At 44.9% G+C, this 57320-nt stretch carries 56 protein-coding genes and 1 pseudogene (2 of these 57 running past the window's edge); 30 read left to right on the forward strand and 27 right to left on the reverse strand.

Going from position 1 to position 57320, the window contains the following annotated elements:
• The 3 genes from fbp to ACQVGS_RS00685 form a co-directional block, all read right to left on the reverse strand.
• Window positions 1-1154, reverse strand: the 5' portion of a protein-coding gene (gene fbp, locus ACQVGS_RS00675; RefSeq protein WP_491830706.1) for a fructose-1,6-bisphosphatase. 772 nt of this gene lie to the left of the window's left edge; the window shows 1154 of its 1926 coding nt (coding positions 1-1154); it begins with the start codon at window positions 1152-1154; its stop codon lies beyond the left edge, outside the window.
• Between the two features lie 240 nt (window positions 1155-1394).
• Window positions 1395-1553 carry a hypothetical protein gene (locus ACQVGS_RS00680; RefSeq protein WP_010332572.1) on the reverse strand — a complete coding sequence of 53 codons (159 nt, stop codon included), beginning with the start codon at window positions 1551-1553 and terminating at the stop codon, window positions 1395-1397.
• Between the two features lie 68 nt (window positions 1554-1621).
• Entirely contained in the window at window positions 1622-2332 is a 711-nt protein-coding gene (locus tag ACQVGS_RS00685; RefSeq protein WP_151174651.1) for a GntR family transcriptional regulator, read from the reverse strand.
• Window positions 2333-2489: 157 nt separating this feature from the next.
• On the opposite strand from ACQVGS_RS00685, the gene ACQVGS_RS00690 reads away from it, so the two are divergent.
• Entirely contained in the window at window positions 2490-4358 is a 1869-nt protein-coding gene (locus ACQVGS_RS00690) for a beta-glucoside-specific PTS transporter subunit IIABC (RefSeq protein ID WP_106019865.1), read from the forward strand.
• 13 nt (window positions 4359-4371) lie between these two features.
• A complete protein-coding gene (bglA, locus tag ACQVGS_RS00695; protein WP_106019864.1) occupies window positions 4372-5811 on the forward strand; it encodes a 6-phospho-beta-glucosidase BglA in 1440 nt (479 codons plus the stop codon).
• Between the two features lie 106 nt (window positions 5812-5917).
• Here bglA and ahpF read toward each other — a convergent pair whose 3' ends face one another.
• From ahpF to gntR, 6 genes are all read right to left on the reverse strand, one after another.
• The gene (ahpF, locus tag ACQVGS_RS00700) at window positions 5918-7447 is read right to left on the reverse strand and encodes an alkyl hydroperoxide reductase subunit F (RefSeq protein WP_024123486.1); all 1530 of its coding nucleotides are present in this window, start codon (window positions 7445-7447) and stop codon (window positions 5918-5920) included.
• Window positions 7448-7460: 13 nt separating this feature from the next.
• Window positions 7461-8024, reverse strand: coding sequence for an alkyl hydroperoxide reductase subunit C (gene ahpC / locus ACQVGS_RS00705; protein WP_024123485.1), 564 nt, complete (start codon window positions 8022-8024; stop codon window positions 7461-7463).
• A 290-nt stretch (window positions 8025-8314) separates the two neighbouring features.
• Window positions 8315-9727 carry a decarboxylating NADP(+)-dependent phosphogluconate dehydrogenase gene (gene gnd / locus ACQVGS_RS00710; RefSeq protein ID WP_106019863.1) on the reverse strand — a complete coding sequence of 471 codons (1413 nt, stop codon included), beginning with the start codon at window positions 9725-9727 and terminating at the stop codon, window positions 8315-8317.
• A gap of 25 nt (window positions 9728-9752) precedes the next feature.
• Window positions 9753-11099: a gluconate permease GntP gene (gntP, locus tag ACQVGS_RS00715; RefSeq protein WP_106019862.1), complete on the reverse strand. Its 1347-nt coding sequence runs from the start codon at window positions 11097-11099 to the stop codon at window positions 9753-9755.
• A 28-nt stretch (window positions 11100-11127) separates the two neighbouring features.
• Window positions 11128-12669 carry a gluconokinase gene (gntK, locus tag ACQVGS_RS00720; RefSeq protein WP_106019861.1) on the reverse strand — a complete coding sequence of 514 codons (1542 nt, stop codon included), beginning with the start codon at window positions 12667-12669 and terminating at the stop codon, window positions 11128-11130.
• Window positions 12662-13393, reverse strand: a complete 732-nt coding sequence (gene gntR, locus ACQVGS_RS00725) for a gluconate operon transcriptional repressor GntR (RefSeq protein WP_010332563.1) — start codon at window positions 13391-13393, stop codon at window positions 12662-12664. Before gntR ends, gntK begins: the two co-directional genes overlap by 8 nt.
• Window positions 13394-13586: 193 nt before the next feature.
• On the opposite strand from gntR, the gene ACQVGS_RS00730 reads away from it, so the two are divergent.
• Complete coding sequence (locus ACQVGS_RS00730; protein WP_491830710.1) at window positions 13587-14735, forward strand: glycerate kinase; 1149 nt, start codon at window positions 13587-13589, stop codon at window positions 14733-14735.
• Between the two features lie 88 nt (window positions 14736-14823).
• Window positions 14824-15855, forward strand: coding sequence for a polysaccharide pyruvyl transferase family protein (locus tag ACQVGS_RS00735; protein WP_024123479.1), 1032 nt, complete (start codon window positions 14824-14826; stop codon window positions 15853-15855).
• A 143-nt stretch (window positions 15856-15998) separates the two neighbouring features.
• On the opposite strand, the gene ACQVGS_RS00740 is transcribed toward ACQVGS_RS00735, so the two are convergent.
• Complete coding sequence (locus tag ACQVGS_RS00740) at window positions 15999-16409, reverse strand: hypothetical protein (RefSeq protein WP_044160136.1); 411 nt, start codon at window positions 16407-16409, stop codon at window positions 15999-16001.
• Window positions 16410-16423: 14 nt separating this feature from the next.
• Window positions 16424-17881 carry a lipase gene (locus tag ACQVGS_RS00745; protein WP_491831865.1) on the reverse strand — a complete coding sequence of 486 codons (1458 nt, stop codon included), beginning with the start codon at window positions 17879-17881 and terminating at the stop codon, window positions 16424-16426.
• A gap of 74 nt (window positions 17882-17955) precedes the next feature.
• Here ACQVGS_RS00745 and ACQVGS_RS00750 point away from each other — a divergent pair, with 74 nt between their 5' ends.
• Window positions 17956-18462 carry a DUF1433 domain-containing protein gene (locus ACQVGS_RS00750; RefSeq protein WP_216394725.1) on the forward strand — a complete coding sequence of 169 codons (507 nt, stop codon included), beginning with the start codon at window positions 17956-17958 and terminating at the stop codon, window positions 18460-18462.
• A gap of 131 nt (window positions 18463-18593) precedes the next feature.
• On the opposite strand, the gene ACQVGS_RS00755 is transcribed toward ACQVGS_RS00750, so the two are convergent.
• Window positions 18594-19286, reverse strand: coding sequence for an LrgB family protein (locus tag ACQVGS_RS00755; protein WP_216394724.1), 693 nt, complete (start codon window positions 19284-19286; stop codon window positions 18594-18596).
• A complete protein-coding gene (locus ACQVGS_RS00760) occupies window positions 19256-19660 on the reverse strand; it encodes a CidA/LrgA family holin-like protein (protein ID WP_095712610.1) in 405 nt (134 codons plus the stop codon). The genes ACQVGS_RS00755 and ACQVGS_RS00760 overlap by 31 nt, the downstream gene beginning before the upstream one ends.
• A gap of 223 nt (window positions 19661-19883) precedes the next feature.
• Between ACQVGS_RS00760 and ACQVGS_RS00765 the strand changes: the two genes are divergently transcribed.
• Complete coding sequence (locus tag ACQVGS_RS00765; RefSeq protein WP_095712611.1) at window positions 19884-20315, forward strand: MarR family winged helix-turn-helix transcriptional regulator; 432 nt, start codon at window positions 19884-19886, stop codon at window positions 20313-20315.
• Between the two features lie 70 nt (window positions 20316-20385).
• Here ACQVGS_RS00765 and ACQVGS_RS00770 read toward each other — a convergent pair whose 3' ends face one another.
• Window positions 20386-21456, reverse strand: a complete 1071-nt coding sequence (locus tag ACQVGS_RS00770; RefSeq protein WP_106019852.1) for an SDR family oxidoreductase — start codon at window positions 21454-21456, stop codon at window positions 20386-20388.
• A 130-nt stretch (window positions 21457-21586) separates the two neighbouring features.
• On the opposite strand from ACQVGS_RS00770, the gene yxaF reads away from it, so the two are divergent.
• From yxaF to ACQVGS_RS00785, 3 genes are all read left to right on the forward strand, one after another.
• Entirely contained in the window at window positions 21587-22162 is a 576-nt protein-coding gene (gene yxaF, locus ACQVGS_RS00775) for a transcriptional regulator YxaF (protein WP_101859680.1), read from the forward strand.
• 89 nt (window positions 22163-22251) lie between these two features.
• Window positions 22252-23265, forward strand: a complete 1014-nt coding sequence (locus ACQVGS_RS00780) for a quercetin 2,3-dioxygenase (RefSeq protein ID WP_106021852.1) — start codon at window positions 22252-22254, stop codon at window positions 23263-23265.
• Window positions 23266-23415: 150 nt separating this feature from the next.
• Window positions 23416-24618 carry a DUF418 domain-containing protein gene (locus tag ACQVGS_RS00785; RefSeq protein ID WP_106019850.1) on the forward strand — a complete coding sequence of 401 codons (1203 nt, stop codon included), beginning with the start codon at window positions 23416-23418 and terminating at the stop codon, window positions 24616-24618.
• A 52-nt stretch (window positions 24619-24670) separates the two neighbouring features.
• On the opposite strand, the gene ACQVGS_RS00790 is transcribed toward ACQVGS_RS00785, so the two are convergent.
• Entirely contained in the window at window positions 24671-25126 is a 456-nt protein-coding gene (locus tag ACQVGS_RS00790; protein ID WP_106021853.1) for an RDD family protein, read from the reverse strand.
• Between the two features lie 196 nt (window positions 25127-25322).
• Between ACQVGS_RS00790 and ACQVGS_RS00795 the strand changes: the two genes are divergently transcribed.
• Window positions 25323-25817 (forward strand): aldo/keto reductase, encoded by a 495-nt coding sequence (locus ACQVGS_RS00795; RefSeq protein WP_491830716.1) that lies wholly within the window; start codon window positions 25323-25325, stop codon window positions 25815-25817.
• A gap of 144 nt (window positions 25818-25961) precedes the next feature.
• Window positions 25962-26387: a DUF5391 family protein gene (locus tag ACQVGS_RS00800; protein WP_024123470.1), complete on the forward strand. Its 426-nt coding sequence runs from the start codon at window positions 25962-25964 to the stop codon at window positions 26385-26387.
• A gap of 122 nt (window positions 26388-26509) precedes the next feature.
• Here the strand turns inward: ACQVGS_RS00800 and ACQVGS_RS00805 are convergent, their stop codons facing one another.
• Window positions 26510-27847 carry an aldehyde dehydrogenase family protein gene (locus tag ACQVGS_RS00805; protein WP_284560007.1) on the reverse strand — a complete coding sequence of 446 codons (1338 nt, stop codon included), beginning with the start codon at window positions 27845-27847 and terminating at the stop codon, window positions 26510-26512.
• 141 nt (window positions 27848-27988) lie between these two features.
• Between ACQVGS_RS00805 and ACQVGS_RS00810 the strand changes: the two genes are divergently transcribed.
• On the forward strand, window positions 27989-29149 hold the full coding sequence (locus ACQVGS_RS00810; RefSeq protein ID WP_127696285.1) for a TetR/AcrR family transcriptional regulator: 1161 nt from the start codon (window positions 27989-27991) through the stop codon (window positions 29147-29149).
• 33 nt (window positions 29150-29182) lie between these two features.
• Here the strand turns inward: ACQVGS_RS00810 and ACQVGS_RS00815 are convergent, their stop codons facing one another.
• Window positions 29183-30004: an SDR family oxidoreductase gene (locus tag ACQVGS_RS00815; protein WP_106021857.1), complete on the reverse strand. Its 822-nt coding sequence runs from the start codon at window positions 30002-30004 to the stop codon at window positions 29183-29185.
• 118 nt (window positions 30005-30122) lie between these two features.
• Between ACQVGS_RS00815 and ACQVGS_RS00820 the strand changes: the two genes are divergently transcribed.
• Window positions 30123-30374, forward strand: coding sequence for a hypothetical protein (locus ACQVGS_RS00820; RefSeq protein WP_106021858.1), 252 nt, complete (start codon window positions 30123-30125; stop codon window positions 30372-30374).
• Between the two features lie 189 nt (window positions 30375-30563).
• Window positions 30564-32444 carry a molecular chaperone HtpG gene (gene htpG / locus ACQVGS_RS00825; RefSeq protein ID WP_024123457.1) on the forward strand — a complete coding sequence of 627 codons (1881 nt, stop codon included), beginning with the start codon at window positions 30564-30566 and terminating at the stop codon, window positions 32442-32444.
• Between the two features lie 44 nt (window positions 32445-32488).
• On the opposite strand, the gene ACQVGS_RS00830 is transcribed toward htpG, so the two are convergent.
• From ACQVGS_RS00830 to iolR, 7 genes and pseudogenes are all read right to left on the reverse strand, one after another.
• Window positions 32489-33874 carry a sugar porter family MFS transporter gene (locus ACQVGS_RS00830; protein WP_487446046.1) on the reverse strand — a complete coding sequence of 462 codons (1386 nt, stop codon included), beginning with the start codon at window positions 33872-33874 and terminating at the stop codon, window positions 32489-32491.
• 126 nt (window positions 33875-34000) lie between these two features.
• A pseudogene (locus ACQVGS_RS00835) lies at window positions 34001-34489 on the reverse strand (HPP family protein).
• Between the two features lie 143 nt (window positions 34490-34632).
• Window positions 34633-35193: a CGNR zinc finger domain-containing protein gene (locus ACQVGS_RS00840; RefSeq protein ID WP_106022022.1), complete on the reverse strand. Its 561-nt coding sequence runs from the start codon at window positions 35191-35193 to the stop codon at window positions 34633-34635.
• Window positions 35194-35413: 220 nt separating this feature from the next.
• Window positions 35414-35722: a DUF2653 family protein gene (locus ACQVGS_RS00845; RefSeq protein WP_106021861.1), complete on the reverse strand. Its 309-nt coding sequence runs from the start codon at window positions 35720-35722 to the stop codon at window positions 35414-35416.
• A gap of 3 nt (window positions 35723-35725) precedes the next feature.
• Window positions 35726-36376, reverse strand: coding sequence for a hypothetical protein (locus tag ACQVGS_RS00850; RefSeq protein ID WP_106021862.1), 651 nt, complete (start codon window positions 36374-36376; stop codon window positions 35726-35728).
• 216 nt (window positions 36377-36592) lie between these two features.
• Window positions 36593-37525: an aldo/keto reductase gene (locus ACQVGS_RS00855; protein ID WP_024123451.1), complete on the reverse strand. Its 933-nt coding sequence runs from the start codon at window positions 37523-37525 to the stop codon at window positions 36593-36595.
• 53 nt (window positions 37526-37578) lie between these two features.
• Window positions 37579-38334 carry a myo-inositol utilization transcriptional regulator IolR gene (iolR, locus tag ACQVGS_RS00860; RefSeq protein ID WP_024123450.1) on the reverse strand — a complete coding sequence of 252 codons (756 nt, stop codon included), beginning with the start codon at window positions 38332-38334 and terminating at the stop codon, window positions 37579-37581.
• 406 nt (window positions 38335-38740) lie between these two features.
• Here iolR and iolA point away from each other — a divergent pair, with 406 nt between their 5' ends.
• The 15 genes from iolA to ACQVGS_RS00935 all read left to right on the forward strand — a co-directional run bounded on the left by iolA (window position 38741) and on the right by ACQVGS_RS00935 (window position 54937).
• On the forward strand, window positions 38741-40204 hold the full coding sequence (iolA, locus tag ACQVGS_RS00865; protein WP_105954570.1) for a methylmalonate-semialdehyde dehydrogenase: 1464 nt from the start codon (window positions 38741-38743) through the stop codon (window positions 40202-40204).
• Between the two features lie 74 nt (window positions 40205-40278).
• Entirely contained in the window at window positions 40279-41094 is an 816-nt protein-coding gene (gene iolB / locus ACQVGS_RS00870) for a 5-deoxy-glucuronate isomerase (RefSeq protein ID WP_127696287.1), read from the forward strand.
• Window positions 41095-41117: 23 nt separating this feature from the next.
• Complete coding sequence (iolC, locus tag ACQVGS_RS00875; protein WP_106019839.1) at window positions 41118-42095, forward strand: 5-dehydro-2-deoxygluconokinase; 978 nt, start codon at window positions 41118-41120, stop codon at window positions 42093-42095.
• A 32-nt stretch (window positions 42096-42127) separates the two neighbouring features.
• A complete protein-coding gene (gene iolD / locus ACQVGS_RS00880) occupies window positions 42128-44041 on the forward strand; it encodes a 3D-(3,5/4)-trihydroxycyclohexane-1,2-dione acylhydrolase (decyclizing) (protein WP_106019838.1) in 1914 nt (637 codons plus the stop codon).
• 15 nt (window positions 44042-44056) lie between these two features.
• On the forward strand, window positions 44057-44950 hold the full coding sequence (gene iolE / locus ACQVGS_RS00885) for a myo-inosose-2 dehydratase (RefSeq protein ID WP_106019837.1): 894 nt from the start codon (window positions 44057-44059) through the stop codon (window positions 44948-44950).
• 14 nt (window positions 44951-44964) lie between these two features.
• On the forward strand, window positions 44965-46281 hold the full coding sequence (gene iolF, locus ACQVGS_RS00890) for a myo-inositol transporter IolF (RefSeq protein WP_106021864.1): 1317 nt from the start codon (window positions 44965-44967) through the stop codon (window positions 46279-46281).
• A 22-nt stretch (window positions 46282-46303) separates the two neighbouring features.
• Window positions 46304-47338, forward strand: a complete 1035-nt coding sequence (iolG, locus tag ACQVGS_RS00895) for a bifunctional inositol 2-dehydrogenase/D-chiro-inositol 1-dehydrogenase (protein WP_103672023.1) — start codon at window positions 46304-46306, stop codon at window positions 47336-47338.
• A 21-nt stretch (window positions 47339-47359) separates the two neighbouring features.
• The gene (locus ACQVGS_RS00900; protein WP_059335278.1) at window positions 47360-48229 is read left to right on the forward strand and encodes a sugar phosphate isomerase/epimerase family protein; all 870 of its coding nucleotides are present in this window, start codon (window positions 47360-47362) and stop codon (window positions 48227-48229) included.
• Window positions 48230-48315: 86 nt separating this feature from the next.
• Window positions 48316-49152: a 2-keto-myo-inositol isomerase gene (gene iolI, locus ACQVGS_RS00905; protein WP_106019835.1), complete on the forward strand. Its 837-nt coding sequence runs from the start codon at window positions 48316-48318 to the stop codon at window positions 49150-49152.
• Between the two features lie 20 nt (window positions 49153-49172).
• Window positions 49173-50045: a 6-phospho-5-dehydro-2-deoxy-D-gluconate aldolase gene (iolJ, locus tag ACQVGS_RS00910; RefSeq protein WP_106019834.1), complete on the forward strand. Its 873-nt coding sequence runs from the start codon at window positions 49173-49175 to the stop codon at window positions 50043-50045.
• Between the two features lie 107 nt (window positions 50046-50152).
• Window positions 50153-50842: a two-component system response regulator YxdJ gene (gene yxdJ, locus ACQVGS_RS00915; protein ID WP_106019833.1), complete on the forward strand. Its 690-nt coding sequence runs from the start codon at window positions 50153-50155 to the stop codon at window positions 50840-50842.
• On the forward strand, window positions 50839-51816 hold the full coding sequence (yxdK, locus tag ACQVGS_RS00920; RefSeq protein ID WP_487446044.1) for a two-component system sensor histidine kinase YxdK: 978 nt from the start codon (window positions 50839-50841) through the stop codon (window positions 51814-51816). Before yxdJ ends, yxdK begins: the two co-directional genes overlap by 4 nt.
• A gap of 143 nt (window positions 51817-51959) precedes the next feature.
• Window positions 51960-52733: an ABC transporter ATP-binding protein YxdL gene (gene yxdL, locus ACQVGS_RS00925; RefSeq protein ID WP_106019832.1), complete on the forward strand. Its 774-nt coding sequence runs from the start codon at window positions 51960-51962 to the stop codon at window positions 52731-52733.
• Window positions 52708-54576, forward strand: coding sequence for an ABC transporter permease YxdM (gene yxdM / locus ACQVGS_RS00930; RefSeq protein ID WP_487446043.1), 1869 nt, complete (start codon window positions 52708-52710; stop codon window positions 54574-54576). Before yxdL ends, yxdM begins: the two co-directional genes overlap by 26 nt.
• Before the next feature lie 13 nt (window positions 54577-54589).
• A complete protein-coding gene (locus ACQVGS_RS00935; RefSeq protein ID WP_101859698.1) occupies window positions 54590-54937 on the forward strand; it encodes a YxeA family protein in 348 nt (115 codons plus the stop codon).
• 41 nt (window positions 54938-54978) lie between these two features.
• Here the strand turns inward: ACQVGS_RS00935 and ACQVGS_RS00940 are convergent, their stop codons facing one another.
• On the reverse strand, window positions 54979-55944 hold the full coding sequence (locus ACQVGS_RS00940; protein WP_103672017.1) for an iron-hydroxamate ABC transporter substrate-binding protein: 966 nt from the start codon (window positions 55942-55944) through the stop codon (window positions 54979-54981).
• 174 nt (window positions 55945-56118) lie between these two features.
• On the opposite strand from ACQVGS_RS00940, the gene ACQVGS_RS00945 reads away from it, so the two are divergent.
• Window positions 56119-56517, forward strand: a complete 399-nt coding sequence (locus tag ACQVGS_RS00945; RefSeq protein WP_024123433.1) for a hypothetical protein — start codon at window positions 56119-56121, stop codon at window positions 56515-56517.
• A gap of 43 nt (window positions 56518-56560) precedes the next feature.
• Here the strand turns inward: ACQVGS_RS00945 and ACQVGS_RS00950 are convergent, their stop codons facing one another.
• Complete coding sequence (locus ACQVGS_RS00950; protein WP_487446042.1) at window positions 56561-56914, reverse strand: hypothetical protein; 354 nt, start codon at window positions 56912-56914, stop codon at window positions 56561-56563.
• Between the two features lie 245 nt (window positions 56915-57159).
• On the reverse strand, window positions 57160-57320 hold the end of the coding sequence (cotNE, locus tag ACQVGS_RS00955) for an inner spore coat protein CotNE (RefSeq protein WP_106019828.1). 205 nt of this gene lie beyond the right edge of the window; 161 of the gene's 366 nt are visible here — the last part of the coding sequence; its start codon lies beyond the right edge, outside the window; its stop codon occupies window positions 57160-57162.

Consider the following 57320-nt stretch of genomic DNA (forward strand, 5'->3'; position numbering starts at 1 on the left):
TCGGAATGCTGGACAGAGAATAGCAGCTTGTCTATGACTTCTGCTTCTTCTTCTAATAGCTGATCTGGCTGTTCCGGATTAACCGTCGCAAAGCAGGTGTTTTCCAGTTGATATGTTTTTCCGTTTAGCGTGATTTCGTTTTTGTCATAATCTATTTTCTCTAATAACAGCCGTTCCTCCATATTAAAGTTCGGCCGTCTCTTGATAATCGGGCTCTCAAGCTTGAATTGGATCATGGCAATCGCTTGATGGATTTTTGTGATTTGCTTAATCTCATCCTCTGGCCTGTTGTCGTCTGCTTTTGGACGGAACGCTGGATTATCATCGTAATATTTTTCGGCCAGATTCATCAGCGGTCTTAAATTGATGCCGTACACATCTTCAATAATGTCCAGGTTGTCATAGCGAGCACAGATACGGATAATATTAGCCAGACATACTTTGGAACCGGAGTAGGCACCGATCCAAAGGACATCGTGATTTCCCCACTGAATATCGACAGAATGATAATTGATTAGCTCCTCCATAATCCGATCCGGCTGCGGTCCGCGGTCGTAAATATCGCCGACCACATGCAGATGGTCGACCACCAGTCGCTGAACGCTGTACGCAAGGCCGGTGATCAGCTTATCGGCTTGGCCAAGTTCAATGATCTGGTCTATGATTTCGGAGTAATATTGCTCCTTGTTGCCAGCTTGTTCTGTTTTGTATAGCAGCTCCTCCGTAATATAAGCAAACTGGGCAGGCAGTGCTTTACGCAGTTTGGAGCGGGTATACTTCGAGGAGCAATAAGAAACGAGCTTAATCATTCTGTTAATCGTTTTTTTATACCACTCGTTTAACGCATCTTTCGCATCAAAATCATGTTTGATTAACTTCAGTTTGTCTTCCGGATAATAGACCAATGCTGCTAATTCATCAATTTCTCTATCGTAAATGACACCGCTGAAAATGTCGCGTATCTTCTCTTTGACTCGTCCCGAACCATTACGCAGCACGTGCTGGAATGCCTGATACTCCCCGTGCAAATCACTGACAAAATGCTCGGTGCCTTTTGGCAGGTTGAGTATCGCTTTCAAATTAATGATTTCCGTTACCACTTTTTCTTCACAATCGTATTTTTGTGCGAGTAAATCTAAGTACTTGCTTTCCAAAACCATCCATCCCCTTTTTAGAATAAACCCCTATTTATGAGCATGTGCATATCAGGATAATTTAAAAGTATGTCATTATTTTTCATCATTGGACCTTTATATGATAGTACCGCATAACTCCTTTTAGAGACAATGAAAATGAGGGAATGAGGGCGGCGAAATGAGTGCGTATAAAATGGATGAATAAAGTGAAACACAAAAAAACCAGATTTCAGTACAAATCTGGTTTCCTATAGCCGTTCAATGCTTTTCTTTCGCCATCTTGATAAAGAGGAAAAAGATAATGAATACGATAAAGTAATTCATTGGATTCTTAAAGATGCTCATCTCTAGTGAAATCTGTAATAGAATCCAGAGTACGAAGATGGCTAGTATTGCAGGAATGATGATTTTGTACATGTCGACCACCTTCCATAGTTGATGAAAGAAGAGGGGTGTTTTTTCATTAGAAGCAAGATGCAGCTGCCCTACAACAAAAAACTATTCGCCTGCACCACAAACTGCGACTGCTCATAATGATAAGAGATTTTCGAGAAATCAAACGGCTGCCCATTTGTCAGATGAAAAATACTTTCTATATAAAGCTTGGGCAGTCCAGCCTTCAGCCCCAAGAACTCCGCTTCTTCCTCATTAAGCTGGCCCACATGAAGAAACAAATCAGAAAAGCCAATCTTCAGTCCCAATCCTTCCCGGATGTAATGAAAGATTGAGTGAGACACAATTTCCTTGTTCAAGTACGTCACGATGGATTTGTTGTAATAGGATTCTTCGAAGCATAGGGTTTGTCCGTTGATATAGCGGACCCTTTTGACATAGTAGACGTCTTCATCAAGTCCGATGTTGAGGTTTTCTGCCGCTTCCGGTGTTGGTTTTCTCACGTCCAGCTCAATGACCTTTGAGGTGACATTGAAATCCTCGAGGTCTTTTTTAAATCCTTGATTCGACAGGAGGCTGATGTAGCCTTTTCGTTTATGCTTTCGGACGAAAATGCCGCTTCCTCTGAGCTGAAAGATCGCGCCTTTTTGTTCCAGTAGATCCAGAGACTTTGTGATTGTGCTTTTGCTGACCTCAAACTGGGCCATGAGGGTTTCTAGCACTGGCAGCTTATCTCCCTGTTTAAGCTCGTGTTCTTCTATATACTTTTCGATTTCCGCTGCGATTTGCTGGTACTTTAACATACGCATTCCTCATTCATTCGTTTAGTTTCACTTGTCAAAATTATAGCATAAACCGCTTACAGAAATGATAAAGGTATAAATACTTTGTTAGAGTATTGATAAATTATACCGGTACAATTATAATGAAAGCGTAACCAAAATAAAGGGGTGGGTGAAAATGTCGGGGAATGTGAGAGATTATACCAGACTAGCGAAAGACATTTTGGAGGCCGTAGGCGGGGAAGAGAATGTGATAGGGGCTTCTCGCTGCGCTACCAGGCTTCGCTTGGTGCTAAAGCGGTCTAAGCCGCAAGCGAAGGATATCGTAAAATCCATGCCCGGCGTGATTACGGTCGTGGAGAACAGCGGCCAATTTCAGATTGTCATTGGACAGCACGTAGGGGACGTTTTCGAAGCGTTTTCGAAGCTGGTCAATATTGATCTGTCCGATGAACAGAGCGAAAATAAAGGAACGATCCTGAACCGTGTTATCGCAACCATGTCAGCGGTATTTGCGCCATTTGTGTACATTTTGGCTGCGGCCGGTATTTTGCAAGGTGCATTAATTATCATTAATTTATTGTTTGATGGCTTTGAGAAAACGGGAACTTATCAGGTTTTTAGTTTCATATCATGGGCGCCGTTTACGTTTTTGCCTATTTTTATCGCGATTACGGCATCAAAGCATTTTAAGACCAACACGTATATCGCTGTAGCGTGCTGTGCCGCGTTAGTCAGTCCTACATGGGCGGAGATGGCAGCTCAAATCGCAGACGGAAAGAGCATTTCCTTCTTAGGGATTGCTTTATCGCAAACGACATACACATCTTCCGTGCTGCCGCCATTATTTCTAGTGTGGATGTTGTCTTACCTTGAACGATTCTTGAATAAGAGAATGAACGAAGTGATCAGACCGTTATTTGTTCCTTTCCTATGTATGGTCATTATGGTGCCAGTAACAATTGTCCTTATTGGTCCTGTGACAACGCTAGGCGCAAATGGGATTGCGAACGGTTACAACTTCTTGGCGGAAAACGTGCCGGCTTTGGCTGGAGCCATCATCGGCGCATTCTGGCAGGTCATCGTGATCTTTGGCGTACATTGGGGCATTACGCCTATGGTATTGGCGAACTATGATCTATACGGACGGGATTCATTCCAGGCGTATCAAACGATTGCGGTGGTTGCACAGGTTGGCGCAGTGCTTGGCGTTATCTTAAAGGCGAGAAATAAGGAAACGAGAAAAGTCAGTGTGTCAGCTGGGGTGACCGGACTGTTTGGCATTACTGAGCCGGCGATCTACGGTGTGACCTTAAGATTTAAGAAGCCGTTTATCTTTGGCTGTATTTCCGGGGCGGTTGGAGCCATCACGGCCAGTTTCTTTAATCCGTATTACTTTGCGTATGCCGGACTTCCGGGACCTCTGACGATCGTGAATGGCATCAATGAACAATTCCCGACGTCCATCTGGGGTATTTTAATCGGTGCTGCGATTGCGGTGATTCTTCCTGTTGTGCTGATTCAGATCTTTGGCTATGGTGATGATACAGCTGCACAGCCGGAAAAGGAAAGTCTTCAAACGGCACAGGCAAATGAAGAAACCGTATATGCTCCGTTTAGCGGCAAGGTCATTCCGCTTTCTAAGGTGCCTGATGAGGTATTCAGCTCAGGTGCCATGGGACAAGGCTTGGCGATCGAGCCATCCGATAATAAGCTCTATGCTCCGTTTGACGGAACCGTCGTCATGGTCGCGCCTACAAAGCATGCGATCGGTCTGCGTTCAACCTCTGGTGTTGAATTGCTTGTGCACATCGGGCTGGATACAGTGACGTTAGACGGAACTCCTTTTGCCTTAAAGGTGAAAGAGGGAGATACAGTCAAAAAAGGCGAGGTGCTTGCTGAGTTTGATAAAGCACTCATTGAACAGAATGGGTTAACAACGATTACCCCAGTCATCATCACGAATTCACATGCGTATCAGGAAATTCTCATCGAGGATCTTGAAGTAAGTGCGTTAGACCAAAAATTATTTACAGTCGTAAGCTAGGGAGGAATATAAGATGGAAAAAATGCCGAAGGATTTCTTATGGGGCGGCGCTTTAGCTGCCCACCAATTTGAAGGCGGATGGAATCAGGGCGGTAAAGGGCCAAGTGTCGTCGATGTGATGACAGCGGGTGCGCACGGCGTACCGAGAAAAATCACGGATTCCATTGAAGAGAACGAATTTTATCCGAACCATGAAGCCATTGATTTTTATCACAGATACAAGGAAGATATCGCTTTGTTTGCGGAAATGGGATTAAAATGCTTGCGGACGTCCATCGGCTGGAGCCGGATTTTCCCGAAAGGCGATGAGGCTGAACCGAACGAAGAAGGCTTGCAGTTCTACGATAATGTATTTGATGAATTGCTGAAGCATGGAATCGAGCCGGTGATTACCCTGTCTCATTTTGAACTTCCGCTGCATCTGGCAAGAGAATACGGCGGCTTCAGAAATCGCAAAGTCGTAGACTTTTTCGTCAAATTTGCTGAGGTTTGCTTCAACCGATATAAAGATAAAGTGAAGTACTGGATGACATTCAATGAGATCAATAACCAGATGGATGTGAACAACCCTCTGTTCCTATGGACGAACTCAGGAGTTGTGGTCGGAGAAAATGAAAATGCCAAGGAAGTCATGTACCAAACGGCGCACCATGAGTTACTTGCAAGCGCATTGGCAGTGGCAAAAGGAAAAGAAATCAACCCTGAGTTCCAAATTGGGGCTATGGTGTCACACGTGCCAATTTATCCTTACTCCGCTAATCCGGAAGATGTGATGCTTGCTGAAGAAGAAATGAGACAGCGTTATTTCTTCCCGGATGTGCAGGTTCGCGGTTATTATCCAAAGTATGCGCTAAAAGAGTTTGAAAGAGAAGGATACAATATCACGATCGAAGATGGCGATGACGAGATTTTGAGAAATGGAACAGTCGATTATTTGGGCTTCAGTTATTATATGTCGACAACTGTGAAAAGCGATGTCGAAAATGACAATACGGGAGATGTCGTAAACGGCGGGCTGCCGAATAGTGTTGAAAATCCGTACATCACATCCAGTGACTGGGGCTGGGCGATTGATCCGACTGGTTTAAGATACACATTAAATCGTCTCTATGATCGATACCAAATTCCATTATTCATCGTTGAAAACGGCTTTGGGGCGGTTGATACGCTTGAAGAGGACGGTACCATCCATGATCCGGAACGTATTCAATATTTAAAATCACATATTGAAGCACTGGAAAAAGCGGTCACTTATGACGGTGTAGATTTAATCGGCTATACGCCGTGGGGCATTATTGATATCGTCTCCTTCACAACAGGCGAAATGAAAAAACGCTACGGCATGATCTATGTCGATCGTGACAACGAAGGAAACGGATCCATGAAGCGGTATAAGAAGGATTCATTTGAGTGGTACAAAAACGTCATTCAAACGAATGGTGAGGAATTATAAAGCAGATGGGCCGAATCGAGCACTTAACCGAAGTGCCTGGTTCGGGTTTTTGATGTGCAAAAAAAGCCGCTATACTGCAGCTCGAGCAGCATAGCGGCTTTTCATATTAGTTACGGATAAGGTAATCAAACGCGCCTAAAGCGGCAGTCGCTCCTGATCCCATTGAAATAATGATTTGGTTGTAAGGACCGTCTGTGCAGTCGCCGGCAGCGAATAAGCCTGGGACGCTTGTAGCGCCATTTTTGTCGACTACGATTTCGCCGATGCGGTTACGTTCAACGGTTTCGTCTAACCATTCAGTGTTTGGCACGAGACCGATTTGGACGAATACACCTTGGAGTTCAACGTGTTTTTCTTCGCCTGTTTCGCGGTCTGTGTATGTGATGCCGTTTACGCTTTGATCGCCTGTGATTTCTTTTGTTTGTGCATTTTTGAGTACAGTGACGTTTGGCAGGCTGTAGAGACGTTTTTGCAAGACTTCGTCTGCCTTCAGTTCCGGCGCGAACTCTAGCACAGTGACGTGATTAACAATACCTGCAAGATCAATCGCTGCTTCGATACCAGAGTTTCCGCCGCCGATAACGGCTACGTCTTTGCCTTCAAACAATGGTCCATCACAGTGCGGGCAGTATGCGACACCTTTGTTTTTGAACTCTTGTTCACCAGGTACGTTGACATTGCGCCAGCGGGCACCTGTTGAAAGGATGACTGTTTTACTTTTCAGGACAGCACCGTTTTCGAGTTCAAGTTCGAACAGATCTTTTTTCTCAAGTCGTTTTGCGCGCTGAAGGTTCATGACATCAATATCATATTCCTTCACGTGCTCTTCAAGACTTGCAGCAAGCTTCGGTCCTTCAGTTGCTTTTACGCTGATGAAGTTTTCGATGCTCAGTGTGTCGAGAACCTGTCCGCCGAAGCGTTCAGCGACAACACCTGTGCGGATTCCTTTACGTGCCGTATAAATGGCTGCACTTGCGCCGGCAGGTCCGCCGCCGACAACAAGAACGTCGTAAGGATCTTTGTCAGCGAACTCAGATGCATCTGCGCCGCTGCCCATTTTCGCAAGAATCTCTTCGAGGGTCATACGGCCGCTTCCGAAGGATTCGCCGTTTAGGTAAACCGTTGGCACTGCCATAATGTTTTTGCTTTCAACTTCTGATTTGTATGCCGCACCGTCAATCATAGTGTGAGTGATGTTCGGGTTCAGTACGCTCATCATGTTTAAAGCTTGTACAACATCAGGACAGTTGTGGCATGTCAGGCTGATATAAGATTCAAAGTGGTATTCACCGCTGATCTTCTTCACCTGATCAATGACTTTCTGATCTACCTTAGGCGGTCTGCCGCTCACTTGGAGCAACGCCAACACTAATGATGTGAATTCGTGGCCCAGAGGAATACCGGCGAAAGTGACGCCAGTGTCTTCTCCGACGCGGTTCACACTGAAGCTTGGCGTTCTGTTCAATTCAGCTTTTTCAACAGTGATTTTAGATGACATGGAAGCCAGCTCATCAACGAGAGCCAGCATGTCCTTAGAAGTGTCATCTTCACCTGCACTCACTTTGAGAACAATGTCGTTCTCAATTAGCTGCATGTATTGATTTAATTGTGCTTTGATATTTGGATCAAGTACCAATTGAATGCACTCCTTAGATTTTACCTACTAGATCAAGGCTAGGTGTAAGAGTTTCGCCGCCTTCTTCCCATTTAGCCGGGCAAACTTCACCTGGGTTTTGACGAACGTATTGTGCTGCTTTTACTTTGCTGATCAGGTTGCTTGCGTCACGGCCGATACCGCCTGCATTGATTTCAACAGTTTGGATCACGCCATCTGGATCGATGATGAATGTTCCGCGGTCAGCAAGACCAGATTCTTCGTCAAGAACATCGAAGTTGCGAGAGATCGTTTGAGATGGGTCACCGATCATTGCGTAAGTGATTTTGCCGATTTTTTCAGAGCTGTCATGCCAGCCTTTGTGTACGAAGTGAGTATCTGTAGAGATAGAGTACACTTCAACACCTAATTCTTTAAGTGCAGCGTATTGGTTTTGAAGATCTTCAAGCTCAGTTGGGCATACGAAAGAGAAATCTGCTGGGTAGAAGCAGAATACGCTCCATTGACCTTTTAGAGATTCGTTTGTTACATCGATGAATTCACCGTTTTTGAATGCTTTTGCTTCGAATGGTTGTACTTCTTTACCGATTAAAGACATAATGTTATTCCTCCTAAAAATGGTTTAGAAAGCAATAGTGCTTTCAATAATAATTCTAATTATATATGAATTATTAATTAATATATATTTTTTGTCAAGACAAAACCCCTTAATTATTTTCTCTTTTTCCTTTCATCGTGTAGGAAAGTGCTGGTGTGATCAGCATAAATTGCACTTTGACAAATATTCAAATTTTATATGTCTGATTCTCAATTAGTTGTGATATGTGAGTTTAGCCTATAAAAAAAGCTGGCAGCTGGTATAAAAGCTCCAGCTGTCAGCCTTATCTATTAGTTTGCATCAGACCAATTGGTATGGAAAACGCCATCCATATCTGTCCGCTCGTACGTATGGGCGCCGAAATAATCGCGCTGCGCCTGTAACAGGTTGGCGTTGGAACGCCCTGTGCGGTAGCCGTCGTAGTAAGAGAGCGCGGTGCTTAAGCATGGGAATGCGCTTCCGGCGCTGATTCCCTCGCAAACGACTTTTCGCATGCCTGTCTGATAAGCTTTAAGCTTTTCTGAAAAATAAGGTGCAATCAGCAGGTTTGAGAGATCTGGCTGCTCTTGGAATGCTTCGCTGATGACGTTCAGGAAATCCGCGCGGATGATGCAGCCGCCGCGGAAAATCAAAGCGATGTCTTTAAGCGGCAGGTTCCATCCGTAAAGCTCAGATGACATTTTATATTGAGCAAAGCCTTGTGCGTAGGCGCATACTTTTCCCATGTATAAGGCTTGTCTGACGTATTCGATCCAGAGATCCTTATCGTAATGTTTTTCCTCTGTTTCCGGACCGGCTAACAATGGTTCAGCCGCCATACGTTCTTCTTTTAAGGACGACAGGTAGCGGGCAAACAAGGACTCGGTGATAATAGCGGATGGAATGCCGTTATCAATAGCTTGCATGCTTGTCCATTTTCCTGTGCCTTTCTGGCCGGTTTTATCAAGAATGACATCGATCAGCGGCTGACCTGTATGTTCGTCCTTTTTCCGTAAAATCTCCGCTGTAATCTCTATTAAATAGCTTTTCAGCTCACCTTGATTCCACATTTCAAAGATGCTGGCGATTTCTTCGAGCGGCAGACGAAGCGTTTCTCTAAGAAATGTATAGGCTTCAGCAATCAGCTGCATATCTGCATACTCAATGCCGTTGTGCACCATTTTTGTAAAGTGCCCTGCCCCTTTTGGTCCGATGTAGACACAGCATGGGTCTTCTCCGACTTGTGCGGCGATTTTGGTCAGGATCGGAGCGGCTTTTTCATAAACGTCTCGATCTCCGCCCGGCATGATGGAAGGCCCTTTTAATGCGCCGACTTCACCGCCGGAAATGCCGATTCCCAAGTAGCCGATTCCTTTTTCCTTCAGCTCGTCATATCTTCTTTCTGTGTCTTCGTAGTGGGAGTTGCCTCCGTCCATGATGACGTCTCCTTCTTCAAGCAAAGGCATTAACGAATGGATGACGGAATCGACCGGTTTTCCCGCTGTGACCATCAGAAAGATTTTTCTTGGTGTTTCTAGTGATTGAACAAAATCTTGAAGCTCGTAGTACGGGCTCAGCGATTGTCCATCCAGCTTTTTCACAAGCTGGTCCGTTAAATCCCTGGTGTAATTATAGACGGCGACTTTTTCGCCTTTATTTGCCATGTTTAAGGCGATATTGCTTCCCATTACGCCTAAGCCTATGACACCAATTGTATTGAACATGTGTGTTACATCTCCTTCATTAATTTCATACAACTAAACTTAACAATAATATAAATCCTAGTCCAGCAACGGAGATAATTGTTTCCAGCAAGGTCCATGTGGCAAATGTTTCTTTCATGCTTAATCCAAAGTATTCTTTGAACATCCAGAAGCCGGCATCGTTGACGTGTGAAGCGATGACGCTTCCTGCGCCTGTTGCGAGCACCACTAATGCAAGGTTGGCATCGGACTGTCCCAGCAATGGAATGACGAGCCCCGTCGTGCTTAATGCGGCAACGGTTGCTGATCCTAAGGAGATGCGCAGGATCGCTGCGATGAGCCATGCCAGCAGAATCGGTGATAATGCCGTTTCTTTGAATAGATCTGCTACGTAGTCGCCGACACCGCCGTTGATTAACACTTGTTTAAAGGCGCCGCCTCCCCCGATGATCAACAGCATCATGCCAATTTGCGAGATGGCTGTAGAACAAGAGTCCATGACGGTTTTGATTGGAATGTTGCGTGCGATTCCCATTGTGTAAACAGCAACGAGCAGTGAGATAATCATGGCAGTCGATGCATTCCCGATTAAACGGATGAAAGCCAGGAAACTGTTATCCGCAAATCCTATTGTTTCCTGAAGCAAATCAATGATGGTTGCGATCGACATGATGATAATCGGAAGCATTGCTGTAAACACACTGATTCCAAAGCCTGGTGTTTCTTCAAGCTTGAATGTTTTTTGTGTGCCGAGTGACGAAATATTTCCGTTTTTCGCAAATGATGCAGGGACGATTTTTTTCGCGAACTTTGTAAATATTGGCCCTGCAATCAGGACTGTCGGAACAGCAACAATGAAGCCGTACAGCAGTACTTCCCCGATATTTGCGCCGTATTCTCCGGCAATTGCTGTCGGTCCCGGGTGCGGCGGCAGGAACCCGTGTGTGACGGATAATGCTGCGACCATCGGAATACCGAGATATAAAATAGAAATCTTCAATTCTCTTGAAATAGCGAATACGATCGGGATTAATAGAACCAATCCTACTTCAAAGAACAACGCGATTCCGATAATAAAGGAAGCAATCACAACAGCCCACTGTATATTTTTCTCGCCGAATTTGTTGACGAGCGTCATTGCTATACGCTGTGCGCCGCCTGAATCAGCAATCAGCTTGCCCAGCATCGCACCGAGTCCGAAGATGAGTGCGATGTGGCCAAGTGTCCCCCCTATACCTTCTTCAATGGAACTGACAACTTTATCAAACGGCATCCCAAGTGCCAGTGCCACGCCGAATGATACGATCAGTAATGAAATAAATGTGTTTAATTTTAAGCCCATAATCAAAATCAGTAAAGCTAGGATCCCAAGTGCAACAATGATTAACGGCATGGTAATGCCCTCCCCTTCATGTCATGTGCTATTTGTGTGTAATTAGGCTTCTTTGATAATTTGCAATTTGGGTATATTGATTTTCTAATGATCTTGAGAGATTAATGAAAATCGGCATTAATGTTCTATATTCTTTGGCCGAATCTTCAATTGGCGTATGTCTGTACGTGCTGCCGACCATGTCGGACACGGCATCGAACGAATCGATTGTCCCTGTCGCATACAGGCCTAAAATGCAGGCGCCGAGACATGAACTTTCGTAGCTTTCGGGAACGACGACTTCAGATTCGAATATGTCCGACATCATTTGCCGCCAAACCTCTGATCTTGCAAAGCCGCCAGTCGCTTGAATTCGGGTGACCGGTCCGTCCATGCATTCTGTTAGCGCCAGGAACACAGTGTACAGGTTGTAAATGACCCCTTCTAATGCTGCACGTATCATATGTTCTTTTTTATGTGACATGGTCAGGCCGAAAAATGAGCCGCGTACATCCGGGTTCCATAACGGAGCGCGTTCCCCGGCAAGATACGGGTGGAACAGCAGGCCGTCAGAACCCGGTCTGACGCGTTCAGCAATCTTCGTCAGCACGTCATATGGGTCAATTCCCAGTCTTGTTGCTGTTTCGATTTCTGACGAAGCAAATTCATCTCTGATCCAGCGAAGAACGATGCCTCCATTGTTCACCGGACCGCCGATGACCCAATGCTTGTCCGTTAACGCGTAGCAGAAAATTCTCCCCTTTTCATCGGTTTGCGGCTGGTCGATAATGGTTCGGATAGCGCCGCTCGTACCGATCGTAACGGCGATTTCTCCTTTTTTAATGGCATTGACGCCGAGATTGGACAGTACGCCGTCGCTTGCGCCGATGACAAAAGGTGTTTCCGGATCGATTCCCATCTGGATCGCTAATTCCGGGCTGCAGTGCTGAAAGATCTCGGTTGTCGGCACGAGTTTGGATAAGTGATCCGGCGTAATGCCTGCGATCGTCAGTGCTTCCTCGTCCCAATCCAAGCTTTTCAGGTTCATCATCCCTGTCGCTGATGCCAATGAGTAATCGATTACATACTCATTAAATAGCTGTTTAAAAATGTACTCTTTGATGCCGATATATTTTTTGGCTTTAGAAGCAATTTCTTTTCGTTCGTTTGTGATCCATGTAATTTTGCTTAACGGTGACATTGGATGAATGGGTGTTCCTGTTCGTTTGTAAACCTCATGCCCATTGAGCTCATCTTTAATCTTATGCGCCCAGCCTTCGCTTCGGTTGTCTGCCCACGTGATGCATGGCGTTAGCGGCTGATCATTTTCGTCCATGGCAATGACGCTGTGCATGGCGCTGCTGAAGGAAATAAATGAGATTTGTTTTTCCGGGTGCTGTTTCGTGATTTTTGCTGTTGTATGGATGACAGCCTGAAAAATCTCTTCCGGATTTTGTTCAGCTGTTGAGATGTCCGGTGTATGGAGCGGGTAGCCGATGCTTTCTTTCTGTACCACGTCTCCGTTTTCAGTGAATAATACAGCCTTTGTGCTGGTCGTACCGATATCGATTCCTAACATATAACTAGTCATTTTGGTGTTCAGCTCCTTTTGCCAGCATTTGTTGTGAGAGCCAGAGGTCCTCTACTTTTTCTTGCACATCGTCAAAATTCTGGTGCAGAGACTGAACCATCAGCGCCCTGTCCTTTGTTTTGATCGCTTGAATATATAGCTCATGGTTGTCCAGAATCCTTGAGAAATCTTCGTACTTTTCCTTTAACCGTACCCGCATTGATAAAAGAATAAAGCTTTCCATTACGGGTTTTAGATTGTTCCAGATCATCTGAATGTATGAGTGATCAATGGCGCGGATAATCGTTTCATGGAATAACACATCCTGAAATGAAAACTCGTCCGCGTCCTCGTATTTGATGGAGACTTTCATTATTTCTAGAATCTTGCTGAGATCTTTGACTAAAGGCTCAACGTCGATTTTGACAAGCCGTTCAAAGACAAACGTTTCTAATAATAAACGCACGTCATATATTTCTGCGATTTCCTTTTCAGTTAACCCAATCACAACCGCTCCCATTCGTTCTAAACGAATGATTTTTTCGGAAGCCAGTATTTTTAACGCTTCGCGAACCGGCGAACGGCTTACGGAAAACTCAGCCGCGATTGTATTTTCTGATAGAATGGTACCGCTTTCAATCATGCCTGAAATAATTCGCATTCTCAGCTCGCAAGCAACGCGAACGCCGGTTGACGCTTTTGAAAGCCATTTTGCGGGATATAACAGGTCCTTGGAGTCTAGCATACGCTCACCTTCTTCACTAAGGAGTATACTTGTATACAAGTATGATAACGTGAATGTTTTATTAATGCAAACACTTTCATTTCTAATTTTTAATAAAATTTTTCCTGGTAAATTGGTATATATCGCCAAAAGTAATTATGGTAAATTGAAGAAAAGACACTGTAAATCATCACTTTTTGAAAGAGGCGATTGGATGAAAATCATTATTGCACCAGATTCTTTTAAGGAAAGCTTATCAGCGTTGGAGGCGGCTCACGCCATAGAAAGAGGCTTCAAAACAGTTTTCCCGAATGCTGAATATCGGAAGCTGCCGATGGCGGACGGCGGTGAGGGAACGGTACAGTCATTAATCGATGCCACAGGCGGAATCATAAAAGAGCAGATGGTTACGGGTCCGCTCGGGGAACCGGTAAAAGCGTTTTTTGGCCTAATGGGAGACGGAAAAACGGCTGTGATTGAGATGGCTGCCGCATCGGGATTGCACCTTGTGCCCGCAGAGAAGAGAAATCCGTTTGCCACTTCTACTAGAGGAACGGGAGAATTAATCGGAGCCGCTCTTGATGCGGGTGCAGAGCATTTGATCATCGGAATCGGCGGAAGCGCCACAAACGATGGCGGAGCCGGGATGGTTCAAGCGCTGGGCGGAAGGCTTCTTGATGAATCAGGCCATGAAATTGGACCCGGAGGCGGTGCGCTTTCTCAGCTTTCTTCAATAGATATGGCAGGACTTGATCCCAGATTACGAAATGTAAAAATCGAAGTCGCCTGCGACGTGGATAACCCGTTAACAGGGCCAAGAGGGGCTTCCGCTGTTTTCGGTCCTCAAAAAGGCGCCACGCCTGACATGGTGCGTATACTTGACCGGAACCTGTCTCACTTTGCGGATGTGGCAGAAACAACGCTTGAAACAAGCTTCAGGGAAACAGAGGGCGCCGGTGCAGCAGGCGGTCTCGGATGGAGTCTGCTTACTTTTCTCCGTGCTGATTTGAAAAGAGGCATTGATATCGTCCTCGATGCGGTTCAGTTTGAAAGCAAGGTTCAGGATGCAGATCTTGTGATTACCGGCGAAGGGCGGATTGACAGCCAGACAGTTTACGGCAAGACGCCGATTGGCGTGGCCAAAGCGGCTAAGGCATACGATGTGCCTGTCATTGGACTTGCGGGATCAGTTTCGCGAGACAGTGATGCGGTCTATGCACACGGGATGGATGCCCTTTTCAGCATCGTGCCGGGAGCCGTGCCCCTTGCAGACGCACTTGGGCATGCAGCCGAGAATATGGAAAGAACGGCAAGAAACATTGCGGCATCTTTAAAACTGGCGAAATCGATGTATCTGATATAAAGCCAGTCAAGCACATGCCCGTGCATATTCACCCTCCTTTCTGGGTACAGACAGATAACCAAGCACAACCTAGAAGGAGGACACAGACATGACTGTACAAGAAATCAAAGGCAAAAAACTAGGTAAAGGGATCGCGCCGAATGTAAAACCCGAAGCCTTATTAAACGATAAACGAAAAGTATTTTTGTTTGGTTCCCCGAGTTACACAAACATCGGAGACCAAGCGATTGCGTATGCGGAAGAGAAATTTATTAAAAATCATTTTCCGTACTATGAATATATTGAAATTATGGACTACGCGACGGACGAAGGCATCGAATTGGTGAAGGAGATCATCCGTGAAGACGATATTGTCTGCTTTACCGGCGGAGGAAATCTGGGGAACCTTTACCTTGATATTGAGGAGGACAGAAGGAAGGTATTTGCAGCGTTTAAAGACTACAAATCCATTTCTCTTCCGCAATCCGTCTATTTTGAAGATACAGAGGACGGAAACAAAGAAAAGAAAAAAACACAGGATGCGTACCATCAAAATCCAAATTTAACGATTGCCGCGCGGGAGACACAGACGCTCGATGTTGTGAAAGAAACCTTCAATTCAGATGTCATCTTTACACCTGATATGGTGCTGTCTTTGGATATCGTACCGAAAGAGCTTGAACGGGACGGCGTTCTTTTTATTTTAAGAGCGGACAAGGAGAAGGTAACCGATGAAGATTTTATTTCACACATGATGAAATGGGCAGAAAAAACAACCTATGCGGAGCGTACAGACACGGTGCTTGATACGGTCGATATGATTGATTACGAGGATCGGGAAAAGCATTTCATGGAAATGCTCGACCGCATTGGTTCCAGTAAATTGGTGGTGACAGACCGCCTTCACGCTATGATCTTTTCGATTATCACAAAAACGCCATGCCTCGTCTTTGGAAATAGCTACGGCAAAGCCAAACATTCATACCGGGATTGGCTTGAAAGCTTAAACTTCATTGAATACACAGATAAAAATGATATTGAGGAATTAGAGCAAATGATTGACCGCCTGCTTCAAGCAGAGCCGAATGACGTTGATTTGTCTAAGGATTTTCAGCCGCTGATTGATTTCTTTAGATCGTAATGGGAAAAGCAGACTGGGAACAGTCTGCTTTTTGTGCTAATGATCGTTTTCCAGGCGAACAGTTTCATCCGTGATTCGTTCTCGCTGCGCCGCTTCGTCGGAGATGATATCTTCTTTATTTTAAGCTATATTGACTCTCTACCTTATAAGCCAATGGAATTGATTACACTCGAAACATCAGAATAAACTTTATCAAATGAAAGGTGATCTTTCATTTTATCAGTGACACTATCTATTGCTTTTCCAGACATATGATGGTTAAGGATTTCTCGTTTTGTCTTTATAGCCTGCTCGGCATCTGTAATGTTTTCAAGGATCGAAGACAAATTCTTACGGTCTTCCTGAAATGCATAGCTTAATTGTTTTTTGATTGAATTCATCAACGCCAATTTTTGTTCTTGTCGCTTCTTCTCTTTAAACGCCGCCAATTGTTCAGGTGTCATTTCAGAGGTATTTACATCAGCATTTGAAAAAATTGAAGTGCTTGAATGCTGACTCGTCATTTTTTGCATAAAACGGTCAGCATCTGTTGGTTTCTTATTCATAAAATCCATGTATCTTTCTCTCCTTATGAAATCCCCATTCGACTGGCCGCTGCCAGATCTGCATCATGATACGCATGTCCCATATGTCCGAGATCATCTGCAATCATCTGCAGAAAGTGTTGCAGATTGAGCGCTGCATCTACTGCCTGATCATATTTTTCTTTTGAGTAAAAAAGGTGGTGCGGTTTGTTCATCTTGATCTGATTGATCAGATCATCGACATCGGAAACTGATAATTCGTCATAGGCGCCAAAACCAACCATTCGTGTATGCATATTCCTGACATCCTCAATTGAATCCTTTACTTTGTCATCAATTCTTTCAATCTGGCGAATCATTTTTGACCATTCCGTTTCGGCAATATGTTTCAACTGAGTACTTGTATTCATTAATACATGTGATTTGATCAGAATCGAAACACCTGTATTGGCCTTCACATTCGTTGATTTCATTTGGTTTAGCATCGCTAATGCAAAGTCAGGGTTGTTCTTTAAAACATCATCCACAGTTTGGGCAGAGCCATCTGAATGGAAGCTGTATCGATCCAAGCCGTGACTTCCCATCAAGGCTTCAGCAAATAGTGTAATATCAAGAGATTGATTGCCATAATGTTTAAGTCCAAGGCCCAGCATTTTCACTTCATCAGGGAGGCTATTATTCTGTACACCATTCGGCAAAGCTTCGTCATACATCACTTTTACTTTGCCTACTTCAGCAGCATCCCGATTCAGCAAGGATAATCCATCATTTAAATTAATATATTCTGTTAAACGGCTGCGAAACTCTCCCTTTAACGCTCGGGCTTTTACATCCTCAGGCAGGTTTTCATATATGTTAGGATTCTCGAAAGTGACACCGCGTTCTATAAAGTCATTCATCACGACTGCATAGCTTGCATTAGATCCGCCTAATGAGTGACCCGTTACTTGAATGTCAGCATTTTTAAAGTCTTTATGTATTTTTTTTGCATATTGATCTGCCTGAATGGCCTGGTTATCTGTTCCATCATCAAACGGCTTTTTGCCAACTAGATAACTAGTATCCATGTGAAGCCAATCTTGGATGATTTCATTTGCATATTCAGAGAAACCTGTTACTGAGTCAAAAGAAGACCCATCTTCTTCAGCTGGAATATTGATCCCTTTTTTCTCTAGTTCTTTAATGAGCTCTTCTCTTTTTCCACGCTGATTTGTTTCCTTAATCGTTTCTTTTAATTGGTTAGTGCTGATAGGTTCTGACCCGCGGTATGCGATGATGGCGTTTTGGATTTTTTCAGGGTGTTTGCCTTCATGAGAATTACGGTAATCCTCACGAGAAACAAGAGTAAGAGCGTTAAGGCCCTTTTCTGTTTTTTTATAATCGATAACGTATAATTTTTCTCCATTACTGACTTCAATGGTTTCTCCAACATGGTATTTTCCTATTTTATAAGCATTATTTGAAATCAGGTTGAAATCTTCATCGGTTAATTTTTTAGACATGTATTTATGAGACAATCGCAACACTCCTAATCTTTACATATCTAGTATAATAAAATAAAAAAGGGTGAAAAACCATGTCATTTTCCAAAAAAACACTTTTTGTTGGCATGATTATAGTACTTTTAATAGGAATTGTTTACTTTAATCATAAAAACTCAAATTCTAATCAATCATCAGATAAATCTGGGGGGAATCAGAGCGTGAATACAGAGGAGAAAAATGATCAACAAAAAGCAGAAGAATATGCTGAAAAAATGAAACCGAAAATAAAGGAAAAATTGAAGAAGGATGATATACATCATTTTGTAAATGAGATAACGTTTGATAAGAATGTCTCAATCAGCCCAATGGGAATGATTGAACTAACAGGGTACGTAAACAACAATCCTGAAAAGTTCTCATTCGATGTCTCCTTAAGATATGGAACTGATAAAGTAGATTCAATAGGTTATTCTAAAGACTTAGCGGATCGATTTGAAAACTGGGATGATTTTGATAAAGAGGTTAAAGAAGACTTTTTAAATAGTTTGACGAAAGAAGAACGGGAACAATATTTAAAAGACATTGGAGAATTAAAATAAACAGGCGAAATGCCTGTTTATTTTGATCGGTTTACTTTCTCCTCTGTGCCATTTTCCAAGACGCCAGTTCGGCATCAGCAGCGTAAAATAGATATGGAAAAAGACTGCCCACTGAATGCAGTCTTTTTTTGTTAAATATGAAACAGCCAGACGACGAGCGGCCCAATGAATGAGCCGAGTACCGCACAAAGTGTCATTGAGACCGAACTCATGGATACAGCCAGTTCTCCATATTCAAATGCTTTTGAGGTGCCGAGTGCATGGGAGGCGCTGCCTAATGCGATGCCTTTTCCGAGTGAACTGCGGATACGAAGCCATTTTAGGATCAGCGGCCCGAGAATGACGCCTGAAAAACCCGCGATCATGACAAATACGACTGTCATGGAAGGAACACCGCCAAGGCCGGCGGCAATTTGGATAGCAACTGGGGTTGTGATCGACTTCGGCAGAATGGACAATACGAGGTCATGATTGATCCCGAATGCTTCTGCGAAAATGAGTCCGCTGATCATCCCCATACACAACCCGACCAGCACACCGCCTATAATGGGAATACTGTATTTCATAATAATGTGCCGTTGTTTATAAAGCGGATATGCCAGTGCCACAACAGCCGGCCCAAGCAAAGAATTGATCCATTTTCCCCCGATCATATAGCCTTCATACGAAATATGGAACATCGCCAAACACGCGACAATCAAAATTGTCGTTGTCAGAACAGGGATAAGAAATGGAAAAGGGAATCGCTTGTAGAGCTGTACCATCGCTAAGTAAGCCGCAACTGTCAAAAGAATTATAATGATTGCGATACATGCTTGCTGCATTTCTTTTTCTCCTTTCGTTTGTTGGCTCTCTTTTCCAGAACTTGGCTGGCGGCTCCTGCTGCAATGATCGTGAAGATGGTGCTCAAAACGACTGTAATCAGCAACATCAACCCATTTAATGAAACGAGAGATGGATACTTCATCACCCCGGTCATAGCTGGAATGAATAACAATGGCAGAAAGGACAATAAAAACCCGGCTCCGTCTTCAATAATGGCAACCGGCACAATACGGAGGGCTAAGCAGATCAGCAGCAATACCAAGCCGACTATGCTTCCTGATATCGGTAAATGAAACAGATGCTGAAGTGCTTCTCCGATGATAAAAAACACATATAATATCAACACTTGCAAAATTATTCGAATGATTTTCACAGCAAGTACTGCTCTCTATTAGAACAGCTTCCTCCTTTCTGATTGACTTCCTTTTTGTTAGTTCTGAGGAATGACTTTACTTTCTTTTTATATGGTTGTACTATACAAGTAAATAAATAGATTTTATCATCCAATACTTATTCATACAGATCTTATACATTTGTATTATACAAGTATATAGAATGCTGTCAATGTCAAACATCGGAATGGGGAGCGAAAGCCATTGCAAAAACAGAATCCAGTCGAATTGATTGAATATGAGCTGACCACGTTTATCAGGAGAGCTGTTTATCTGGATCAATCAGAGAAAAGAACAGGGAATTTGGAGAGATCCTCTTACTTATTATTGAGACAATTGGATGAGTTTGGACCCGCTCGTGTAAAAGAGCTGGCGGAGTCGTTTAAGCTTGATATTTCTACTCTTTCCAGACAAGCTGCAGCTTTAGAGGCCAAGGAGCTCATCTATCGTTTTACCGATCCTTCCGATAGAAGAGTCAGTCTGTTTACCATTACAAAACTCGGCAAACAAGCATTAAAGGCAGATCAGCAGATGCGCTTAGAACGTTATGAACAGATGCTGAAAGAGTGGTCAATACATGAAAAAGAGATGTTTGGCGAACTTCTCCAGCGTATGAACAAGGCCTTTGTCGATTAACATCAAAAAACCCATGCGCTATGTTACGTCTGCATGGGTTTTATGGTGTGCAATTAAATGATGGAAGGTCTCATTTGGTGCGTTTAACTGCAGCCCAGACGCAAGCAAGCCCGACAGCCGCAGCCGCAGTTACCGCCGGGCGCTTTGTGGCCTTTGCATAATAGCTTCTTGACCGAAGCCACCCTTTATTTGTCCCTCTGTCATGCATGCCGTAGCCCGCATGGTAAAGCGCGCTTTCTTCACGCGGTTTGGACGGCCTTTCCGCATGCTGGCTGCAGTACATGATTTTTTCCATCAGTCTGTCGGTCAGCCGGGGAAAGAGTGCACCCAGCATGGCGATGGCTTTTGCCTGTGAGCCGATGTACATGTCGCGTTTCGGATGTTCAGCGGCAAACAGAATGGCTTCGGCTGCAGCTTCCGGCGGGTAGATCATAGAGCGGTAATGAGCCGGCTGTTTGTCCAGGTAGCTTCTGGCGTGTTCGTTGTAAGGCGTGTCGATTCTGCCTGGATGGATGAGTGTGACCGAGACGGGTGCCAGTTCTTTTTCAAGCTCCATTCGGATGCTTTCTGTCCATCCGTGAAGCGCGAATTTCGCAGACGCGTAGGTGGATTGAATAACGGTTCCTCTGTCGCCGAACAGGCTTCCTATATTGATGAGAGCACCCGGACCGCCTCTGCTTGTAAAATGTTTGACGGCTGCCCTTGTTCCATAGACCGGACCCCAGAAATTGGTGTCAAACACGCGTTTCATGTCTTCGGTGGTAACATCCATGGCGTGTCCGAAAACCGAAACAGCGGCGTTGTTAACCCATGTGTCAAAGCGGCCGAATGTGCTGATCGCGGTTTCTGCGATGCGGTTGACGTCTTCTTCTTTTCCCACATCCGCTTTTACATAGATGGCTTCGTGCCCTTTTTTCTTTACTTCATCAACGAGCTCCTGAAGGGCGTCTTCATTTCGGGCTGCTGCGACGACTTTTGCTCCTTTTTCGGCCGCCATTCGCGCGGTGACGAGGCCGATTCCGCTTGTAGCACCGGTAATGACGATGACTTGATCCTTTACTTTTTTCAGTTTGAGCTTCGTTTTCGGGTTTTGCTGTTTTTCAAGCTGTTCAGTATTGGTGACCGTATCATCAGTTGTCATCGAGAATCCCCTCCTAGACATGTTTGTCTACATTTACCCCATCCAGAAGGTTATTACCCCTTTTGACAATCCCATGGTTCTTTTTTATATTATATAAGTCGCTCTACCATACCTAGGAGGGAATGTTTCAATGACTAGCAGAGGAGATTCACGTGAAAAAATCCTTCACACAGCGTCACGTCTGTTCCAGCTGCAAGGATATCACGCGACGGGCTTAAACCAGATTGTGAAGGAAAGCGGTGCTCCTAAGGGATCGCTTTATCACTTTTTTCCGAATGGCAAAGAAGAATTAGCAATTGAAGCGGTTACATATACGGGTAAGATCGTTGAACATGTGATACAGAAAAGCATGGATGAATCCTCTGATCCTGTTGAAGCGATTCAGCGTTTTATCAAAAAAACCGCCAGCCAGTTTGACAATACGGAAAGCATTCAAGGGATTCCAGTCGGCTTGCTGGCGAGTGAAACGGCGTTAATCAGCGAGCCGCTGCGTACGGTTTGCATGAAGGTGTTTAAAAGCTGGGAAGCGGTTTTCGCCAGAAAATTAATGGAAAACGGATTTGGAGAAGAAGAAGCAAGCCAGCTGGGAATGCTGATTAATTCGATGATTGAAGGCGGCATTATGCTTTCTTTAACGAATAAAGACAAAACGCCCCTTCTTCTCATTGCCGAACAAATTCCAGTATTGGTGAGGAAAAAAGGGTAGCAATTTGTTATCCTTTCCCCTACAATTATATAGAACGGTCTAGTAGGAAACCTAAAATATATAGACTGGTCTAAATTGGAGGACGTAACATGAAAACGTTAAGTAAACATTCACTGCCCAAAGAAAAAGTGCCTTACTTGCTTCGCAGCGGAGAGGGAGAGCGCTATTTGTTCGGCAGACAGGTCGCGACAGTGATGGCAAACGGAAAGAGCACGGGAGATTTGTTCGAGATCGTGCTGCTTTCTGGGGGAAAAGGAGATGCCTTTCCGCTTCATATTCACAAAAATACGCATGAAGGGCTTCTTGTTCTGGACGGTAAGCTTGAACTGACGCTTGATGGAGAACATCATCTTTTAGCAGCTGGTGATTATGCGAACATTCCGGCCGGAACGCCGCACAGCTACCGGATGCAGAGCCACAGAACACGGCTGGTGTCTTACACAATGAAAGGGAATGTCGCACATATGTATTCCGTGCTTGGAACGCCGTATGATCACGCTGAACATCCGCCGCACGCAAGCGAAGAGGTATCAAAAGAGCGTTTTTCAAAAGCGGCTGAGGCGGCGGACATTATATTTGCGGAGGATGAAAACCGTGCCGGTGCTCCAAAACTAGTGGAGAAGACAGAACTTCCGGCTGGCGTTGTTCCATACGTGCTTGAGTCTGGAGAAGGAGACCGCCTATTGACGGGCGATCAGCTTCACCGCATTGTGGCTGCGCAAAAGAATACGGACGGGCAATTTATCGTTGTATCATCTGAAGGTCCTAAAGGCGATCGCATCGTTGATCATTACCATGAGCATCATACAGAAACTTTCTATTGCCTTGAAGGGCAAATGACGATGTGGGCCGATGGTGAAGAAATTCAGCTTAATCCTGGAGATTTCCTGCATGTTCCTGCCAACACTGTACACTCATATCGCTTGGATTCTCACTATACAAAAATGGTGGGTGTATTGGTTCCGGGCTTATTCGAGCCGTTTTTCCGCACGTTAGGAGATCCGTATGAAGGGCATATTTTCCCGAGTGAGCCTCAAGCTTTGCGATTCGACCGTGTCTTGCAGAATATCGACACATTAGATTTAAAGGTCATGAAACCATAATATCTCCGCCGGGCTTCCTGTGAAGCCTGGTTTTTTATTGTGAAGGTGACGAGATTGTAAGGTTTTTCCTTTGCGCTGCCACCTAAATCGATGTTTCTTCGCTTCTTTTTTTCATACGATTGAGGTATAGAAAAAAGGAGCGTGATTCATATGGCTTCATTACAGCCGACTCTGACAAATGAGCGGATTGGTGTGCTTGACGTGTTAAGAGGAATTGCCATTTTCGGCATCCTATTTGTGAATTTGGCGCACTTCAGTTATCCGGATATGTATTTGTCTATGCTTGGAAAGGATAATTTTTTCACGGAAAAGTGGTCTGGTGCAGACTTTGCTGCAGCAGAAATATTGAAATTTTTGATTCAAACCAAATGTATTTTACTGTTTTCATTTTTATTTGGGTTTGGCATGGTGGTGATGATGGAGAGAGCGTTAAGCAAAGGAAAACGTTTTGTCCCGCTTTATATCAGAAGATTATTGGCACTCTTCATCTTTGGAACCATTCATGCTTTTTTGATATGGGACGGGGATATCTTAACGGAATACGCCCTGCTTGGTTTGGTTTTACTTTTGTTCAGAAAAGCAAAGCCGAAAACACTGTTGATATGGGCAGTCTCTTTGTATCTCCTGTTTTCTCTTCCGTTCATTTTGGCAAGCTTTCATCAAGCAAACGGACAAGAATGGGCACAAGCAGCCATTCAGCAAGCGAAGCAGGCGCTGCATGCTTACGGAAACGGCAGCCTGAAAGACATTGCGGAACAGCGAATCCACGATCGGCTCGTTTATATGTCAATGAATGGCATGCTGACCTATAATCCGCTGAATTTCTTTTTTGCCTCCATCCCATATTTCAGTATGTTTTTGCTGGGAGCTGCGGCGGCAAAATCAAGATTGCTGCATCAGCCGGAAAAGCACCGCAAAGCGTTAAAAAGAGTATGGCTGTCTGGGCTGGTCATTGGCATCAGCGCTCATATATTGTACAGTGTGACCGAAATAGAAGTATTTTTGCTGGTTGGAGCGCCTTTTCTTATGTTTTTCTACGTCACAACGATTGTGTATCTTTATCATAAGACAAGACTGGCTAAGCCGCTGCAATACTTTTCCGCAGTCGGGAGAATGGCATTTACCAACTATCTCATGCAATCAATCATTTGTACGTGGATTTTCTATCATTACGGGTTAGGGTTATACGGAAAAGTATATCCGGCTGCGGGCGTGCTGATCACGATCGCGGTATGTGCCCTTCAAATGATCACCAGTCACCTTTGGCTGCGGGCATTCCGAATGGGACCGTTTGAATGGTTTTGGAGGAGCCTTACGTATATGAAGTGGCAGCCGATCTTGAAGAAATCATAGATAAATAAAAGTCTAGACTCATAATTGACGTCTAGACTTTTCATGTTTTCAATTATTTATATACAACCCGCGTACGGCAAATGATGTCATGAAGGCCTTTTTTCTCTCCGAATGCCACCATGATAAAACCGATATAAAAGATAATTCCAGATACTATGTACGCAAAGTAACGGCCGATTGCCTGCCCGATAGACACGCGTCCGCCTTGTTCATTGACTACTTTCAGCCCGAGAATTTTCTTGCCGAGCGTGCCTTGCATTTTAGAAGCTGTAAGCAGCCCGTAATATAACACACTGATGACAATCATAATCAGCATGGTTGGCAAAAATGCAAGCGTCAAGTATTTCACCATATATTCGTCTTGTGTCATATATGGGTCTGTTGCGATGGATCCAGCGATAAATACGGAATTGATAATAAATAGAATAATATAGCTAGGAACAGATACAATAATGCCATCAATCAAATAAGCTAAAACACGAATCCAAAATCCTGCCGGTTTTTCCATGTATATTTCTCTCTCCTTTGAATTAATCTGGAACAGTATACTTTGTAAAAAAAGCTTTTGCAATATGATATGGTGATAAAATCCTGATATTACTGAAAAATGAGTCTTTTATCCTTTGTTTTTTACTATATAAATCTACCACGGACGGTGAAAAAACAAGCTTTATACATTAAAAGAAGTCATGGAGCAGTGCCAAATGACTGAGGATGCGGTTCGTTATGATGAGAAAATCGGCTTGCTTCCACCGGTTAAACGAAAGGCGAACGGCCATCGAGTGTTTAGTGAGGATGACAAGAAACGTCTGCTGTTCATCAGATGTTTGAAGAAAACGGGCATGTCTTTAGAGGAAATGAAGCCGTTCCTCAGCCTGCAGGAACAGACAGATCGCTTGGATGATACTCAGCGCGAGCTGCTAAGAAATTACCAGGAGAAATTGAAACAGAAGCAAAGTGACTTGCAGCAGGTGTGGAAGCTGATCGAAGCGAAGCTGGAGAAATTAAAGCGGTTTGCTGAACAAAAACAAGCGGAGCCGGCACAGGTCGCTTTGTCATGGCTGCTGCATCAGCCTGGGATTGATTTGATCATTCCTGGAGCCACTCGGCCTGGCCAACTCAAGACGAATATCAAAACAGCAAATCTTCATTTATCAGAAGATGAACTGAAACAAATGGATCAGATGTTCAGTTCTTAACGTTTTTTCCAGTTATACTCTATTTCAAATGAATGGAGTATATCTTTTTTTATGGGTGTTTTTAGAAAACCCATCGATTTCTATTAGATATTACCTTATGATAATAAAGGTTAATATTTCTATTTTAGGAGGTGTCAATTGATCATGTCCAGAAAAAATAGCGTGGTGATCATGACTGCGATTTCTGCGATCCTTTTTTGCGTGATGATTGCTGCGGCTTCACTTTCTCCGCTGGCAGACACGGGGTCCTCAGCCAATCAGTTTAACTCTATCGGTATGTGGTCGGCAATTGGTATGATACTTGTTTTCTATCTCATTCCAATCCTCATTTACATGCTGGGTGTGGATGCAATGAGATATGTGATGGCGGCGCTTTGCGGCATGGGTTTGCTGATTCACTTATCTACTGCCGCCATTGTGCTGATGGTCAGTATATTCAGTGACCATCCGCTCTCTGATGTGATCACTGTGATGGGACTCTGTCTCGCTTCAGCGGCTGTAAACATCATTTGGTTTTTTGCAGCGTTTCGTTCTGCGCCAAAGAAACCTGTCACAAGGGATTTTACATAGTTTTCTATTTTGTGTTAATGCATGATTTTTCTGTGAACTACATTTATTTATTGTTATGAAACTTTGTCGGTGATGATAGAAAAAGAGAACCTGCAAGATGATGCAGATTCTCTAAATCATGTTTATTTAGCTGCTTGAATAAACACACCTTTTTCATGAGAAAACTCTTTAAATCCGTATACCCCATGGTAAGAGCCGATTCCGCTTGTATTCACGCCGCCGAATGGCAGGTTGACGTCACTGAAATGAACGACGACATCATTGATCGCTGCATTTCCTGATGTGGTGTGCTGAAGGACGTTGTCGATCAGGTCTTGGTTGTGGCTGAATACATAAAGCGCGAGCGGTTTATCGCGGTCATTTACGTAATCAATGACCTCATCGATGTCTTCATAGTTCATCATCGGCAGGATCGGTGCAAAGATTTCTTCCTGCATGATCTTCATATCTGGCGTAACGTTTTTTAAAACGGTTGGCGAGATCGTACGGTCGCTTGCATCAAATACGCCGCCGAACACGACTTCGGCGCCTTTCTCGATGGCATCGTCGTATAAAGCTTTGACGCGGTTAAAGTTGCGGTCATTGACAATTTGCGTAAATTTGTTTCGATCCGGCGTGTAATCATCTTCCATAAATCCTGCGTTGACAATGGTTTGTAAAATGCCTGCGAACTTGTCCTGCACGTCTTTTTTAATGAAGATATAATCCGGTGCGATGCAGGTTTGGCCGGCATTTACGAACTTGCCGACAGCAATTTTTTTCGCTGCGTCCATTAAGTCGTATTCACTGTCGATGATGGTCGGACTCTTGCCGCCAAGCTCAAGCGTGACAGATGCCAAGTGTTTGGCGGCGGCTGTCATGACGATTTTTCCGACATTTGTGCTTCCGGTGAAGAAAATGTGGTCGAACGGCTGATCAAGAAGCTCAGTGGCCACTTCAACCTCTCCTTCAAAAATCGCGACTTCTTTTTCATCAAAAGCATCTCGGATGACTTTTGCGGCAATGTTGCTTGTGTTCATCGTAAAGTCTGACAGCTTTACAATGGCGCTGTTTCCTGCAGCGATAGAAGCGGCAAGCGGCGCCATCGTCAGCATAAACGGGTAGTTCCACGGACCGAGTATAAGCGTGACGCCTTTAGGCTCGTACATAAGGATTCCGTTGGCATCAGAGCTTAAGGATGAACCGACTTCTTTGGGTGCCATCCATGTTTCCAGGTTGTTCATATTATCTCTGATCGCTTTTTTTGTACCCTCGATTTCCGCTTTTTTGACCTCGTGATATGGCTTCCGCACGTCTTTGCGGATCGCTTCGATGATTTCCTCTTCATGTGCAATGACGGAATCCAAAAAGCGCTGAAGCTTTTCTTTACGCTGTTCCGCTGTTGAAGCGCGCAGCACTTTTTGCTGTTTTTTCTGAAGCTGGAAGACGCGCTGAATGTCGTCTTTTACTTGCTGTTCCATTGTAAAATCCCCCTCATTTGCTTTCTGCTTATCTCGGAACTATTATAAAGTGGTATCTTTTCTATAAGAAAGACAACGGAGAATCATCTATACGTTACCGTACATATATCGAACATCTGTCTAAGTTTGGAGGTGACTCTTTTGCCGGAATCTGCTGAGGCTCAAATCAAACAGGCGCTTCTGGATTTATTAGAAAAAAGGGATATTCGACAGATTACAATGAAAGAAATTGCTGAACACGCACAAGTGAGCCGCGGGACACTCTATCTTTATTACGAGGATAAGTTTTCAATCATTGAGGATTTGATGAGTGACATGCAGGAAGGATTGAGCGAAGCGCTCTACGAAGCTTTCAAGCACATGGATACACTTCATCTCAGCCAAAAGCGGCAAACAGTGCATCCGACATTGTCTTTTGTTCATCAGCATCAATCCTTTTTTTCAGCAATGATGGTCAGAGACAACGTACCGTATCACAATTTCCACCGGTTTTTTAAAGATGTGTTTCAGCAGGATGTCATGCTGTCTCCGATTCATGTGAATTTAACGCCGATGGAGCAGGAGATTTACGGACATTACAGAGCATTGTATACGTATGCGATTATTTTGTACTGGCTGAATGAGGATGCGTCTGCATCTCCGCAAGCCATCAGCCACAAGGTATGGGAACTCGTTTCTCAGAAACGGTTTTATTGGCTGTTTGGGCAGGCTGCTGAAGCGGAGCCGGAGGAGAATAAGCAAATTGACCGGCGTGTTGTCCGCACGAGACAGGCGCTGCAAGAGGCTTTGCTGGACGTATTGGCGGAGAAAAAAGACTATGCGGCGGTGACCATTTCGGATATCACCAGAAAAAGCAACATCCGCAGGGCGACCTTTTATGATCACTATGCCAATAAAGATGACCTGTTACAAGCGATGATTCATCAATCGTGTGCAGATATGATTGATCGGCTGACGGTGAGTGCCAGTCCGGATGAGCTTTCTTTAGCGGAAGCTGAGACGGCGCTTGCCAGCCTGCTTTCTGCATTATCGGAACGCTCGCCCATTGTCCGGTTTCTCAATCCTGAATGGGGAATTCCTCATGTGATACCCAGCATGTTCAAAGCCCTGGAATCTTTTTACCTGCATCAGCAGCTTGATATCCGCGCGGGGAAGAAACTTTATGCTTATTATGTTTCCGCTATGATTATCGGTTTGATGTTGTATCGGCTGGATGAGGGAAAGGCGCACGATCCGGGGGTGCTGGCCAGGGAGTTTTTGCAGTTTTTGGATGTGAAGAAGTATAAGATTATATTGCTTTGAACAACAAAAAAGAGAGGGGCTGAATCCCCTCTCTTATTTCGTTTCTTCCTTCCATTTTTCATCAATCAGCATCTTGCCAGGCCATGTATACGCCATGATGCCCCCGTCTGCGGTGATGTCTTCGCCTGTGACGTATGAGCTGTCGTCAGAAGCGAGGAACAGCGCCACCGTCGCCATTTCCTTCGGTTTGCCGAGGCGGCCGAGCGGTGTGATCCATTTGTTGGCTTCGCGGAATTTCTCGCCCATTTCCTGTTCCTTGGTGCCGGCCAGTTTATCAATCAGCGGCGTTTCGATCGTGCCCGGAGAAATGGAATTGACGCGGATGCCGTTTCGCGCGTAGTCGATCGCCATCGCTTTTGTCAGGTTGGTGATACCGCCTTTTGCGGCGTTATAGCCGGAGCGGTCGAGGTCCGCGGCCCGGCCTGACATGGAGGAGGTGTTGATAATGGAGCCTCCTTTTTCGAGCATGAGCGGAATCAGATATTTGCTGCAAAGGAATGTGCCGCGCAGGTCGACGGCCATAATACGGTCAAACAGCTCAACGGGGTATTCGTGCACCTTTCCGCCTTCCTGATCGACGCCGGCGTTATTAAACAGAATATCAATCGTTCCGCAGGCGTCCTTGATTTGCTCAGCAAATGCTTTCACACTGTTTTCATCTGACACATCGAGGTGAAAGGCATCCGCCTGTCCTCCGTTTTGTCTGATTGCTTCAACTGTATCTTCCATTTGATCTGTATTGATGTCTCCAATCATCACACGCGCGCCTTCATTGGCAAAAACCTCTGCCGTTGCTTGTCCAATGCCTGTTGCGGCGCCTGTGATCACAGCGGTTTTGTTATCAAGTCTTCCCATAACACAAATCCTCCTTTTTCTAGTTGTCTTCCCGCTGTGTGCAGTGATAAACATGTGAGAAAAGTAATACCTGCATATGTTAAAATGAACTAGAAATTGTTGGGAGGTTTTAAGTGTTTTGAAGATACAGCATAAGAAGGAACTCAAATTTTATAGTCTCATTACGATTCCGGCTGCGTTTGCTGTGCTGACTGTCATCTCTTTTTTATTGCAAGAGATTACGTTTCCGGTTACAGCTAGCGCATTTCTGAATGCTTCATGGCATAATCTATTGTTTCTGATACCGTTCTGTTTGTTTTTCTATCCGGTGCATATTTGGATGAAGCGGGAGTTTAGCCGATGGAATGATGCAGGACAAAAGAGAGGCTGATCCTCTCTTTTTCTTATCAGACTGTCTAGAAAAAATAGTGAAAACACCCCCAACTAATGTTAAATTTACATATATATGCATCTATCAATCTTTGATGGAAACCGTATTGACATGAGTCATCATTTATGATAAATAGATGCTGAAAAGAGTTTACATAACATCACAAAGCATGAAAAAGGAGCGAGCTGAATGGCCAAAAAAGAGTTTAAAGCAGAGTCCAAACGACTGCTGGATATGATGATTAACTCCATTTACACTCAAAAAGAAATCTTTCTTCGCGAGTTAATTTCCAATGCGAGTGACGCGATTGACAAAATCTATTACAAGGCGCTGACAGATGATGCGCTAACCTTCGATAAAGACAATTACTACATAAAAGTCGCGGCTGACAAAGGCGCGAGAACACTGACCATCACGGATACAGGGATTGGAATGACAAAGGACGAGCTTGAACAGCACCTCGGTACGATCGCGAAAAGCGGCTCTCTTGCGTTTAAAAAAGAAAACGAACTGAAGGACGGCCATGACATCATCGGGCAATTCGGTGTCGGATTTTATGCGGCATTTATGGTTGCCGATGTGGTGACCGTTATCAGTAAGGCGCTCGGCAGCGAAGAAGCGTATAAATGGGAATCTGCTGGCGCAGACGGCTATACAATTGAGCCGTGTGAAAAGGATTCTGTCGGCACAGACATTATCCTGAAGATCAAAGAGAACACGGAAGATGAGAGCTATGATGAGTTTTTAGAAGAATATCGTTTAAAAGCGATCATCAAAAAGTACTCTGACTTCATTCGCTACCCGATCAAAATGGATACAACGGTTAATAAGCCGAAGGAAGGCAGCGACAATGAATTTGAAGAGGTGCAGGAGGAACAGACGGTTAACAGCATGGTGCCGATCTGGAGAAAAAACAAGAGCGAGCTGACAGATGAGGACTATGAGACGTTCTACGCTGAAAAGCATTACGGATTTGATAAACCGCTCACTCATGTCCATATCAGTGTTGACGGTGCCGTGCGCTACAACGCCATTTTATTTATTCCTGAAAACATGCCGTTTGACTATTATTCTAAGGAATATGAGAAAGGCTTGGAGCTCTATTCCAACGGCGTGCTCATCATGAACAAATGCGCGGATCTGCTGCCGGACCACTTCAGCTTTGTAAAGGGTATGGTCGATTCTGAGGACCTGTCGCTGAACATTTCCAGAGAAATGCTGCAGCATGACCGCCAGCTGAAGCTGATTGCGAAAAACATCAGCAAAAAGATCAAAAGCGAGCTGCAGAGCCTGCTGAAAAAAGACAGAGAAAAATATGAGACCTTCTACAAATCGTTCGGCAGACAGCTGAAGTTCGGCGTGTACAATGATTTTGGCGCGAATAAAGATCAATTGAAGGATCTCTTATTATTCTACTCTTCCAAAGAGAAAAAACTGGTCAGCCTGGACGAGTACGTATCCAGAATGCCTGAAGAGCAGAAATATATTTACTATGCGACCGGTGATTCATACGACCGCATTGAAAAACTGCCGCAAACGGAAATGGTAGCGGACAAAGGCTATGAAATTCTTTACTTTACAGAGGATATCGATGAATTTGCGATCAAAATGCTCGCTTCATATCAGGAAAAAGAGTTCAAATCTGTATCAAGCGGCGATCTTGGCATCGATTCAGAAGAGGATCAAAAGCAGTCTGAAGAAGAGGAAAGCAAGTACAAGGATCTGTTTGAGGAAATGAAAAATATTCTGTCTGACAAAGTGAAAAACGTCAGAGTATCGAAACGCCTTAAATCTCATCCGGTCTGCCTTGCAGCTGACGGTGAAGTGACAATCGAGATGGAAAAAATTTTAAACGCGATGCCGGACAGCCAAAATGTAAAAGCGGACAAAGTGCTGGAAATCAACCCGAATCACGAGGTATTCAAGACGCTGCAGAACGCTTTCGAACAAGATAAAGAGAAACTAAGCCTGTACACAAATCTCCTGTATAACCAGGCGCTTCTGATCGAAGGTCTGCCGATTCAGGACCCTGTGGAATTTACGAACAATATGTGCAAGGTGATGGTGTAACCATAAAAAAGGAATCGTCCCGATGAGACGATTCCTTTTTCTATTTATGACGTCCGTTCATTGAGCATACGGCTTTGTCCGCTGTTCTTTCTTTTAAAACGTTGTTTCAGGCTTGCTTCAATTTCTTCTAAGCTTTTCCCTTTGGTTTCAGGAACCATGTAAAGGGCGAAGAAAAATGAGAGAAGACAAATGACTGAGAAAATCATAAAGACCCATGCGATGCCCATCACGCTGAGCATGAGCGGGAAGACGAGCGACACGATCAGGTTGGCTGCGGATAGCACCAAAGTGGTGAATCCTGTCGCTGCTCCGCGCGCTTTGGACGGGAAGAGCTCAGGCATGAGCACCCAAACCACCGGCCCCCATGTCGCCTGGTAGAATACGATATAAACTCCGAGAAATACGACGGTGAGCCAAGCTGTTGATGTAGAGAGCCCCAGCATCAGGAGCACAGCCGATAGTGCGGCCAAGCTCAGCGTAATGCCGACACTTCCCCAGATCAGAAGCTTTTTGCGGCCGACACGGTCAATTAAGATCATGGCGGTGATACACATGATGACGTTGAGGACACCGATTCCCATTGTGCCGAGTGCAGAAGCTGACGTACCAAGGCCAGCCTTTGTAAAAATGGTTGGCGCATAATATATCACCGTGTTAATGCCGACAGCCTGCTGGAATATAGCAAGACCGACCCCAATCAAAAGCATGGGACGAATCCATTTGGCTTTTAACACGCCGAGTGTTGTTTCTTTTTTCTCTGCTTCCCCTTGTTTCATATCTGCCAGTTCACGTTCAATATCTTCTTGATCATGAGTGATTTTCATGATTCGTTTCGCTTCATCTTCACGTCCGCGCTTCACGAGCCATCTTGGTGATTCAGGCATAAATGCGATCCCGATTAATAAAAGCACGGCAGGCACCGCAGCCAGCCCCACCATCCAGCGCCACGCTTCAAACGGTGTGAATAGATAGTTTACGATATATGCAAGTAAAATACCGCTGACAATCATTAAATTGTTCATCGTGCCGAGTGTTCCGCGGATTTTTGTCGGTGCCATTTCGGAAAGATATACAGGCACCAGCGCCGTTGAACCGCCTACGGCCAGGCCGAGAATGACCCGAGACGCGATCAGCATGGTAATGGTTTGAGAAAATGCACAAGCAAGCGCCCCGACGATAAAAATGATGGATAAAACAAATACGACTTTTCTCCTGCCCCAGCGATCGGAGCACGTGCCGCTTAAAGCGGAACCGAAAATCGCGCCGAGGAGCAGCATGCTGACAACCAATCCTTCTGTCAGTGTTGTTAAAGGGATATCATTGTTGATAAACAGCAGCGCTCCCGAGATAACGCCCGTATCATAACCGTAAAGCAGCCCCCCTAAAGCGCCGAAAAAGTAGATCATATATTTCCTTGTGTTTGTCTTCACAAATGTTCCTCCTCAGTCTTTGAGCCAATGAGTATGTACTATGTAACAAAGTTAATAGATTAGTACCCTTCTCCTAATCAATTTGAAACATTTGTTTGAAAAAAGATTGATTTCACAAAAGGAAATTCAAAGCCAAAACGAGGGGTATTGGCGGTTTTTACGCAAGTTATTGATCACGAGAGCGATGATCACGATGATGGCAGACCCAATGAAAACGGGAAACAGTAAATAACTCTAAGCATACGCCCCTTGAATGACCACAATGGGATCTGCGCCGGCAGGAGGGTGAGTGGTTTTGGTCAGCATCATGAAAAAGATGGCAAGCCCTGTCCCCAATGCAAAAATCCAGGGATGAGCTCCGAATATATGAAGGACAGCCAGTCCTGTAAGTGCAGAGATAAAATGCCCGCCAATCACATTTCTCGGCTGTGATAAAGGTGCATTCCAAGCGCTGAATACCAGCACGCAGCTCGCTCCAAAAGGGGCCATTAACCATGGGCTTGATGTATAAGAGGTCAATACTGCAAGCGCCAGAATGGTGATGAATCCTCCTAAAAAGCCTGTGACGGCGTCCTTTCCATTTACCTGTAAAGGTGTTTTTCCTTTTCCTTGCATTTTCAAAAAGAAGTTGTTTTCCAAATTTATCCCTCCCAGTATGTATAGGATAATAGCTATAAACTAACCTGTCAATTTTATTTTTAATGGTTAGTTTCAACTTCGATAAAAAAACCGTTCTCTGGGGAACGGTTTTTTACTCATTATTGATTTTTTTTATGATGGCGTGAGACTTTTTGTCTGTTGCCGCATATCTTCATGGAGCACCATTTTCGCCTTCCTGTTTTATCAAGAAAAAGCAAAATGCACTTTTCGTTTGCGCACCGTTTCAGCTGTTGGATTTCTTTTGTATGAATCAGCCATAAGGCATCGTAAGCGATAAGTGATAAAATAGAATCATCTGGTTTTCCATTCGGAATGCGGGCAAGTTTGTCATCTAAGATTTGATAAGAAAAAGGAGCGGCGGCGATTTGATCTTGCAGGAAAGCGATAAAAGCTAGAGAAGGTTTACTGCCTTCGGCGATACTCTCAAAATGTTTTCTCAGCTCAGCGCGGAATTGATGAATCCGTTGCAATTGTTCTTGGACTTGCTGCAGCGTAAAAGACCTGAGAAAAGGAGCAGTTTCTCCCATTATTTCAAACCATGCCATCAGATCTTTTTCTGACTGGATGAGATCGTGCCGTTTATCATAGCTTATGATTTCAGTATTAACGAGATCGAGAGAAAGGTTTTGTGTGATAAGAGGGAATTGAGCATTTGCCATTGTAATCATTCCTTTCAAAATCATTGTAAGCGCCAAAACCTTTTTCACGCAAGGATATGAGTAAAAGGAGGCTTTTTCCCATTTTATCTGTCAGGCAGTCTGCTGATCATTAGGGATGGTGCTCCTCCCATTACCGGAAACAGCCGTTTCTGTACCTGCATTTCAAAAAACATCATAAAAAACCTTACTCGCCCGGAGTAAGGTTCTGATTAAGACATTTTTATTCTTCACCCTCGTTGACGAAAACCAAGGCGGAGAATCCTTTTTTCTTATCAAATTGCAATTCAACGACGGTAACGTCTGGATTGAAGTTGTGGTATTCCTCTAAGAACTGAATAATGCCTTCTGAAATGTCATCTGACTCAAGCTGCTTGTGATGCAGGCCATATTTGGCTTCAGCGAAGAATCCTGTACGCTTGTTGTAAGACAGCTCTTTTACTTCAACGTCCTCAGGGTAAATCTCTTCACCATTAGAAATATACACACAAATCCCGTCTACAATTTCTTGCTCATTTAATACTAACTTCATTACCTAAAAGCTCCTTCTGTACGTCTTCGGTGTTTTAAATGCGCGAATCAGTGCAATGACAATGATTAAAATAATGATCAAAGCGATGACATCAACGATCCAGGCAATGGGTGAAGCGCCATAAGAAACATAGCCTGGGCCTCCGACTGGATGATAGGTGTAACCCCAAGGGTGCATCATGCTGATCATGAACATGCTCATTGTGAATCCGCTATAGTAGCCAAACCATCCTGATGGCGAGAATCCTGCATTGTAATAATGATTCACTGAAACATAACGTCCGCCAACATAAGCTTTAGATGTTTTTCCGCTGTATGTCTTTCCGCTTACTTTTGATGTGGCGCCGGAAAACGTGCCTGACGATTTTTTAGAGCTTGATGAGCTTGTCTTTTCGGAAGATTTCTTTTTCAGCGAAATCGATGATGATGAATCATCAGACGTTTTGGACTTTTTGCTTGAAGAGCTTGATCCTGAACTGTAGCTTGATTTCGGGCTGGATTTATAGCTTCCGCTGTATGACGAGCTTGAACTTCGGCTGCTGTGACTGGATGATGAGCGGCCGCTAAAACTTTTTGCATGAGAAATGGCTGATGGCAGCAGTACACCTAAAGCAACGGTTACTGCAACTAAGGCTTTAACATATTTCAGTTTCATTCTGTTTCCTCCATAGACCGCCGAAACGGCCCGTTATTTCTGGTTTGAATCATATCAATCTTTCATATCATGTTTAGCTTTTTCAATCACTTTCTTTCTGAGATAAACTACCTTTATTTTATCGGATTCATGCCTCTTTTTGTAAGTGTTGCATCAAAATCAAACCAATTTATGGGCAAAAAAACAGCCTTCTCCATGGAGAAGGCTGTTTTTTTCTTATGCGAACAGCTTATCAATAAACGAAATATCCTCTTGAGAAAGCGTTACATCGGCTGTTTTGATGTTATCAATCAGCTGATCGGCACGTTTTGCTCCAGGGATTAAAATATCAATTTCCGGTCTTGCCAAATACCAAGCCAATACGATGTGAGGGATGTCCACGTTGTGCTTTTCAGCAATCGGCGCCAGTTTGTTGACCTTTCTGATATTTTCTTTGAAACGCTCGCCTTTGAAGTGTTCCTGTTCGTTTCGCAGGTCTCCTTCAGGGAACGTCGTATCTTCCGTATATTTTCCGGCCAGTAATCCTGATACAAGCGGGAAGTAAGGGATGAATGAAATATTGTGTTCCTTCGTATACGGGAAGAAGGTTGTTTCCGCTTCACGGTTTAACAGGTTGTATTCACCTTGGAGCACATCGACCAAACCGTCTCTGTTGGCTTCCTTCAGCTGTTCCAGAGAGAAATTGGAGACACCGATGGAACGGATTTTTCCGGCTTGCTTCATTTCATTCAGTGCGTTAACCGCTTCATCCTTCGGCGTATGTTCATCCGGAAAGTGAATGTAGAACAGATCGATATAATCGGTATTCAAACGTTTCAGGCTTTCATCAACTGATTTTTTCAGAAACTCAGGCGAATTATCAAAAACAAAGTCATTTCCTTCTTTTCTGTGCGCGGCTTTTGTGGCGATGACGACATCTTCGCGATTGAACTCGCGCAGCACTTCACCAATTAGCTCTTCCGAACGGCCGATGCCATAAATATAAGCGGTGTCTAACATGGTCACGCCATTACGAATGGCCTCGCGAACCAATTCTTTTCCGGTTTCTTCATTCAGATTCGGGTAGAGGTTATGTCCTCCTACAGCATTTGTTCCTAATCCGATAGGGAATACCTGCAAGTCTGATTTTCCGAGCGTTGCTTTTTTCATGATCTACCTCCTGGAATAAAATTGATGAAAGACTCTCAACACTATTGTAAACGTTAGGCCAGATGAATGCCGATTTGGTGCTCATGGCAGTACTGCGTGTACTCGTCATCTAACGGCTGAGATGTCACAATACAGTGCAGTCTGTCAAAGGGCGCATAGGTCAGCAGCGTTGATTTTCCGAATTTTGAATGGTCGGCCAATAAATACACTTCTTTCGCTTTTTCAGAAATCCTCTTTTTAATGTCATACTCGAGCAGATCCGAATTGGTCAGTCCGTGTGTCAGTGTTGTTCCGGTTGCAGACATAAAGGCTTTATTGATATTGTACTTCTCCAAAGTGCCCGGATCATCCATGCCGACAAAGGAGCGTGTTTTTCTTTTATAATTGTTTCCGATAATGATTAGGTTGATATTCTTCATAGCCGATGCCGCATTGATAATGTCCAAGCTGTTGGTTAAAATGGTGACATTTTTGTTCGGATCAAGCGTATCGAGAATCGACTTGGTTGTTGTTCCTGAGTCAATGAAGATTAAGTCATGGTCTTCAATAAACCGGGAAGCATAATGGGCAATTTTTGTTTTCTCATCTTGGTGCTGGATGGTGCGATTCTCAAAAGGAACAAGTGCGGTTTTCTCAATTGATGTTACGCCGCCGTATACTTTTTCGATCGCACCTTTTTCCGTCAGCTTGTTGATATCGCGTCTGACTGTGTTTTTTGAGACATTGAAAACCTGGCACAGCTCATCTAAGGAAACAGTGCCATGCGATAAAATGTACTCCTCCATTTCCTGTATCCGCATCAGTTTCATACAAAAAACTCCTTCTTGAATCTTAAAGTAATGTAAATATATAATAAAAACCAAAAGTTAATCAATAGTTGCTTAAAAAATGATAACATTGGTATGTATCTTTTGCAAGATTCGCCGGACTTCCAGGCGGTCTCTTGCATTACTGAAAGATTAGTATAATAAAAATAATGAAAAAATTTAGTGTTTGTGATTGACTTATGGGTATTATACGATTAGAATATAACCAAGAAATGACCAAGAAGTAACCTGTTGTGTGTGATTTCAGTGATGATATGGTTGCTTACAAAAAGTGTATCTAACCATTGATTTTTTTTGTTTTTTTGAAAGCGTTTAATTGTAATCTTATGAATCTATCCTGAACCATCCATACAAGTGTATGTGTTTACTAATGAAGGAGGCAATAAGAATGGCAGAAATCAGAAAATTAAAAAACTATATCAACGGTGAATGGGTTGAAAGCAAAACGGATCAATATGAAGACGTTATCAATCCGGCTACGAAAGAAGTGCTGTGCCAAGTGCCGATTTCTACAAAAGAAGATATTGATTACGCGGCTCAAACAGCGGGTGAGGCATTTAAAACATGGTCGAAAGTGGCGGTTCCGCGCCGTGCGAGAATTCTATTTAACTTCCAGCAGCTGCTGTCTCAGCATAAAGAAGAACTTGCTCATCTGATTACCATCGAAAACGGCAAAAACACAAAAGAAGCTCTGGGAGAAGTGGGACGCGGGATTGAAAACGTTGAGTTCGCAGCCGGCGCGCCTTCTCTGATGATGGGTGACTCACTTGCTTCTATTGCGACGGATGTGGAAGCGGCCAACTACCGCTACCCAATTGGAGTTGTCGGCGGAATCGCACCATTTAACTTCCCGATGATGGTTCCTTGCTGGATGTTCCCAATGGCCATTGCACTCGGCAACACATTTATTTTAAAGCCGTCTGAGCGTACGCCGCTGTTAACGGAGAAATTGGTTGAGCTTTTTGAAAAAGCGGGCCTTCCAAAAGGTGTTTTCAACGTCGTATACGGTGCGCATGACGTTGTGAATGGCATCCTCGAGCATCCTGAAATTAAAGCGATTTCATTCGTAGGCTCAAAGCCGGTCGGTGAATACGTCTACAAAAAAGGAAGCGAAAACTTAAAACGTGTTCAATCTCTGACAGGCGCGAAAAACCACACGATTGTCCTGAATGACGCGAATCTCGAAGACACGATCACAAACATCATCGGAGCAGCCTTCGGTTCAGCCGGAGAACGCTGCATGGCTTGTGCGGTTGTGACAGTTGAAGAAGGTATCGCTGATGAATTCATGGCGAAGCTTCAAGAAAAAGCCGCTGAGATTAAAATCGGAAACGGCCTTGATGACGGCGTATTCTTGGGACCGGTTATTCGTGAGGACAACAAGAAACGCACGCTCAGCTACATTGAAAAAGGGCTGGAAGAAGGCGCGAGACTCGTTTGTGACGGACGTGAAAATGTGTCTGACGACGGCTACTTTGTCGGCCCGACAATCTTCGATAATGTCACAACAGAGATGACGATCTGGAAAGACGAAATCTTTGCTCCTGTCCTATCCGTCATTCGTGTGAAAAACCTGAAAGAAGCCATTGAGATTGCCAACAAGTCTGAATTTGCGAATGGCGCCTGCCTGTTCACATCCAATTCGAATGCCATCCGCTACTTCCGTGAAAATATTGACGCTGGAATGCTCGGCATCAACCTGGGTGTGCCGGCACCGATGGCGTTCTTTCCATTCTCCGGCTGGAAGTCTTCATTCTTCGGAACGCTGCACGCGAACGGTAAGGACAGCGTTGACTTCTACACGCGTAAAAAAGTAGTGACAGCAAGATACCCGGCACCTGATTTCAACTAAACGACGAACAGCCGAACGGCGTGTCTCTGCGCTGTTCGGACTCATTCTTACCATAGAAAGAGGAGGGCTTAACCATGAGTCATTTGTTGCGTAAGCCGCAGTCGAATGAAGTATCAAAAGGCGTCAAACTTGTGCATGAAGTAACGAAATCAAACTCAGATCTTACCTATGTAGAGTTTAAAGTGTTAGAACTCGCATCCGGTTCAAGCTATACAGAAGAATTGAAAAAACAAGAAATCTGCATTGTGGCAGTGACGGGAAAAATCACAGTGACGGATCATGAATCTACGTTTGAACATATCGGTACGCGTGAAAGCGTATTTGAGAGAAAACCGACAGACAGCGTCTATATCTCCAATGACCTTGCCTTTGAGATTACGGCAGAGAGTGATGCGAGAGTGGCGCTTTGCTATTCGCCATCAGAGAAACAGCTTCCGACAAAGCTGATCAAGGCGGAAGACAACGGGATTGAACATCGCGGAAAGTTTTCCAACAAACGGACCGTTCACAACATTCTTCCGGATTCAGATCCTTCCGCTAACAGCCTCTTAGTGGTTGAAGTTTATACAGACAGCGGAAACTGGTCCAGCTACCCGCCTCATAAACACGATCAAGACAACCTGCCGGAGGAGTCCTTCTTGGAAGAAACCTACTACCATGAATTAGATCCGGGCCAAGGCTTTGTATTTCAGCGCGTTTACACAGATGACCGCTCCATTGACGAGACAATGACTGTAGAAAATGAAAACGTTGTCATCGTTCCTGCGGGATATCACCCGGTAGGTGTGCCGGACGGATATACGTCCTACTATTTAAATGTCATGGCAGGACCGACACGAAAATGGAAGTTTCATAATGATCCGGCTCATGAGTGGATTTTAGAACGCTAACAAGTGAGGAGTGGCTGTTTACGATGAAGTATACATTCAACGAAGAGAAGGACTTTGATATTGTTGCCATCGGCCGGGCGTGTATTGATTTGAACGCGGTTGAATACAATCGCCCAATGGAAGAAACGATGACATTTTCGAAATACGTTGGCGGCTCGCCTGCGAATATCGCGATCGGCAGCTCAAAGCTCGGCTTAAAAGCGGGCTTTATCGGCAAAATTCCAGATGACCAGCATGGCAGATTCATAGAGTCCTATATGAGAAAAACCGGCGTAGACACAACGCAAATGGTCGTTGATAAGGAAGGGCATAAAGCCGGTCTCGCATTTACTGAAATTCTGAGTCCGGAAGAATGCAGCATCTTAATGTACCGCGATGACGTGGCCGATCTTTATCTTGAGCCTTCAGAGGTAAGCGAGGACTACATTGCAAATGCGAAAATGCTGCTCGTTTCCGGGACAGCGCTCGCTAAAAGCCCGTCACGGGAAGCGGTGTTAAAAGCCGTTCAATATGCGAAAAATCACCAGGTAAAAGTCGTGTTCGAACTGGATTATCGCCCATATACATGGCAGTCAGCCGATGAAACAGCTGTTTACTATTCTTTGGTCGCTGAGCAGTCCGATATTGTCATCGGAACACGGGATGAATTCGATGTCATGGAAAACCGCACAGGCGGCAGCAATGAAGAGTCTGTCGATTATTTATTTGACCATTCAGCCGACCTCGTCGTCATCAAGCATGGCGTAGAAGGCTCGTACGCATACAGCAAATCCGGCGAAGTCTTCCGCGCCCAAGCGTACAAGACAAAAGTGCTGAAAACCTTCGGAGCCGGTGACTCATATGCTTCGGCCTTTATCTACGGACTTGTCAGCGGCAAAGACATTGAAACGGCATTGAAGTACGGAAGCGCCTCAGCCTCCATTGTTGTCAGCAAGCATAGCTCATCGGAAGCCATGCCGACGGCGGATGAAATCGCTCAGCTTATTGAAGCACAGTCATAATTGAAAAAGATCGAGTAAAGGTGGGATCGTTTGTGGGTAAGAAAATTCGCTTAACAACAGCACAAGCGCTGATTAAATTCTTAAACCAGCAGTACATCCATGTTGATGGCAAGGAAGAGCCTTTCGTAGAAGGGATTTTCACGATTTTCGGTCACGGAAATGTTTTAGGGATTGGGCAGGCGCTTGAGCAGGATGCTGGCCATTTAAAAGTGTACCAAGGGAAAAATGAACAGGGAATGGCGCATGCCGCAATGGCGTACAGCAAGCAAATGCTGAGAAGAAAAATTTACGCGGTCTCAACATCTGTCGGACCGGGAGCGGCCAACTTAGTGGCGGCAGCCGGCACTGCATTGGCAAATAATATTCCTGTTCTCTTCATTCCGGCAGATACATTTGCGACAAGACAGCCCGACCCTGTACTGCAGCAAATGGAGCAAGAGTACAGTGCGGCGGTTACAACAAACGATGCATTGAAGCCTGTATCGAGATACTGGGATCGCGTTACACGCCCTGAGCAGCTGATGAGCAGCTTGCTTCGCGCTTTTGAAGTCATGACTGATCCGGCAAAAGCGGGTCCGGCGACCATTTGCATTTCTCAGGATGTGGAAGGCGAAGCGTACGATTTCGATGAAAGTTTCTTCGTCAAACGGGTTCACTATATTGATCGCATGCAGCCGAGCGAGCGTGAACTTCAAGGTGCGGCGGAGCTGATTAAAGCCAGCAAAAACCCTGTGATCCTCGTAGGCGGAGGCGCGAAATATTCCGGTGCGCGCGATGAATTAATCGCCATTTCTGAGGCCTATGACATTCCGCTGGTTGAAACACAGGCAGGCAAATCGACAGTGGAAGCTGATTTTCCGAACAACTTGGGCGGAATGGGCATCACAGGAACACTCGCGGCAAATAAGGCGTCCCGCCAGGCTGATTTGATTATCGGTATCGGTACAAGATATACGGATTTTGCGACATCCTCTAAGACTGCTTTTGATTTTGATAAAGCAAAGTTTCTGAACATCAATGTCAGCCGAATGCAGGCGTATAAACTCGATGCGTTCCAAGTGGTAGCGGATGCGAAAGTGACGCTTGGCAAACTGCGCGGCCTGCTTGAAGGCTATAAGAGTGAATTTGGCTCAACGATTCAAGAGCTGAAGGACGAATGGCTCGCTGAACGCGACCGCCTCAGCAAAGTGACATTTAAGCGGGAAGAATTTGATCCGGAAATCAAACATCATTTCTCTCAAGAGATTCTAAACGAGTACGCTGACGCGTTGAATACCGAGCTTCCGCAAACAACGGCATTGCTGACGATTAACGAGACCATTCCTGAAGACAGTGTGATTATCTGTTCGGCAGGCTCTCTTCCGGGAGATTTGCAGCGTTTGTGGCACTCCAATGTCCCGAATACGTATCACCTGGAGTACGGATATTCCTGCATGGGCTATGAAGTGTCCGGCACACTGGGGCTTAAATTGGCTCACCCAGACAGAGAAGTGTATACGATTGTCGGAGACGGCAGCTTCCTGATGCTTCATTCCGAACTGATCACAGCGATTCAGTATAACAAGAAGATCAATGTGCTGCTTTTTGACAACTCAGGATTCGGATGTATCAACAACCTGCAAATGGACCACGGAAGCGGCAGCTACTACTGTGAGTTCCGCACAGATGACAACCAAATCTTGAATGTCGATTACGCGAAAGTCGCTGAGGGTTATGGCGCGAAAACGTACCGTGCTAACACAGTAGAAGAGTTAAAAGCGGCGTTAGAGGATGCGAAGAAACAAGACGTATCAACGTTGATTGAAATGAAAGTGCTGCCAAAAACAATGACTGACGGCTATGACAGCTGGTGGCATGTCGGAGTGGCTGAAGTATCTGAACAAGAAAGCGTTCAAAAAGCATATGAAGCAAAAGAGAAAATGCTTGAATCTGCAAAGCAGTATTAGAGGGGAGGCATCATGATGGGCAAACATGAAATCCTGTGGGGGATCGCTCCCATTGGGTGGCGGAATGATGATATGCCTGAAATCGGAGCGGGAAATACACTTCAGCATTTGTTAAGTGATATAGTTGTCGCGCGTTTTCAAGGTACGGAAGTCGGGGGCTTTTTCCCCGAGCCTTCCATTCTTAATAAAGAGCTTAAGCTTCGGAATTTACGCATTGCGGGAAAATGGTTCAGCAGTTTTATTTTGCGTGACGGACTTGGTGAAGCGGCGAAGGCATTTACCCTGCATTGTGAGTATTTGCAGCAAGTCAATGCGGATGTCGCAGTTGTCTCTGAACAAACCTACAGCGTGCAAAGTCTGGAGAAAAACGTGTTCACAGAGAAACCGCATTTTACTGATGAGGAATGGGAACGGCTTTGTGAAGGATTAAATCATTTTGGGAAAATTGCCGATCAGCATGGCTTAAAGCTGGTATATCATCACCATCTCGGCACCGGCGTCCAAACAGCGGCTGAAGTGGACCGCCTGATGGAGGGAACAGACCCTGCACATGTGCACCTCCTCTACGATACGGGTCATGCGTATATTTCTGACGGCAACTACATGGGCATGCTGAAAAAGCATATCGATCGCATTAAACATGTCCATTTTAAAGATGCCCGGCTGAATGTCATGGAAAAATGCAAACTCGAAGGGAAATCGTTTCAGCAAGCGTTTTTACAAGGCATGTTTACGGTTCCCGGTGACGGCTGCATTGATTTTAGAGACGTATATCAGCTGCTGTTAAAACACAATTATTCCGGATGGATTGTCATTGAAGCTGAACAGGACCCGGATGTCGCAAACCCGCTTGAGTATGCATTGATCGCGAGAAACTATATTGATGAGCAGTTGCTGGATCTGGCGTAATGGGGACTGGATATATGAGCAATACCAATGCAGATTCGGCCTTCAATAAACGGACAATCGCGGCAGCATTGGCTAACTATATTGATGCCGGTTCGATTGTGGCTGGATCTGCTGGTTTATCGTTATGGGTCAGTTATCTAAAGCTATCTGATACACAAATCGGGCTGCTCGGCGCGCTAAGCGCAAATGCAATTTCTGCCGCTGTCGGCGCCCTGCTTGGCGGGTATCTGGCTGATAAAGTCGGGCGGAAGGCTGTTTATACCAATAGCATGCTGGTTTATGCATTAGGGATTTGTTTGGTTCTGTTTGGGGTTAATTTCCCCATGTTGTTAAGCGGTTACATGATTATCGGTTTATCAGTGGGAGCTGACATTACTGCATCATGGACCATTATTGCAGAAAATGCGCCAAAGAAAAATCGAGCCCGCCATTGCGGCGTGGCACAAGTCGCCTGGGCCGCGGGCGCTGTCGTTGTGCTGCTTCTCTCCGTACTGGTCGGTGATTTAGGCCTCTTGGGGAATAAAATCGTATTTGCCCATCTGCTTGTCATTGCGCTGATTACGTACATCCTGAGAATCAGGCTTCCGGAGTCAGATGCGTGGCAGCAGAAAAACCAGCCCGCAGACATACAAACAGAGAAGCCGGCCGTACTGAACAAAACATCGTATTTTGATTTGCTCAAGCCAATGTATCTAAAAAGCATACTGTTTTTGATGGGTGTGTACTTGGTTTGGAATTTAGCCGCCGGTGTGATGGGCTTCTTTATGCCATACATTTATCAGCAGGTCGGCGGTGTATCTGCCAACATGGCAAACCTTTTGCAAATGGGACTGTTTATCTTCACAGGGTTGGGGGTCGCTTTCATCTTCATGCCCTTTGCCGACAAATATAGAAAAACCGTATTTGGAATCGCCGCTTTTATGGCGGTGATCGGATGGACGCTGTTTCTGATGCCGGTTCAAGGCATGCCTATTCTGCTCCTGTTTATTGTCGTGATCGGCATCAATAACGGAGCCGGGCAGCAAGCCAACTATCAGTTATGGGCCAGTGAAATCTTTCCTACGCAATATCGTGCTTCCGCACAAGGACTAATGTTTTTCCTCGTACGTATTTCAATAGGGATTTGGAGTCTGTTTGTCCCAATGATTATAACCAATTTCGGCATTGGAACGATGGCTGCAATTCTCCTCGGATGTGTGACGGCCAGTATGATCATCGGGCTTCTCTTCGCGCCGAATACGTCTGGCAAGTCGCTTGAACAAATTCAAGAGGAACTCTACGGATCTCCTCAGAGCCAAGTAAAGCAAGGAACAGAAAGCAAAATGATGTAAACAACAGAAGGAGTGGCTGTCAATGAGTTTACGTATTGGCGTAATTGGAACTGGAGCAATCGGAAAAGAACATATTAACCGCATCACAAACAAACTGTCCGGCGCAGAAATTGTAGCTGTAACGGATGTGAATCAAGAAGCCGCACAGAATGTCGTCGAGCACTACCAATTAAACGCAGCAGTATATCCTGATGATGACAGCCTTCTGGCAGATGAAAATGTAGACGCTGTCCTAGTGACAAGCTGGGGGCCTGCGCATGAATCGAGTGTGCTGAAAGCCATTAAAGCCCAGAAATATGTGTTCTGTGAAAAGCCGCTTGCGACAACTGCTGAAGGATGCATGCGCATCGTCGAAGAGGAAATGAAAACGGGGAAACGCCTCGTTCAAGTCGGCTTTATGCGCCGTTATGACAGCGGTTACGTACAGCTGAAAGAGGCGCTCGACAACAATGTCATCGGCGAGCCGCTCATGATTCACTGCGCGCACCGCAACCCGACTGTGGGAGACAACTACACAACGGATATGGCCGTAGTCGACACGCTTGTTCATGAAATTGATGTGCTGCACTGGCTCGTCAATGATGACTACGAGTCCGTTCAAGTCATCTATCCGAAAAAATCAAAAAATGCCCTGCCGCACTTAAAAGATCCGCAAATCGTAGTCATTGAAACAAAAGGCGGTATCGTCATCAATGCTGAAATCTATGTGAACTGTAAATACGGCTATGACATTCAATGTGAAATCGTCGGAGAAGACGGCATCATCAAGCTTCCTGAACCATCAAGCATCAGCATGAGAAAAGAAGGCAAATTCAGCACAAATATTCTGATGGATTGGCAGAGACGCTTTGTGGATGCGTACGATGTGGAAATCCAAGACTTCATTGATTCGATCCAGAAAAAAGGCGAAGTCAGCGGGCCGACGGCTTGGGACGGCTATATTGCTGCCGTTACGACTGACGCGTGTGTAAAGGCCCAGGAATCTGGACAAAAAGAAAAGGTTGATTTGAAGGAAAAACCGGAATTCTATCAATCCTTTACAACAGTGGAAAACTAGGAATATGGAGGAGTGAAAAAAATGAAATTAGCATTGGATCCATCGATGTATCGAGATGATTTAACGTTGGAGGAAATGGTCTATAAAACGGCGGAGCTTGGCTATGAATATATTGAACTTTCCCCGCGCGAGGATTTTTGTCCATTCTATAAATATCCTAAAGTCGATTCAGCAAAGATCAAACAATTAAAGCGGCTTTTAAGGGATACAGGTGTTAAGCTTTCATCACTCCTTCCGCTTTACCATTGGGCGGGTCCTGAAGAAGACCGCCGCCAGGCTGCGGTGCGCAACTGGAAAAGGGCAATCGAAATTGCGGTTGAACTTGAAGTGGATTTGATGAACAGTGAATTCAGCGGTTCAAAATATGATCCTTTAACAAGCGAAGAAAAATTTATCAAATCCATGGATGAACTTCTGCCAGTCTTTGAAAAAGAAGGCATTAAACTCAATCTTCAAGCCCATCCGTACGATTTTATCGAAACGCACAAAGGTGCGATGGATATGATCCGCGCGCTCGACAAGGACTGGATCAACCTTGTCTACTCGACTGCGCATACGTTCTTCTACGATGACGGAAAAGGCGATATCGCGACAATGTTTGACGAAGCCGGAGACCGTCTCACACATGTTTTATTTGCAGATACCTTTAATCATAAAGCGGCTCACGGCCTGCGCTACATCGTCAATCCGCCTGACGCGAAAGTAACGGTTCACCAGCATTTGGACATTGGTCAAGGTGAGGTTGATTTTGATACGATTTTCAGAAAGCTGAGAGAGATGAAGTTCGACGGAATTGCGACGAATGCCGTGTTTGCTTGGGTCGACGAAAGAGCGGATGAATCAAGCCGATTTATGCTTAAAAAAATGAAAGAAGAATTAGGTCTGGCATAAGCTGAGCATGGAGTTCGGCGGGATATGGCGAACAGCCTTCCTGCCGAACTCCCTTCATATCTAAAACGCAGATGGGGGAGTCTGACATGAAACTGTGTTTCAATGAAGCAACAACATTGGAAAACTCAAATCTTAAACAGGATTTAGAGCTATGTGAAAAGCATGGCTATGATTATATTGAAATCCGCACAATGGATAAGCTGCCCGAGTACTTAAAAGACCATTCATTGGCCGATCTTGCGGAATACTTTCAAACCCATCACATTAAACCGCTTGCCTTAAACGCACTCGTTTTCTTCAATAACCGTGATGAAAAGGGCTATCAGGAGGTCATTGCTGAATTTAAGGGCATGATGGAAACCTGCAAAACCCTCGGTGTGAAATATGTGGTGGCCGTTCCGCTTGTGACGGAGCAGAAAATCTTAAAAGAAGAGATCAAAAAGAGCTGTGTAGAGGTGCTGACTGAGCTTTCTGATATCGCCGAACCGTACGGCGTAAAAATCGCCCTTGAGTTTGTCGGCCATCCGCAATGTACAGTCAATACATTTGAACAGGCGTATGACATCATCAATACTGTCAGCCGCGACAATGTCGGGCTTGTCTTTGACAGCTTCCATTTCCATGCGATGGGATCCAATATTGAAAGCTTAAAGCAGGCGGACGGGAAGAAAATCTTTATTTATCATATTGACGATACGGAAGATTTCCCAATCGGCTTTTTAACGGATGAAGATCGCCTATGGCCCGGCCAAGGGGCGATTGACTTGGATGCCCACTTATCAGCCCTCAAGGAAATCGGCTTCTCTGATGTGGTATCCGTTGAGCTGTTCCGGCCTGAATACTATAAGCTAAGTGCTGAGGAAGCCATTCAAACAGCGAAAAAAACAACGGTTGATGTCGTATCGAAATACTTCAACATGTAACGGATAAAGGAGGGGTGAACATGGCTTTTGTATCGATGAAAGAGCTTCTTGAAGATGCAAAGCGGGAGCAATATGCGATTGGCCAGTTTAATATCAACGGCCTGCAGTGGACGAAGGCGATTTTGCAAGCGGCGCAAAAGGAGCAATCACCAGTCATCGCCGCGGCTTCCGATCGCCTTGTCGACTATTTAGGCGGATTTAAAACGATTGCCGCCATGGTCGGCGCGTTAATGGAGGAAATGGCGATTACCGTTCCCGTGGTGCTTCATCTTGATCACGGAAGCAGTGCGGAACGCTGCAGACAGGCCATTGATGCCGGATTCAGCTCAGTGATGATTGACGGCTCTCATCAGCCGATTGACGAGAATATCGCGATGACAAAAGAAGTCACCGATTATGCCGCAAAGCACGGCGTGTCAGTAGAAGCCGAAGTCGGCACGGTCGGAGGAATGGAAGACGGGCTGGTCGGCGGGGTCCGCTATGCCGATATCACGGAATGTGAGCGGATCGTCAAAGAAACCAATATCGACGCGCTAGCCGCTGCCCTCGGCTCTGTACACGGCAAATATCAGGGTGAGCCGAATCTCGGATTTAAGGAAATGGAGGCTATCTCCCGCATGACTGATATTCCCCTCGTTCTTCACGGGGCATCCGGGATTCCGCGGGATCAGATCAAAAAAGCCATCACGCTCGGCCACGCGAAGGTCAATATCAATACGGAATGTATGGTAGCCTGGACAAACGAAACACGCCGCATGTTTCAGGAAAACAGCGATCTGTACGAACCGCGCGGCTATATGACACCCGGCATTGGAGCCGTGGAAGAGACAGTGCGAAGCAAAATGAGAGAGTTCGGATCAGCCGGTAAAGCAGCTAAGCAGCAGGTCGGCTGAAGAGACCTGAAACCGCCGAGATGGCGGTTTTTTTGTGCGGTGTTGCGTCCGTACCCCCGAAACGATTATGATGATGGCAGCAGTGTAAGAAACGGGAGTGGTTCAGTTTGAATAAAATCATGATTGTAGAAGACAGTGAAGACATTCGCGGACTATTGCAGAATTATCTTGAAAAATACGGATACCAAACCGTGGTCACCGCGGATTTCACTGCTGTTCTTGATGTTTTTTTGCGGGAAAAGCCCGATGTGGTGCTGCTTGATATCAACCTGCCGTCCTATGACGGCTATTATTGGTGCCGCCAGATCCGCCAGCACTCCACAAGTCCGATCATTTTCATTTCAGCCAGAAGCGGGGAAATGGATCAGGTGATGGCGATTGAAAACGGCGGAGACGATTATATCGAAAAACCGTTTTCTTATGATATTGTGCTGGCAAAAATCAAAAGCCAGATCCGCAGGGCATACGGAGAGTACGCCGCAAAACAGGGGGAGAAAGTGGTTGAATATGCCGGCGTGCAGCTCTTTGTGGAACGGTTTGAACTGCGCTTTCATGACGAAAAAAGCGAGCTTTCTAAAAAAGAAAGTAAGCTTTTGGAAGTGCTGCTGGAGCGGGGAGAAAAGGTGACGGGAAGAGACCGGCTCATGGAAAAAACGTGGGACACCGACATTTTCGTCGATGATAATACACTTAACGTGTATATCACGCGGCTCAGAAAAAAACTGCGGGAGCTGAATGCGCCTGTTTCGATTGAATCGGTGCGGGGCGAAGGCTACCAGCTGAGGGCGCTGTCATGAAGCTGTTTCTCCGGTCTCATGCAGTGCTGATTCTGCTTTTTCTCCTTCAAGGGCTGTTTGTCTTCTTTTATTACTGGTTTGCGGGTCTTCATTCTTTTTCTCACTTGTTTTACATATTGGGCGTGCAGCTTCTTATTTTGGCGGGTTATCTTGCCTATCGCTGGTACAAAGACCGCGGCGTGTATCATTGGCTCAGTTCAGGACAGGAAGGGACGGACATCCCGTATCTCGGTTCTTCAGTGTTTTGTTCAGAGCTGTATGAAAAGCAGATGGAGCTGATCCGGCTGCAGCACCAGAAGCTCCATGAGACCGAAGCCAAGCTTGACGCGCGCGTGACGTATATGAATCAATGGGTGCACCAAGTAAAGACGCCGCTGTCGGTCATTAATTTAATCATTCAGGAAGAGGATGAGCCCGTTTTTGAACAAATCAAAAAAGAAGTCCGGCAGATTGAATTCGGGCTGGAGACGCTTCTTTATTCTTCAAGGCTCGACCTGTTTGAACGGGATTTTAAAATCGAAGCGGTTTCCCTGTCCGAGCTTCTCCAATCAGTCATTCAAAGCTATAAACGATTTTTTATTCAATACCGCGTTTATCCGAAAATGAACATTTGCGATGATCATAAGATTTACACCGATGCAAAATGGCTCAAATTTGCGATCGGCCAAGTGGTCACAAATGCGGTCAAGTATTCAGCGGGCAAGAGTGACAGACTTGAGCTGAATGTCTCCCGCGATGAAGACAGGACGGTGCTTGAAGTCAAAGATTACGGTGTCGGCATTCCTTCCCAAGACATCAAGCGGGTGTTTGACCCTTATTATACCGGTGAAAACGGACGGCGTTTCCAAGAATCTACGGGAATCGGCCTCCATCTCGTCAAAGAAATTACGGACAAGCTCAATCATACGGTGGTCATCAGCTCGTCTCCCGGTAAAGGGACATCGGTTCGATTTTCATTTCTTACAAAAATGTAAGGCTTCGTTAAGAAAACAACATAGCCCGTTTTGTTTCCCCTTGATAACATGGATTTACGTCAAGGGGATTTTTATGTTAAATGCCCCGGCACTACATGAAAGCAGCCCAGACCAACAAGAATAAAACCATAAGGAGGATTTTCATGGCGAATATGCTTGAAGTCAAACATATAAATAAAACCTATAAAGGACAAGTGTCCTATCAAGCCTTAAAGCAAATTTCATTTTCTATAGAAGAAGGTGGGTTCACGGCGGTGATGGGACCGTCCGGCTCCGGAAAAACAACCCTTTTGAATATCATTTCAACGATCGACCGTCCGGATTCAGGCGATATCCTGATTCACGGAGAAAACCCGCACCGGCTGAAGCGGACAAAGCTCGCTCATTTCCGCCGCAAGCAGCTCGGATTTGTGTTTCAGGATTTCAACCTTCTGGACACGCTGACGATCGGTGAAAATATTATGCTGCCGTTAACGCTTGAAAAAGAAGCGCCGTCTGTAATGGAAGAAAAACTGCAAGGCATCGCGGCAAAGCTCGGAATCGAAGACCTGCTCAACAAACGGACGTTTGAAGTGTCCGGAGGCCAGCGCCAGCGGGCCGCCATCGCAAGAGCGGTCATTCATAAGCCGTCACTCATCCTGGCCGATGAACCGACGGGAAACCTTGATTCCAAAGCGTCAAAAGACGTCATGGAAACGATGCAGAGCCTGAATCAGGATGATCATGTCACGGCTTTGATGGTGACCCACGATCCTGTTGCGGCAAGCTACTGCCGCCGCGTCATCTTTATAAAAGACGGCGAACTGTTTAATGAGATTTACCGCGGGGAAAACCGCCAAGTATTTTATGAACAAATTCTTGATGTGCTGTCTATGCTGGGGGGAAACGCAAATGACCTTTCTTCAGTTCGCTTATAAAAACGTCACGAGAAACAAAAGGGCCTATCTTGCATTCTTTTTAAGCAGCGCCTTTTCCGTTTTGATTTTCTTTACCTTTGCGATGTTCCTGTTTCATCCGGCATTAAAGGAAGGCTACCTGAATAGCATCGCCAAAAAAGGCTTAACCGCTGCGGAATGGATGATCTTTGTTTTTTCTTTCTTATTTGTTCTGTATTCGGTTAATGCATTTTTGAAATCGAGAAATAAAGAATTCGGCATCCTGCTCATGCAGGGCATCACGCCGGGGCAGCTGAGAAAGCTCATTACTGCGGAAAATATGATCATCGGCGTCATGTCAATTGCAGCCGGCATTATCGGAGGATTCATTTTTTCAAAGACGTTCTTTACGGTCGGCGCTTATATTTTAGAAATGGACGCGCTGCCTTTGTATATGCCTTGGAAAGCGCTCGGTATTACGGCTGGCGGATTTCTGCTCTTATTTTTCCTTTTATCGCAGTTTACGATCCTTTTTGTCAGATCAAATACGGTTATCAAATTAATAAAGGGCACTGACAAGATTAAGCCGGAGCCAAAGCCGTCCGTGCTACTGTCCTTATTCGGCATCGCCTGTCTGTGCGGCGGGTACGGCATGGTCCTTAAAGGCAATGTCCACGGGACCGAACCGTTTATCATTTTACTGCTCACCGTTATCGGAACGTATTTCTTTTTCAGCCAAAGCAGCATCTGGATTCTGCGCGCGCTGAAGAAGTGGAAAACCTTTTATCTGCGCGGGAAAAATATCATTTGGGTTTCTGACCTTGTCTATCGTTTAAAAGACAACGCCCGCCTGTTCTTTATTGTCAGCATGATTTCCGCGGTTGCGTTTACGGCTACGGGCGTGCTCGTGATGTACAAATCGACCGTCGGGGCGGAAGAGTCCGCTTATGAGATGGAGTATATATCTTACAGCGGCAATCCAAAAGAACAGACGCATTTGAAAAAAATTGACCATGAACTGAAAACACACGGCTTTACGTATAAGAAAGACGAAATAGATGTTTCTTATGTTCGCTATCAGGAAGGAGAAACTGTTCCCCCTGTTTACATGATCAGCGAATCGGATGTATCAAAATACTTCCATGTCAAGCTGAACGGCCTGAAAAATGGTGAGGCTGTCTTTTTCCCGGGCACGTATGACCGCAATTTCAAAAACGAAGCGCCGGATCAGCTGAAGCTGCTGAACCAAAAAGGCAAGCCGTCTGACCAAAAACTGTCGGTAAAAGAAGTCAAAAAACCGCTGATTTCATTAAATGCCATCATCGCGGTGAACGATAAAACCTTTGATCAGCTCAAATCACTCGGTGATAAAGCGACATTATACGGCTACAGGTATGATCATTGGAAAGACAGTCTTGGGTTCAGCCAATCCTTGAAAAATGAGATTTACGGCAATTATATCGACGTGCATTCTGATTTTATGGCAAAAGCCGGGACTTACTATGATACGGTGCAGCTGCCGAGCTTAAGTTTATTCATCGGCCTGTTTATCGCGATCGTCTTCTTTATCGCGGCAGCAAGTTTCTTATATTTCAGGCTGTTCACCGATTTAGAAGAAGATCGGGAGCGTTACCGTTCGCTGGCCAAAATCGGTTTGAGTGAGCGTGAGATGTCACAAAGCGTGACGATACAATTGGCGATTCTCTTTTTCTTTCCATTTGTCATTGCTGTCATGCATACGCTGTTTGCCTTGAGAACATTGGCCGTGGATGGCTATTCCGTTGTAGCGGGACCGCTCAGTCTCACCATCGGAGGGTTTTTCCTTTTTCAGCTTCTGTTCTTCCTCGCGGTGCGGTCAAGCTATTTGAAAAAAATGAACAAGTAAGGGGAGTGCAAAGATGAAAAAAGCAATGGCAATCCTGGCCGTCTTGGCGGCTGCTGCCGTAGTATGCGGGCTTCTCTTTTTTCATAACGATGTTACAGACAGATTTAATCCGTTTATTCACCAGCAAGATGTCTATGTGCAGATTGATCGAGATGGCAAACATCTTAGCCCAGGCGGTACTGAGTATACATTAGACGGATATCATGCATCCGGAAAAAAAGAAGAAGTGACCTTTTTCGCCGGTAAAGACCTTCGGAAGAACGCGTATTTGAAGGTGAAGGCAAAAGGAAAGTATGTCGAGACTTGGGAAGAAGTCAGGTTTGAAGATATGCCGCACTCCGTACAGTCAGCATTAAAGTGAATCATAAAAAACGGCACAGTGTCATAACTGTGCCATTTTCTTTATTTTTTATTTTCTTCGGCCCGTTTGATCAGCATGTCGGTGATGATATCCACCTGTTTGCTGACAGAAATCGGATCGTACGGGTAGAACGTGTCAAAGTCATTGATAAACACGCGATTATGTTTCACAGCGTCTAGGTTTTTCCAAATGGAGGAGTCCTCCAGCTTGTCGAGTGTTTTGCTTTCGCCTTTCGGATTGTAGTCCGTAATGAACATATAATCTGCGGCATACTCAGGAATGACCTCTTGAGAGAGCTGTTTCATCTCGCCTTTTTTGATGACATCTTGTTCAATTTTTTCAGGCGCTTTTAACCCAAGCGCATTGTATACAGCTTGGCCGCCGCGTCCGCCATTGTCATTGAAGACCCAGAATTCGCCCTTGTCCGTGTTTTCATAAATGCCGAAGGTCGCATCTTTGTCGATGACGCCGGCTATTTTCTTTTTGGCTGCTTCCGCTTTTTTGTTAAAGTCAGCCATAAATGCTTTTGCTTTATCCTTGGCACCCGCAATATCTCCGAACATTGCAACGGTATCTTCGACGTTTTTCGCGGTGTTATAAGGAACGACAACGGTTGGAGCGATTTTCTTTAATTTATCGACATTCTCTTCATTCATGACAACAATTAAGTCAGGCTGAAGCTCCATGACTTTCTCAACGCTGATCGGATCACCGACATCCTTTACATCTTTCAGCTTTGATTTTAAAAATGGATTATCAAATGACCATGAGCCCGAGCCGACCACATTTGCCCCGACAGACAGCAATTCACCGGCATAAAAATCAGTGACGATGCGTTTCGGATGTGCAGGAATGTTGACGTTCCCTTTTGTTGATTTGTATGTTCTCATTTCTGTCTTTTCGGAAGCTGAATCACCTGAGCTTCCTTTCGAAGCCGTGCCGCTGCAAGCACTGACAAACATGAGGAGCAGCACCAGCATGCCCACGAGCAATGTGTTCTTTTTCATCAAGAACCCTCCAATATGTATTTTGATCCATTAGTAATGATTATCATTATCAATTAATAATATAGCAAGAAACCTGTGCCCCGTCTATCACTATTTTAATAGGAGAAAGTTTTTGTTATACAAGTGACGCGGTATTCTTAATCGATTATTATAGGTAAATAGGAGGAGGAAAATATGGAAATCACAAAAAGAGGTGCCGCATGGGAATGGCTTCATAGCTGGTGGATGCTGTTTATTTTCATGCCTTTTGCCATTACCAGTTTTTTTGCCTTTTTATTTATTGGCATCAAGGTTAGAAATAAAAAGTGGATCATGTACGGAATCATTTATTTTTTCGTATTTGCGTTTGCTTTCGTGCTGCCTGATCCGCCCGGATTGCTTATTGTGCTCCCGTTGTGGGCTGTGACGATTATTCACGGTTTTAAAGTGCGTCCGCTGTATCTGATTCAGCTGGATGTCTACAAAGACAATGTGGAGGCACGGGCCTTTGCTGAGGCAAGAAGTGAGGCCGAGAGCAGATTTCATGCGCCGAAACAGTCTATTCAAGATATACATATTCGCAAAGAACGGTAAGAAAAAAGCTCAACACTAAACATTGTGTTGAGCTTTTTATATGCTACTGCTGATAGGTATGCTGCTGGAATGGTGTGTTTTGGCCGAATGGAAGTGTAGACACATTCGTATTCATCACGCTTGATTGTCCAGTGATTTCTTGTTGCATTTGGTTGCACATGTTGACAACCTGCCGGCACTTTTGAATGGCCATGTCGTGTCCGTGCAGCGCTTGCTGAATGGTATGTGCAGCTTGTTGTTCGTGGTTTAGAATCTGTTGCAGCATTTGAATGTTTTGCTGCTCCTGATGAAGCATTTGACGATATTGGTTGCTGCTTTGCTGTGTTTGCTGAATAAGCTGCTGAGCTGTCTGGCGGCACTGGTTCAGCTGCTGCAGGCTGTGTTGCGTATTGTGCATAAATGACCCCTCCGTATGTTCAATTGACATTTGTCGGTATTATCATGCGACCCTAACCAAAAGAAATTCTGCAAAAGGGGAACTACAATTATTTTCCTTACCCCCTCTATCTTTGAATGAAATCGGCAAAGATTGTATACTTGTAAAAACCCTTTTTATGTAAATGTCCCGCTCACACATAAGAATAGCGGAAAACGAAACTCCGAAATCTGGAGAATCGTATTCCGCTTTTTTCTTTTCTTGCTTCAGAAACCGCCTTCGCCCGCAGTAAATGGGATGTTTAATCTGTTTTCTACGGCGCGGAGGCGCTGATTGAGACGGTTTAAGCGGCGTGTATGGCGTTCAACAGTCTGGCTTAGCTGATTGACCTGATCGGCCAATCTTGCAATTTCCCGGTTTTGACGGC

The organism is Bacillus sp. SD127 (assembly GCF_058566445.1).

Excerpts from the sequence above, each read along its gene's own strand:
- ACQVGS_RS00745 (WP_491831865.1), bottom strand. The coding sequence starts at position 17,881 with ATGTCTAAAAAATTAACCGATGAAGATTTCAACCTGATTTCAAATAAT.
- iolF (WP_106021864.1), top strand. The coding sequence starts at position 44,965 with ATGAGCAATACCAATGCAGATTCGGCCTTCAATAAACGGACAATCGCG.
- ACQVGS_RS00690 (WP_106019865.1), top strand. The coding sequence starts at position 2,490 with ATGTCGGGGAATGTGAGAGATTATACCAGACTAGCGAAAGACATTTTG.
- iolR (WP_024123450.1), bottom strand. The coding sequence starts at position 38,334 with ATGAAACTGATGCGGATACAGGAAATGGAGGAGTACATTTTATCGCAT.
- yxdL (WP_106019832.1), top strand. The coding sequence starts at position 51,960 with ATGGCGAATATGCTTGAAGTCAAACATATAAATAAAACCTATAAAGGA.
- ACQVGS_RS00755 (WP_216394724.1), bottom strand. The coding sequence starts at position 19,286 with ATGCAGCAAGCATGTATCGCAATCATTATAATTCTTTTGACAGTTGCG.
- ACQVGS_RS00935 (WP_101859698.1), top strand. The coding sequence starts at position 54,590 with ATGAAAAAAGCAATGGCAATCCTGGCCGTCTTGGCGGCTGCTGCCGTA.
- ACQVGS_RS00780 (WP_106021852.1), top strand. The coding sequence starts at position 22,252 with ATGAAAACGTTAAGTAAACATTCACTGCCCAAAGAAAAAGTGCCTTAC.
- ACQVGS_RS00815 (WP_106021857.1), bottom strand. The coding sequence starts at position 30,004 with ATGGGAAGACTTGATAACAAAACCGCTGTGATCACAGGCGCCGCAACA.
- ACQVGS_RS00685 (WP_151174651.1), bottom strand. The coding sequence starts at position 2,332 with ATGTTAAAGTACCAGCAAATCGCAGCGGAAATCGAAAAGTATATAGAA.
- ACQVGS_RS00900 (WP_059335278.1), top strand. The coding sequence starts at position 47,360 with ATGAAATTAGCATTGGATCCATCGATGTATCGAGATGATTTAACGTTG.
- bglA (WP_106019864.1), top strand. The coding sequence starts at position 4,372 with ATGGAAAAAATGCCGAAGGATTTCTTATGGGGCGGCGCTTTAGCTGCC.
- ACQVGS_RS00840 (WP_106022022.1), bottom strand. The coding sequence starts at position 35,193 with ATGGCAAATGCTCAATTCCCTCTTATCACACAAAACCTTTCTCTCGAT.
- htpG (WP_024123457.1), top strand. The coding sequence starts at position 30,564 with ATGGCCAAAAAAGAGTTTAAAGCAGAGTCCAAACGACTGCTGGATATG.
- iolE (WP_106019837.1), top strand. The coding sequence starts at position 44,057 with ATGGGCAAACATGAAATCCTGTGGGGGATCGCTCCCATTGGGTGGCGG.
- ACQVGS_RS00790 (WP_106021853.1), bottom strand. The coding sequence starts at position 25,126 with ATGGAAAAACCGGCAGGATTTTGGATTCGTGTTTTAGCTTATTTGATT.
- gntP (WP_106019862.1), bottom strand. The coding sequence starts at position 11,099 with ATGCCGTTAATCATTGTTGCACTTGGGATCCTAGCTTTACTGATTTTG.
- ACQVGS_RS00735 (WP_024123479.1), top strand. The coding sequence starts at position 14,824 with ATGACTGTACAAGAAATCAAAGGCAAAAAACTAGGTAAAGGGATCGCG.
- gntR (WP_010332563.1), bottom strand. The coding sequence starts at position 13,393 with ATGCTAGACTCCAAGGACCTGTTATATCCCGCAAAATGGCTTTCAAAA.
- iolB (WP_127696287.1), top strand. The coding sequence starts at position 40,279 with ATGAGTCATTTGTTGCGTAAGCCGCAGTCGAATGAAGTATCAAAAGGC.
- iolG (WP_103672023.1), top strand. The coding sequence starts at position 46,304 with ATGAGTTTACGTATTGGCGTAATTGGAACTGGAGCAATCGGAAAAGAA.
- ACQVGS_RS00785 (WP_106019850.1), top strand. The coding sequence starts at position 23,416 with ATGGCTTCATTACAGCCGACTCTGACAAATGAGCGGATTGGTGTGCTT.
- ACQVGS_RS00800 (WP_024123470.1), top strand. The coding sequence starts at position 25,962 with ATGTCCAGAAAAAATAGCGTGGTGATCATGACTGCGATTTCTGCGATC.
- ACQVGS_RS00750 (WP_216394725.1), top strand. The coding sequence starts at position 17,956 with ATGTCATTTTCCAAAAAAACACTTTTTGTTGGCATGATTATAGTACTT.
- ACQVGS_RS00845 (WP_106021861.1), bottom strand. The coding sequence starts at position 35,722 with ATGAAGTTAGTATTAAATGAGCAAGAAATTGTAGACGGGATTTGTGTG.
- ACQVGS_RS00805 (WP_284560007.1), bottom strand. The coding sequence starts at position 27,847 with ATGGAACAGCAAGTAAAAGACGACATTCAGCGCGTCTTCCAGCTTCAG.
- ACQVGS_RS00855 (WP_024123451.1), bottom strand. The coding sequence starts at position 37,525 with ATGAAAAAAGCAACGCTCGGAAAATCAGACTTGCAGGTATTCCCTATC.
- ACQVGS_RS00730 (WP_491830710.1), top strand. The coding sequence starts at position 13,587 with ATGAAAATCATTATTGCACCAGATTCTTTTAAGGAAAGCTTATCAGCG.
- ACQVGS_RS00680 (WP_010332572.1), bottom strand. The coding sequence starts at position 1,553 with ATGTACAAAATCATCATTCCTGCAATACTAGCCATCTTCGTACTCTGG.
- gntK (WP_106019861.1), bottom strand. The coding sequence starts at position 12,669 with ATGACTAGTTATATGTTAGGAATCGATATCGGTACGACCAGCACAAAG.
- yxaF (WP_101859680.1), top strand. The coding sequence starts at position 21,587 with ATGACTAGCAGAGGAGATTCACGTGAAAAAATCCTTCACACAGCGTCA.
- ACQVGS_RS00940 (WP_103672017.1), bottom strand. The coding sequence starts at position 55,944 with ATGAAAAAGAACACATTGCTCGTGGGCATGCTGGTGCTGCTCCTCATG.
- ACQVGS_RS00770 (WP_106019852.1), bottom strand. The coding sequence starts at position 21,456 with ATGACAACTGATGATACGGTCACCAATACTGAACAGCTTGAAAAACAG.
- yxdM (WP_487446043.1), top strand. The coding sequence starts at position 52,708 with ATGACCTTTCTTCAGTTCGCTTATAAAAACGTCACGAGAAACAAAAGG.
- yxdK (WP_487446044.1), top strand. The coding sequence starts at position 50,839 with ATGAAGCTGTTTCTCCGGTCTCATGCAGTGCTGATTCTGCTTTTTCTC.
- gnd (WP_106019863.1), bottom strand. The coding sequence starts at position 9,727 with ATGTTCAATACAATTGGTGTCATAGGCTTAGGCGTAATGGGAAGCAAT.
- iolI (WP_106019835.1), top strand. The coding sequence starts at position 48,316 with ATGAAACTGTGTTTCAATGAAGCAACAACATTGGAAAACTCAAATCTT.
- ACQVGS_RS00945 (WP_024123433.1), top strand. The coding sequence starts at position 56,119 with ATGGAAATCACAAAAAGAGGTGCCGCATGGGAATGGCTTCATAGCTGG.
- ACQVGS_RS00740 (WP_044160136.1), bottom strand. The coding sequence starts at position 16,409 with ATGGATTTTATGAATAAGAAACCAACAGATGCTGACCGTTTTATGCAA.
- iolJ (WP_106019834.1), top strand. The coding sequence starts at position 49,173 with ATGGCTTTTGTATCGATGAAAGAGCTTCTTGAAGATGCAAAGCGGGAG.
- ACQVGS_RS00950 (WP_487446042.1), bottom strand. The coding sequence starts at position 56,914 with ATGCACAATACGCAACACAGCCTGCAGCAGCTGAACCAGTGCCGCCAG.
- ahpC (WP_024123485.1), bottom strand. The coding sequence starts at position 8,024 with ATGTCTTTAATCGGTAAAGAAGTACAACCATTCGAAGCAAAAGCATTC.
- ACQVGS_RS00850 (WP_106021862.1), bottom strand. The coding sequence starts at position 36,376 with ATGAAACTGAAATATGTTAAAGCCTTAGTTGCAGTAACCGTTGCTTTA.
- iolC (WP_106019839.1), top strand. The coding sequence starts at position 41,118 with ATGAAGTATACATTCAACGAAGAGAAGGACTTTGATATTGTTGCCATC.
- iolA (WP_105954570.1), top strand. The coding sequence starts at position 38,741 with ATGGCAGAAATCAGAAAATTAAAAAACTATATCAACGGTGAATGGGTT.
- ACQVGS_RS00795 (WP_491830716.1), top strand. The coding sequence starts at position 25,323 with ATGACTGAGGATGCGGTTCGTTATGATGAGAAAATCGGCTTGCTTCCA.